General features: G+C 72.5%; 57 protein-coding genes and 1 riboswitch (1 of these 58 only partly in view). Of the genes, 27 read left to right on the top strand and 30 right to left on the bottom strand.

Annotation, left to right across the window (positions count from 1 at the left end):
* Window positions 1-368 (bottom strand): helix-turn-helix domain-containing protein (locus ACH5AO_RS30325; protein ID WP_398930181.1); only part of this gene is annotated, 368 nt, incomplete at its 3' end.
* Between the two features lie 119 nt (window positions 369-487).
* Window positions 488-1069, bottom strand: coding sequence for a flavin reductase family protein (locus ACH5AO_RS30330; RefSeq protein WP_398930183.1), 582 nt, complete (start codon window positions 1067-1069; stop codon window positions 488-490).
* 316 nt (window positions 1070-1385) lie between these two features.
* On the opposite strand from ACH5AO_RS30330, the gene cdgB reads away from it, so the two are divergent.
* Window positions 1386-3083 (top strand): diguanylate cyclase CdgB, encoded by a 1698-nt coding sequence (gene cdgB, locus ACH5AO_RS30335; protein WP_398930185.1) that lies wholly within the window; start codon window positions 1386-1388, stop codon window positions 3081-3083.
* 117 nt (window positions 3084-3200) lie between these two features.
* Complete coding sequence (locus ACH5AO_RS30340) at window positions 3201-4145, top strand: carbohydrate-binding protein (protein WP_398930187.1); 945 nt, start codon at window positions 3201-3203, stop codon at window positions 4143-4145.
* A 6-nt stretch (window positions 4146-4151) separates the two neighbouring features.
* On the opposite strand, the gene ACH5AO_RS30345 is transcribed toward ACH5AO_RS30340, so the two are convergent.
* The 3 genes from ACH5AO_RS30345 to ACH5AO_RS30355 all read right to left on the bottom strand — a co-directional run bounded on the left by ACH5AO_RS30345 (window position 4152) and on the right by ACH5AO_RS30355 (window position 7314).
* The gene (locus ACH5AO_RS30345) at window positions 4152-5081 is read right to left on the bottom strand and encodes a 1-phosphofructokinase family hexose kinase (protein WP_398930189.1); all 930 of its coding nucleotides are present in this window, start codon (window positions 5079-5081) and stop codon (window positions 4152-4154) included.
* A gap of 131 nt (window positions 5082-5212) precedes the next feature.
* Window positions 5213-6358, bottom strand: coding sequence for an N-acetylglucosamine-6-phosphate deacetylase (gene nagA / locus ACH5AO_RS30350; RefSeq protein WP_398930191.1), 1146 nt, complete (start codon window positions 6356-6358; stop codon window positions 5213-5215).
* On the bottom strand, window positions 6358-7314 hold the full coding sequence (locus ACH5AO_RS30355) for an ROK family protein (RefSeq protein ID WP_398930193.1): 957 nt from the start codon (window positions 7312-7314) through the stop codon (window positions 6358-6360). The genes nagA and ACH5AO_RS30355 overlap by 1 nt, the downstream gene beginning before the upstream one ends.
* Before the next feature lie 144 nt (window positions 7315-7458).
* Between ACH5AO_RS30355 and ACH5AO_RS30360 the strand changes: the two genes are divergently transcribed.
* On the top strand, window positions 7459-8703 hold the full coding sequence (locus tag ACH5AO_RS30360) for an extracellular solute-binding protein (protein ID WP_398930195.1): 1245 nt from the start codon (window positions 7459-7461) through the stop codon (window positions 8701-8703).
* 10 nt (window positions 8704-8713) lie between these two features.
* Window positions 8714-8968: a DUF3263 domain-containing protein gene (locus tag ACH5AO_RS30365; RefSeq protein ID WP_398930197.1), complete on the top strand. Its 255-nt coding sequence runs from the start codon at window positions 8714-8716 to the stop codon at window positions 8966-8968.
* 77 nt (window positions 8969-9045) lie between these two features.
* Here ACH5AO_RS30365 and otsB read toward each other — a convergent pair whose 3' ends face one another.
* Genes otsB through ACH5AO_RS30380 form a run of 3 tightly spaced genes read right to left on the bottom strand, consistent with a single transcriptional unit; the run spans window position 9046 to window position 12378 of the window.
* Window positions 9046-9909: a trehalose-phosphatase gene (gene otsB / locus ACH5AO_RS30370; protein WP_398930198.1), complete on the bottom strand. Its 864-nt coding sequence runs from the start codon at window positions 9907-9909 to the stop codon at window positions 9046-9048.
* Window positions 9910-9968: 59 nt separating this feature from the next.
* Entirely contained in the window at window positions 9969-11375 is a 1407-nt protein-coding gene (locus ACH5AO_RS30375; RefSeq protein WP_398930200.1) for a trehalose-6-phosphate synthase, read from the bottom strand.
* A 58-nt stretch (window positions 11376-11433) separates the two neighbouring features.
* Window positions 11434-12378: a glucosyl-3-phosphoglycerate synthase gene (locus ACH5AO_RS30380; RefSeq protein WP_398930202.1), complete on the bottom strand. Its 945-nt coding sequence runs from the start codon at window positions 12376-12378 to the stop codon at window positions 11434-11436.
* Between the two features lie 140 nt (window positions 12379-12518).
* Window positions 12519-12666: riboswitch (SAM riboswitch) on the top strand.
* A 17-nt stretch (window positions 12667-12683) separates the two neighbouring features.
* On the opposite strand from ACH5AO_RS30380, the gene thrC reads away from it, so the two are divergent.
* The 4 genes from thrC (at window position 12684) to groL (ending at window position 17005) form a co-directional block, all read left to right on the top strand.
* Window positions 12684-13982, top strand: coding sequence for a threonine synthase (thrC, locus tag ACH5AO_RS30385; protein WP_398930204.1), 1299 nt, complete (start codon window positions 12684-12686; stop codon window positions 13980-13982).
* A gap of 108 nt (window positions 13983-14090) precedes the next feature.
* Window positions 14091-14366, top strand: a complete 276-nt coding sequence (locus ACH5AO_RS30390; RefSeq protein WP_398930206.1) for a MoaD/ThiS family protein — start codon at window positions 14091-14093, stop codon at window positions 14364-14366.
* Window positions 14367-14795: 429 nt separating this feature from the next.
* Window positions 14796-14999 carry a cold-shock protein gene (locus ACH5AO_RS30395; protein WP_004929928.1) on the top strand — a complete coding sequence of 68 codons (204 nt, stop codon included), beginning with the start codon at window positions 14796-14798 and terminating at the stop codon, window positions 14997-14999.
* A 383-nt stretch (window positions 15000-15382) separates the two neighbouring features.
* Window positions 15383-17005, top strand: a complete 1623-nt coding sequence (gene groL / locus ACH5AO_RS30400) for a chaperonin GroEL (protein ID WP_398930208.1) — start codon at window positions 15383-15385, stop codon at window positions 17003-17005.
* A gap of 82 nt (window positions 17006-17087) precedes the next feature.
* Here the strand turns inward: groL and ACH5AO_RS30405 are convergent, their stop codons facing one another.
* Window positions 17088-17363 (bottom strand): hypothetical protein, encoded by a 276-nt coding sequence (locus ACH5AO_RS30405; protein ID WP_398930210.1) that lies wholly within the window; start codon window positions 17361-17363, stop codon window positions 17088-17090.
* A gap of 227 nt (window positions 17364-17590) precedes the next feature.
* Here ACH5AO_RS30405 and ACH5AO_RS30410 point away from each other — a divergent pair, with 227 nt between their 5' ends.
* Together ACH5AO_RS30410 and ACH5AO_RS30415 are read left to right on the top strand one after the other, a co-directional pair.
* The gene (locus ACH5AO_RS30410; RefSeq protein ID WP_398930212.1) at window positions 17591-18721 is read left to right on the top strand and encodes an NADH:flavin oxidoreductase; all 1131 of its coding nucleotides are present in this window, start codon (window positions 17591-17593) and stop codon (window positions 18719-18721) included.
* 176 nt (window positions 18722-18897) lie between these two features.
* Complete coding sequence (locus ACH5AO_RS30415) at window positions 18898-20385, top strand: MFS transporter (protein WP_398930214.1); 1488 nt, start codon at window positions 18898-18900, stop codon at window positions 20383-20385.
* Between the two features lie 213 nt (window positions 20386-20598).
* On the opposite strand, the gene ACH5AO_RS30420 is transcribed toward ACH5AO_RS30415, so the two are convergent.
* From ACH5AO_RS30420 to ACH5AO_RS30430, 3 genes are all read right to left on the bottom strand, one after another.
* Complete coding sequence (locus ACH5AO_RS30420; protein WP_398930216.1) at window positions 20599-21168, bottom strand: hypothetical protein; 570 nt, start codon at window positions 21166-21168, stop codon at window positions 20599-20601.
* Between the two features lie 49 nt (window positions 21169-21217).
* A complete protein-coding gene (murQ, locus tag ACH5AO_RS30425) occupies window positions 21218-22147 on the bottom strand; it encodes an N-acetylmuramic acid 6-phosphate etherase (RefSeq protein ID WP_398930218.1) in 930 nt (309 codons plus the stop codon).
* Window positions 22148-22272: 125 nt separating this feature from the next.
* A complete protein-coding gene (locus tag ACH5AO_RS30430; RefSeq protein WP_398930220.1) occupies window positions 22273-23223 on the bottom strand; it encodes a MurR/RpiR family transcriptional regulator in 951 nt (316 codons plus the stop codon).
* Between the two features lie 56 nt (window positions 23224-23279).
* On the opposite strand from ACH5AO_RS30430, the gene ACH5AO_RS30435 reads away from it, so the two are divergent.
* Both ACH5AO_RS30435 and ACH5AO_RS30440 read left to right on the top strand, forming a co-directional pair.
* Window positions 23280-23696: a hypothetical protein gene (locus tag ACH5AO_RS30435; protein ID WP_398930222.1), complete on the top strand. Its 417-nt coding sequence runs from the start codon at window positions 23280-23282 to the stop codon at window positions 23694-23696.
* Complete coding sequence (locus ACH5AO_RS30440; protein ID WP_217130146.1) at window positions 23693-23971, top strand: DUF4031 domain-containing protein; 279 nt, start codon at window positions 23693-23695, stop codon at window positions 23969-23971. Before ACH5AO_RS30435 ends, ACH5AO_RS30440 begins: the two co-directional genes overlap by 4 nt.
* On the opposite strand, the gene ACH5AO_RS30445 is transcribed toward ACH5AO_RS30440, so the two are convergent.
* Complete coding sequence (locus ACH5AO_RS30445) at window positions 23953-25014, bottom strand: GNAT family N-acetyltransferase (protein ID WP_398930380.1); 1062 nt, start codon at window positions 25012-25014, stop codon at window positions 23953-23955. The genes ACH5AO_RS30440 and ACH5AO_RS30445 overlap by 19 nt on opposite strands.
* A 34-nt stretch (window positions 25015-25048) precedes the next feature.
* Window positions 25049-25711 carry a hypothetical protein gene (locus tag ACH5AO_RS30450; RefSeq protein WP_398930224.1) on the bottom strand — a complete coding sequence of 221 codons (663 nt, stop codon included), beginning with the start codon at window positions 25709-25711 and terminating at the stop codon, window positions 25049-25051.
* Between the two features lie 74 nt (window positions 25712-25785).
* Between ACH5AO_RS30450 and ACH5AO_RS30455 the strand changes: the two genes are divergently transcribed.
* Both ACH5AO_RS30455 and ACH5AO_RS30460 read left to right on the top strand, forming a co-directional pair.
* Window positions 25786-26466 (top strand): maleylpyruvate isomerase family mycothiol-dependent enzyme, encoded by a 681-nt coding sequence (locus tag ACH5AO_RS30455; RefSeq protein WP_398930226.1) that lies wholly within the window; start codon window positions 25786-25788, stop codon window positions 26464-26466.
* A gap of 95 nt (window positions 26467-26561) precedes the next feature.
* A complete protein-coding gene (locus ACH5AO_RS30460; RefSeq protein ID WP_398930228.1) occupies window positions 26562-27251 on the top strand; it encodes a copper homeostasis protein CutC in 690 nt (229 codons plus the stop codon).
* A 332-nt stretch (window positions 27252-27583) separates the two neighbouring features.
* On the opposite strand, the gene ACH5AO_RS30465 is transcribed toward ACH5AO_RS30460, so the two are convergent.
* Window positions 27584-29677 carry a HelD family protein gene (locus ACH5AO_RS30465; RefSeq protein ID WP_398930230.1) on the bottom strand — a complete coding sequence of 698 codons (2094 nt, stop codon included), beginning with the start codon at window positions 29675-29677 and terminating at the stop codon, window positions 27584-27586.
* A 215-nt stretch (window positions 29678-29892) separates the two neighbouring features.
* Complete coding sequence (locus ACH5AO_RS30470) at window positions 29893-30780, bottom strand: helix-turn-helix domain-containing protein (RefSeq protein ID WP_398930231.1); 888 nt, start codon at window positions 30778-30780, stop codon at window positions 29893-29895.
* Between the two features lie 93 nt (window positions 30781-30873).
* On the opposite strand from ACH5AO_RS30470, the gene ACH5AO_RS30475 reads away from it, so the two are divergent.
* Together ACH5AO_RS30475 and ACH5AO_RS30480 are read left to right on the top strand one after the other, a co-directional pair.
* Complete coding sequence (locus ACH5AO_RS30475) at window positions 30874-31770, top strand: aldo/keto reductase family oxidoreductase (RefSeq protein WP_398930233.1); 897 nt, start codon at window positions 30874-30876, stop codon at window positions 31768-31770.
* 116 nt (window positions 31771-31886) lie between these two features.
* Window positions 31887-32072: a hypothetical protein gene (locus ACH5AO_RS30480; RefSeq protein ID WP_398930235.1), complete on the top strand. Its 186-nt coding sequence runs from the start codon at window positions 31887-31889 to the stop codon at window positions 32070-32072.
* 53 nt (window positions 32073-32125) lie between these two features.
* Here ACH5AO_RS30480 and ACH5AO_RS30485 read toward each other — a convergent pair whose 3' ends face one another.
* The gene (locus ACH5AO_RS30485; protein WP_398930382.1) at window positions 32126-32881 is read right to left on the bottom strand and encodes a helix-turn-helix domain-containing protein; all 756 of its coding nucleotides are present in this window, start codon (window positions 32879-32881) and stop codon (window positions 32126-32128) included.
* A 221-nt stretch (window positions 32882-33102) separates the two neighbouring features.
* Here ACH5AO_RS30485 and ACH5AO_RS30490 point away from each other — a divergent pair, with 221 nt between their 5' ends.
* From ACH5AO_RS30490 to ACH5AO_RS30505, 4 genes are all read left to right on the top strand, one after another.
* Window positions 33103-33771 carry a DUF4097 family beta strand repeat-containing protein gene (locus ACH5AO_RS30490; RefSeq protein WP_398930237.1) on the top strand — a complete coding sequence of 223 codons (669 nt, stop codon included), beginning with the start codon at window positions 33103-33105 and terminating at the stop codon, window positions 33769-33771.
* 29 nt (window positions 33772-33800) lie between these two features.
* Window positions 33801-34757, top strand: coding sequence for an ATP-binding cassette domain-containing protein (locus tag ACH5AO_RS30495; RefSeq protein ID WP_398930239.1), 957 nt, complete (start codon window positions 33801-33803; stop codon window positions 34755-34757).
* Complete coding sequence (locus ACH5AO_RS30500) at window positions 34754-35545, top strand: ABC transporter permease (protein ID WP_398930241.1); 792 nt, start codon at window positions 34754-34756, stop codon at window positions 35543-35545. Before ACH5AO_RS30495 ends, ACH5AO_RS30500 begins: the two co-directional genes overlap by 4 nt.
* 164 nt (window positions 35546-35709) lie before the next feature.
* On the top strand, window positions 35710-36093 hold the full coding sequence (locus ACH5AO_RS30505; protein ID WP_398930243.1) for a hypothetical protein: 384 nt from the start codon (window positions 35710-35712) through the stop codon (window positions 36091-36093).
* A gap of 4 nt (window positions 36094-36097) precedes the next feature.
* Here the strand turns inward: ACH5AO_RS30505 and ACH5AO_RS30510 are convergent, their stop codons facing one another.
* From ACH5AO_RS30510 to ACH5AO_RS30520, 3 genes are all read right to left on the bottom strand, one after another.
* Window positions 36098-37741, bottom strand: a complete 1644-nt coding sequence (locus tag ACH5AO_RS30510) for a DNA repair helicase XPB (RefSeq protein WP_030864522.1) — start codon at window positions 37739-37741, stop codon at window positions 36098-36100.
* A gap of 96 nt (window positions 37742-37837) precedes the next feature.
* A complete protein-coding gene (locus tag ACH5AO_RS30515; RefSeq protein WP_398930245.1) occupies window positions 37838-38041 on the bottom strand; it encodes a hypothetical protein in 204 nt (67 codons plus the stop codon).
* A gap of 435 nt (window positions 38042-38476) precedes the next feature.
* The gene (locus ACH5AO_RS30520; protein WP_398930247.1) at window positions 38477-41140 is read right to left on the bottom strand and encodes a helicase-associated domain-containing protein; all 2664 of its coding nucleotides are present in this window, start codon (window positions 41138-41140) and stop codon (window positions 38477-38479) included.
* Between the two features lie 117 nt (window positions 41141-41257).
* Here ACH5AO_RS30520 and ACH5AO_RS30525 point away from each other — a divergent pair, with 117 nt between their 5' ends.
* Complete coding sequence (locus ACH5AO_RS30525; RefSeq protein ID WP_398930249.1) at window positions 41258-42310, top strand: hypothetical protein; 1053 nt, start codon at window positions 41258-41260, stop codon at window positions 42308-42310.
* A 503-nt stretch (window positions 42311-42813) separates the two neighbouring features.
* Window positions 42814-43443, top strand: coding sequence for an HAD family hydrolase (locus ACH5AO_RS30530; RefSeq protein ID WP_398930251.1), 630 nt, complete (start codon window positions 42814-42816; stop codon window positions 43441-43443).
* On the opposite strand, the gene ACH5AO_RS30535 is transcribed toward ACH5AO_RS30530, so the two are convergent.
* Window positions 43425-43709: a hypothetical protein gene (locus ACH5AO_RS30535; protein WP_398930253.1), complete on the bottom strand. Its 285-nt coding sequence runs from the start codon at window positions 43707-43709 to the stop codon at window positions 43425-43427. The genes ACH5AO_RS30530 and ACH5AO_RS30535 overlap by 19 nt on opposite strands.
* Window positions 43710-43873: 164 nt before the next feature.
* On the opposite strand from ACH5AO_RS30535, the gene ACH5AO_RS30540 reads away from it, so the two are divergent.
* On the top strand, window positions 43874-44257 hold the full coding sequence (locus ACH5AO_RS30540) for a cold-shock protein (protein ID WP_398930255.1): 384 nt from the start codon (window positions 43874-43876) through the stop codon (window positions 44255-44257).
* Between the two features lie 7 nt (window positions 44258-44264).
* On the opposite strand, the gene ACH5AO_RS30545 is transcribed toward ACH5AO_RS30540, so the two are convergent.
* The 4 genes from ACH5AO_RS30545 to ACH5AO_RS30560 form a co-directional block, all read right to left on the bottom strand.
* A complete protein-coding gene (locus ACH5AO_RS30545) occupies window positions 44265-45122 on the bottom strand; it encodes a 1,4-dihydroxy-6-naphthoate synthase (RefSeq protein ID WP_398930257.1) in 858 nt (285 codons plus the stop codon).
* A complete protein-coding gene (locus tag ACH5AO_RS30550; RefSeq protein ID WP_398930259.1) occupies window positions 45109-45864 on the bottom strand; it encodes a futalosine hydrolase in 756 nt (251 codons plus the stop codon). Before ACH5AO_RS30550 ends, ACH5AO_RS30545 begins: the two co-directional genes overlap by 14 nt.
* The gene (locus tag ACH5AO_RS30555; protein ID WP_398930384.1) at window positions 45831-46286 is read right to left on the bottom strand and encodes a DUF2771 domain-containing protein; all 456 of its coding nucleotides are present in this window, start codon (window positions 46284-46286) and stop codon (window positions 45831-45833) included. The genes ACH5AO_RS30550 and ACH5AO_RS30555 overlap by 34 nt, the downstream gene beginning before the upstream one ends.
* Window positions 46287-46370: 84 nt before the next feature.
* The gene (locus ACH5AO_RS30560; protein ID WP_398930261.1) at window positions 46371-47804 is read right to left on the bottom strand and encodes an MFS transporter; all 1434 of its coding nucleotides are present in this window, start codon (window positions 47802-47804) and stop codon (window positions 46371-46373) included.
* Window positions 47805-48147: 343 nt separating this feature from the next.
* Between ACH5AO_RS30560 and ACH5AO_RS30565 the strand changes: the two genes are divergently transcribed.
* Window positions 48148-49074 carry a DUF3027 domain-containing protein gene (locus ACH5AO_RS30565; protein WP_398930263.1) on the top strand — a complete coding sequence of 309 codons (927 nt, stop codon included), beginning with the start codon at window positions 48148-48150 and terminating at the stop codon, window positions 49072-49074.
* Between the two features lie 4 nt (window positions 49075-49078).
* Here ACH5AO_RS30565 and ACH5AO_RS30570 read toward each other — a convergent pair whose 3' ends face one another.
* From ACH5AO_RS30570 to ACH5AO_RS30585, 4 genes are all read right to left on the bottom strand, one after another.
* Window positions 49079-49510: a DUF4440 domain-containing protein gene (locus ACH5AO_RS30570; RefSeq protein ID WP_398930265.1), complete on the bottom strand. Its 432-nt coding sequence runs from the start codon at window positions 49508-49510 to the stop codon at window positions 49079-49081.
* A gap of 136 nt (window positions 49511-49646) precedes the next feature.
* Entirely contained in the window at window positions 49647-50663 is a 1017-nt protein-coding gene (locus ACH5AO_RS30575) for a hypothetical protein (RefSeq protein WP_398930267.1), read from the bottom strand.
* Window positions 50664-50679: 16 nt separating this feature from the next.
* On the bottom strand, window positions 50680-51735 hold the full coding sequence (locus ACH5AO_RS30580) for a helix-turn-helix domain-containing protein (protein WP_398930269.1): 1056 nt from the start codon (window positions 51733-51735) through the stop codon (window positions 50680-50682).
* Window positions 51736-52173: 438 nt separating this feature from the next.
* On the bottom strand, window positions 52174-52635 hold the full coding sequence (locus ACH5AO_RS30585) for an ATP-binding protein (protein ID WP_398930271.1): 462 nt from the start codon (window positions 52633-52635) through the stop codon (window positions 52174-52176).
* Window positions 52636-52794: 159 nt separating this feature from the next.
* Between ACH5AO_RS30585 and ACH5AO_RS30590 the strand changes: the two genes are divergently transcribed.
* The 3 genes from ACH5AO_RS30590 to ACH5AO_RS30600 are packed head-to-tail and all read left to right on the top strand — an operon-like array spanning window position 52795 to window position 54085.
* Entirely contained in the window at window positions 52795-53673 is an 879-nt protein-coding gene (locus tag ACH5AO_RS30590) for a helix-turn-helix transcriptional regulator (RefSeq protein WP_398930273.1), read from the top strand.
* A complete protein-coding gene (locus ACH5AO_RS30595; RefSeq protein ID WP_398930386.1) occupies window positions 53673-53879 on the top strand; it encodes a DUF397 domain-containing protein in 207 nt (68 codons plus the stop codon). Before ACH5AO_RS30590 ends, ACH5AO_RS30595 begins: the two co-directional genes overlap by 1 nt.
* The gene (locus ACH5AO_RS30600; RefSeq protein WP_398930275.1) at window positions 53876-54085 is read left to right on the top strand and encodes a DUF397 domain-containing protein; all 210 of its coding nucleotides are present in this window, start codon (window positions 53876-53878) and stop codon (window positions 54083-54085) included. The genes ACH5AO_RS30595 and ACH5AO_RS30600 overlap by 4 nt, the downstream gene beginning before the upstream one ends.
* Window positions 54086-54160: 75 nt before the next feature.
* Here the strand turns inward: ACH5AO_RS30600 and ACH5AO_RS30605 are convergent, their stop codons facing one another.
* Window positions 54161-54510, bottom strand: partial view of a M23 family metallopeptidase gene (locus tag ACH5AO_RS30605; protein WP_398930277.1) — the 3' portion only. The gene runs 253 nt beyond the window's last position; only the last 350 of its 603 coding nucleotides appear in the window; the start codon falls outside the window, past its right edge; its stop codon occupies window positions 54161-54163.

The raw sequence follows: 54510 nt of genomic DNA on the forward strand, positions 1-54510 counted from the left end.
CGCACGCCCTGGACCGTGTAGGTCAGGTGGAAGCGCCGGCCGATCACCGTCTTCACGCGGCTCAGGGTCCACCGCTGGTCCTCCCAGCCGTGAGCGGCCGGGCCCTTGGCCAGCTCTGCCTCCAGCTGGGCGAACTGCTTTTGAGTCAGTCGCGGCAGCGACGCCGGCCCCTGCGACCGCAGAGCCCGCGGACCGCCCTCGTCCCACACCTGCCGCCACCGCTGCACCGAGCGGACGCTGACGCGCAGGTCCTTGGCGATCACCGAGCTCGCCTCACCCTGGGCGAACCTCTCAGCCGCCTTCAGCCGTAACTCCTCGCGGAACTGCTGCCGTTCGGCGGTCAGCCCGCCCCCTTGTGGATACCGCATGCCTTCGGTGATACCGCAGAGACGACGAGCCGTCAGCCCCTACGACACCACGAGTTCAACCTCAGTAATCAGGTAAATCCCGCGTCGTAAAAGGGCTTTGGGTCACGGCGGCGAAGAGTTCAGCCCAACTGCCGGTAACGGCCCCGGAAATACGTCAGCGGGCCGCCCTCCGCGCTCGGTACCCGGGCGGTCAGGACGCGGCCGATCACCAGGGTGTGGTCGCCGGCCGGGACCCGCTGCTCGGTGCGGCACTCCAGGGTCGCCAGCGCGCCGCCCACCAGCGGGGCCCCGCTGTACTCGCCGCGCAGGTACGGGATGTCCGCGAAGAGCAGGCGGTCGCTGACCCGGCCCTTCATCGCGAAGCGGCCCGCGACGTGCCGCTGGCTCTCGGAGAGCACGGACACCGCCCACAAGGGCTGCTCGTCGAGGAGTTCGTCCATGCGGGAGCCGTTGCGCAGGCTGACCAGCACCAGCGGCGGGTCCAGGGAGACCGACAGGAACGCGGTGGCCGTCATGCCGACGTCCTCGCCGGCCGGTGCCGCGGGGTCGTCGGGGTCCAGCGGTGGCTCCTGCGCGGTCACCAGGACCACGCCGGCGGCCAGGCGGGACAGGGCGGCTCGGAACTCGTCGTTGCTCACCCCCTCAGCATGCCGGGCGGCGGGCGCGGTGGTGATCGTGGACGGGGCGGAAGTGTTCGGCACGCCGGAAACGCTAATCTCCGCTTCACAGGCACCGCATCGGACCCCGGCCCGAGCCGGGACCTAGGACCAACGCCCGAGACGGGCACGGACCATGCACAAGCACCATGAAAACTGCGTTCGTCGAAGACGCGGGGAAACCGTGGAAAGTCCACGCAATTGTTCACGTTTAGCTGTGACTTGAGTCACAAGGGGCAAGAATTGTTGACCCTGTGTACCGAGTGAGCAGCGCGCTGTGATTCAGTGGCGGGGAAGCTGCTGGGACGATACGCCGAAGACAACCCTTGATTCGCTGCGAGGTCTCGGGGGGAGGGCGAGGATGGAGACCGAGTCGGAACCCTACGTCCGTCTTGCGTCACTGCGACAGCTCCACCAGGCCATGGCCGACATGAACACGGCCCGCAGCCTGGCGGACACCTTGCAGACGGTCGCCGACGGTGTCGTGAGCGCCCTCGGGTACGAGCTGGCGTGCGTCAACCTCGTACGCCCCGACGGCGACCTGGTCGTCGCCGCCCTGGCCGGGAACTCCGCCGCCGAGGCCCTCATCACCGGACGGGCCGGCTCCCGCGCGTCCTGGGACCGCCGCCTCAACATGGGCGAGCGCTGGGGCGACCTGGTCTTCATCCCGCACACCGAGGGCTGGGTCCTCGACGACGACGACGTCCCGCAGTGGTACACCGACGGGCCCGCGCCCCGCTTCGAGGACGAGTGGCACCCCTCCGACCGGCTCTTCGCCCCGATGTACGCCCCCGGCCCGCAGGGCGGAGGCACCTCCGGGGAACTGGTCGGCGTCCTCTCCGTGGACCGCCCGCGCAACGGCCGCCGACCCGGCGCCTGGGGCCGCGAGGCCCTGCAGATGTACGCCTTCCAGGCCGCCATCGCGATCAGCAACGCGCGCCTGCGGTCCAACATGCAGCGCGCCCTGGTCCGCCTGGAGCGCGAGCAGCAGGCGCTGCGGGCCAGTGAGGAAAGCTTCCGGCAGGCCTTCGAGTACGCCCCCTCCGGCATGGCCATCGCCGAGATGGGCGGCGACCAGCACGGCCGCATCCTGCGCACCAACGACGCCCTGTGTCGCCTGCTCGGCCGCCCCGCCTCCGCGATGCGCCGCTACTCCTTCTCCGACCTCGTCCACCCCGAGGACATAGGCACCCTGCTGCGCACCTCCGCCGAGGGCGGCCGGGCCGAGCTGCGGCTGGGCCGCCGCGACGGCACCTTCGTCTGGGTGTCGCTGCGCAACTCCGTCGTCGCCGACGCCGCCGACGGCCCCCGCTTCCTCCTCACCCACGTGGAGGACATAGAGGAGCGCAAGCGCCGCGAGCTCCAGCTCGCCCACCGCGCCTCCCACGACTCGCTCACCGGGCTGCCCAACTCCGCCGAGCTGCGCTCCCGGCTGTCCGCCCGGCTGTGCCGGCAGTCGCCGCACGGCGCGCCGCCCGCCGCCGTCGACTCCATGGCACCCTTCGAGTCCTTCGACTCCCACGACGCCGCCTACGGCCCGCCGGTCTTCGACCGGGGGCACGACTTCGACTTCCCGCCGGGCACGGAGGGGCACGAGGGCTACGACGGCTACGACCACCACGTGCACGCCGTCGCGCCCGCCGCGGAGTTCGACGACGGCGCCAAGGGACTCGCGGTCCTCTTCTGCGACCTCGACGGCTTCAAGTCGATCAACGACCGGTTCGGGCACAACGCGGGTGACGCGGTGCTCATCGAGGTCGCCCGCCGGCTCGGCGGCGGCGTGCGCGACGGTGACACCGTCGCCCGGCTCGGCGGCGACGAGTTCGTGATCCTCGCCGACGGTCTCGGCCGGGCCGACGCCCAGGACCTCGCCGTACGGCTGCGCAACGAGATCATCCAGCCCATCCGGGCCGAGGGACGGGCCGTGCGGGTCGGGGCCAGCTTCGGCATCGGGTGGGCGCAGTGCGGGATGACGGCGGACGAAGTGCTGAAGTCAGCCGACGAGCGGATGTACGTCGAGAAACGATCTCGTCCCAAACAGCATCGGCGCGCGGGATGAGCCGCAGGTCAGTGGTTTGATGCGATCCGGGTCACCCGTTAGGCCCATGGGAAGCGGGTAGGCTCGTTCTCTCCACCCCTCGTACCGCACCCGATCCGCAGCTAGGAGCACCAAGGGATGACGGCCGGCAACAACGGCGCGAGCACGCCGGAGGACGACGACCCGTTCGGCTACCTCTACGCCGACGGGCAGGCCAACGGGGCCCAGCCGCCGTCCGGGGGTTACGGCTACCCGAACTCGGTCAACCGGGTGCGGCCGGTCGGGACCCGCCAGTACGGCCAGCAGGGCCCCACTCCGCAGGCACCGCCGCAGCAGGGCGTCTACGGCCAGCCGAACGCCCACTACGCCGCCCCGGAGACGCTGCCCGGCGGCGGCGCCGGCACCCCCCACGCACACCAGTCGTCGCACGGCGGCGGGGGCGGCCGGGGCCGCGGCCCGAACACCAAGGGCCTGCTCATCGGCGCGATCGCGGTGGTCGCCGCGGTCGTGATCGGCATCAGCGTGGCCATGATCGGCGGCGACGACGAGGACGGCGGCGACAGCCAGGCGGACTCCACGCCGACCCAGTCCCAGGACAGCGGCGAACCGACCCCGTCGGCGAGCAAGAGCGCGGACGAGGAAGAGAAGGCGGAGCTGCCCACCGCCGACGCGAAGGCGATGCGGCTGGGCGGTACGGCCGCCCTCGCGTCGGACGTCGAGGGCGCGCGGTCCGACGGCGGCATCTATGTCGCCAACCTCAACCAGCCGGGGAACTCGGTCACCTGGACCGTCAACGACATCCCGGAGGACGGCGCCTACACCGTCTTCGTGCGCTACAGCACCACCGACGACCCCCAGTCGATGACGCTCACCGTCAACGGCAAGGAGTTCGGCTCCAAGCTCAACATGGACAACTTCGCCCGCGCCGAGGACGGCGACTTCTCCAAGGGCTGGACCCAGACCTACGCCTGGCCGACCCTCAACAAGGGCTCCAACACCATCTCGGTCTCCTGCGGCGACGGCGACAAGTGCAACGTCCTGCTGGACCAGCTGTGGCTGAAGGAGGGCCAGGTCAAGAAGTGACCCGGCCTACGCCGCGGTGACTTCCCCGGTCACCGTGACCCCGGTCAGCAGCTCCTCGTAGGCAGCCCGGTCAAAGTCGCCGGCCGTCGGGGACAGGACCGTCGCCGCCGACAGGGCCGCCGCCCGGGCCAGGCGGTCCGGCCAGGGGCGGTGTTCGACCAGGGCGGACAGCAGGCCCGCGACGGCCGCGTCGCCCGCGCCGGTCGGGTTGCCGCGCAGTCGTCGTGGCGGGGCCGCGCGCCAGTGGCCCTCCGGGGTCGCCGCGAGCAGGCCCTCCGGGCCCAGGGAGGCGACCACCGTGCCCGCGCCGCGCCGGCGGGCGTCCTGGGTGGCGCGCAGCGGCTCGTAGGAGCCGGTGAGCTCGGCCAGCTCCTCGGTGTTCGGCTTGAGGATGTCGGGACGGCCCGCCACCCCGCGGCGCAGCGCCGCGCCGCTGGTGTCTAGGAGGGTCGGTACCCGCGCCGCGCGCGCCGTGCGGATCAGGCCCGCGTACGCGCCCACCGGGACGCCCGGGGGCAGGCTGCCGCACAGGGCCACCGCCGAGGCGCCGGCCAGCAGGTCCTCGTACACCTCCTGGAAGGCGGACCACTCGGCGTGGGTGATCACCGGGCCGGGCTCGTCGAGCAGGCTGGTGGTGCCGGAGCGTTCGTCGACGACCGCGACGGTGCGCCGGGTCGTGCCGGAGACCGGGACCAGCGCGTCCGCCAGGCGCGGCACCCCGGTGAGCCCCTCCTGCAGGATCCGGCCCGTCGTGCCGCCCGAGAAGCCGGTGACGGTCACCTCATGGCCGAGGGCGGCGAGCACCCGGGCCACGTTGACGCCCTTGCCGCCGGGGCGTTCCGTCACCTCGGAGACCCGGTGGGAGGTCCCCGGCCGCAGGGACGGTACGTGATAGGTGATGTCGAGAGCGGTGTTCAGCGTGACCGTGAGGATCACCGGGCCGACCTCCCCCTTTGTGCATGGTCCTGCCGTGGAACCCGTGGTCACGATCATGCCAAACGGGCGGTGGTCGGCCCACCCCCCGGCCCGTTCCCGGGCCGTCCGCCGCCCGTGCGCCGCGGGACGGATCAGCCCAGTCGGGGATCGACCACCCATTCCCCCCGGCGCATGACGCCCTTGAGGGCGAAGTCCGCGTCCAGGACCACCAGGTCGGCGTCCTTGCCGGGCTCCAGGGAGCCGATCCGGTCGTCCAGGCCGAGCAGCCGGGCCGGGTTGGCGCACAGGGCCCGTACGACGTCCTCGACGGGCAGCCCGTCCACCGTGACCGCCCGCTGGAAGGCGCGGTCCAGGGTGAGCGTGGAACCGGCGATCGAGCCGCCCTCCACCAGCCGGGCCACCCCGTCCGCGACCTCGACCTCCAGCGGGCCCAGCATGTAGCGGCCGTCGCCGAAGCCGGCCGCGTCCATGGCGTCGGTGACGAAGGCGACCCGGGCGGCGCCCGCGTGGTGGAAGGCCAGCCGGAGCGCGGCCGGGTGCAGGTGGGTGCCGTCATTGATCAGCTCGACGGTGACCCGCTCGTCCTCCAGCAGGGCGGTGATCGGGCCGGGCGCGCGGTGGCCGAGCGGCGGCATCGCGTTGAACAGGTGGGTGGCGACGCTCGCGCCCGCGTCGATGGCCCGGAGCGTCTGCTCGTACGTGGCGTCCGTGTGCCCGACCGCCGCGATCACCCCGTGCTCGGCGAGCAGCCGTACGGAGTCCAGGCCGCCCGGCAGCTCGGTGGCCAGCGTCATCATCCTCGCCTGTCCGTGCGCCGCGTCGATCAGCTTGCGGACCTCGGCGGGGTCGGGGTCGCGCAGCAGCCCCTCGTCGTGCGCGCCCTTGCGGCACGGGGAGATGAACGGCCCCTCGAAGTGGATGCCGGCGATGTCGCCCTGCTGGGCCAGCTCGGCGAGCATCCCGGCCTGCCGGGCGAGGAAGTGCAGGTCACCGGTGACGGTGGAGGCGACCACCGTGGTGGTGCCGTGCAGCCGGTGGGTGTGCACGCCCTTGAGGACGTCCTCGGCGGTGCCGCCGGTGAAGGACGCCCCGCCGCCGCCGTGGTTGTGGAGGTCGACGAAGCCGGGGACCACCCAGTGGCCGCGGAGGTCGCACGCTTCCGCCTGCTCGGGCGCCGTGTCCGCGATCCGCGTGCCCTCGACGATCACGCGGCCGTCGTCCACGGTCCCGGTGGGCAGTACCACCCGGGCACCGGTCAGAACCTTGCTGGGGGCCATCAGGTGGTTACCTCCGAAGGAGACGAGGGGTCAGTGGTGTCGGCGAGCAGGTCCCGGGCGAGGAGCCCCGCGCCCAGGCATCCGGCGGTGTCCCCGAGGGCCGCGGGGACCAGGGACGGCGGCTTCTGGAAGGTGATCCGCCGCCGGACGGCCTCCCGCAGCGGTGTGAACAAGGCTTCCCCCGCCTCGGCGAGCCCGCCACCGACGATCAGAGTGCGGGGGTCCAGCAGGGTGAGCGCGGTGACCAGCCCGTCGGCGAGGGCGTCCACCGCCTCCTGCCACACCTGACGGGCCCGTGCGTCCCCGGACTCGACGGCCTTCGCGCAGTCCGCCGCGTCCGCGCCGGGGTCACCGCAGGCCGCGGCCCACGCCCCGCTCACCGCGGCGGCGGACGCGAACCGCTCCAGGCAGCCGCGCTGACCGCACGGACAGGGGGTGCCCCCGGGCCGTACGACGATGTGGCCGATCTCGCCCGCGAAGCCGTGCGCACCGGCCTCCACCCGGCCGTCGACGCCGATGGCGCCCGCGATGCCGGTGCCCAGCGCCACGAACAGGAAGCGGTCGGCGCCCCGGCCCGCCCCGATGCGGCCCTCGGCGAGACCGCCGGTGCGCACGTCGTGGCCGAGGGCGACGGGGACGCCGCCGAGGCGCTCGGTGAGCAGCGCGCGCAGTGGGACGTCGCGCCAGCCGAGGTTGGCCGCGTAGACGGCGGCTCCCCGAGCCTCGTCGACGATGCCGGGGACGGCGACGCCGGCGGCGGACGCGGCCTCGCCGTACCGCCGTACGCCGTGGGCGCGCAGGTCCGCCGCGAAGTCGAGGATGTCCGCGACGACCGCGTCCGGGCCGCGTTCGCGGCCGGTGGACCGGCGGGCCCGGTGCAGCAGCTCGCCGTCCGCCCCGATCAGGGCGGCCTTCATCCCGGTGCCGCCCACATCGAGGGCGATGACGTGTTTCACGTGGAACAGTGTGGACCGGCCACCCGCGAGAGGTCTAGTCCACTCACGTGGTGTAGACCTTGTTCCGATTATCGGAAACCTTTCAGGACGGCGCGGAGCGCCGGGACAGGGGCAAGGCACGTGCAGCGGCGGGGCAGGACAAGGATGATCGCGGTGGTGTCCGCACTGGGGCTGACGGGAGTCCTCGGCGGATGCGGGCTCGGTGGCGGGTCCTCCGACGTGACCCTGAGGCTGGTCGCCGCCGACTACGGCGACAGCGCGGCCAACAGCTCCAAGAAGTACTGGGCCGACCTGGTCGAGCAGTACGAGGCCGACCACCCCGACGTGAAGATCGACGTCAGCGTCTACTCCTGGAACGACGTCGACCGCAAGGTCAAGGAGATGGTCGACGCGGGCGACCCGCCGGACATGGCGCAGATCGGCGCGTACGCCGACTACGCGGCCGAGGGCAAGCTCTACAAGGCCGACGACCTGCTCTCCATCCCCGTGCAGGCGGACTTCCTCGCCCAGCTGACCACCGCGGGCGAGGTCGGCAGCGTGCAGTACGGCCTGCCGTTCGCCTCCTCCACGCGCGTCCTCTTCTACAACAAGAAGCTGTTCGCCGCGGCCGGCATCACCCCGCCGCGGACCTGGGACGAGCTCGCCGCGGCCGCCGAGGCGCTCAAGGCCGAGGGCGTGAAGTACCCGTACGCGCTGCCGCTCGGCCCGGAGGAGGCCCAGGCCGAGACCATGCAGTGGCTGCTCAGCGGCGACGGCGGCTACACCGACATCACGGGCACGTACAGCATCGACTCCGCGCAGAACGTCGAGACCTTCGCCTGGCTGAAGGACGAGCTGGTCGGCAAGGGCCTGACCGGTCCCGTCGAGCCCGGCAAGCTCGACCGGGCCGAGGCGTTCGCGGCGTTCGCCGCCGGGGACGTCGGCATGCTCAACGGGCACCCCTCGCTGATGGAGACGGCGAAGGAGAAGGGCGTGGAGTTCGGCATGGTGCCGACGCCGGGCATCGACGGCGAGAGCCCGACCACGCTCGGTGTCGCCGACTGGATGATGGCCTTCAAGGAGAACGGCCACCGCGACCAGATCGGCGAGTTCCTCGACTTCGTCTACAGCGAGGAGAACGTGCTCGACTTCTCCCGCGAGTACAACCTGCTGCCGGTCACCACCTCCGCGTCCCGGGCGATGGCCGCCTCCGACCAGGACAAGGACCTCAAGCCCTTCCTCGACCAGCTGGTGACCTCGGAGTTCTACCCGGTCGGCAACACCTCCTGGGCGACGGTCAACGCGGCGATCAAGAAGCAGATCGGCAAGGCGGTCGGCCCGGGCGGCAGCCCCGCCGGCGTCCTCGGCGGACTCCAGGCGACGGCGACGCGCGCGGAGGCCAGGGAGTAGCCTGCGGAGCATGGACACGGGGGACGAGGCGCACGAGGCCGGCGGCCTGGCCCGCCGCGAACGGGACATCCTGGCGCTGGAACACCGGGGCTTTCCCAGCCCCGGCCTCAAGGAACGGGCGATCCGCGAGGAACTGGGCCTGGCCCCCGTCCGCTACTACCAGCTCCTCAACGCCCTCCTCGACGACCCCCGCGCCCTCGCCCACGACCCGGTCACGGTCAACCGCCTGCGCCGCATCCGTGAAACCCGCCGTACGGAACGCTGACCCCGGGGTCCGGGACAGCGCCCCGGCAGACGGGAACGGGTACAGGTACGGGGACGGGGCGGCGGGGTGGGAAACCGTCAGGGCATTCGTTCCGCCAGCGTCCGCAGCAGTCGTACGACTCCCGCCGGTCCGTCGACCACCAGGTCCGCGCGGTCCCGCAGCTCCGTGACCTCGTCGCTGCCGCTGCACACCAGCAGCCCCGGAGTGCCGGCCGCGCGGAGCTTGTCGACGGCCGTGTAGGCGGCGAGGTCGCCCAGGTCGTCCCCGGCGTAGAGCACCGACCCGGCGCCGATCTCGCGGGCGTACTCCAGCAGGGCGACGCCCTTGTCCATGCCGGGCGGGCGCAGCTCCAGGACCATGCGGCCGGGCTCGACGACGAGGCCGTGCCGGGTGGCGAGGCCGGTGAGCGGCTCGCGCAGGGCCTCGAACGCGGCCTGCGGATCGGTGGCCCGGCGGGTGTGGACCGCCACCGCCCGGCCGCCCTTCTCCTCGATCCACGTGCCCCGCCACGCGCCGACCCGGTCGAGCAGCCCCGGCAGTTCCGCGCGGGCGGCGGCGACACCGGGGGGCGGGGCGGGCGCGGTGACCGTGCCGGTGACGGCGTCCCAGCGCTCGGCGCCGTAGTGGCCGAGAACGACGAGGTGCTCCAGGCCGGGGACGCCCGCGAAGTCCCCGTTCCGGACCGCGACACCGGCCGGCCGGCCCGTGACGACGGCGACCGCCGCCACCTTCGGGGCGAGCGCGGCGAGCGCGCCCACCGCGTCGGGGTGCGCGCGGGCCTGTTCGGGGTCGGCCACGATCGGCGCGAGCGTCCCGTCGAAGTCGAGCCCGATCAGTGCCTTCCCCGGCCGGGAGAGAAGCGCGTCCAGCCCTTCCCGCCCGGCCTGCGTGGCGGGCGTCGGCGTGGCGTTCGGGTCCGTGGAATCCGTATGGCTGGCCATACGTCCAACCTATCCACGCCCGCCCCCGCACACGCCTGTGTGACCGGCCATACCTCCTGTCAGCCGGGCGTCCCCTCCCGCAGCGCCTCCAGCTGCTCCAGGAACCACCGCGCCGGGGGCAGCGCGGTCGCCGCCGCGGCCAGGCGCTTGGTGCGCTCGGCGCGTTCGTCCGGGCCCATCGTCAGGGCCTCGTGCAGGGCGCCGGCGGTCCCGACGACGTCGTACGGGTTGACCGTGAGCGCGTCCTCGCCCAGCTCCTCGTGGGCGCCCGCCTCCCGCGACAGCACCAGCGCGCAGCCCGCGTCGGAGACGACCGGGACCTCCTTGGCGACCAGGTTCATGCCGTCACGGATCGGGTTGACCAGCGCCACGTCCGCCAGCCGGTACGCGGCCAGCGAGCGCGCGAAGTCGTCCTCGACGTGCAGGACGACCGGCCGCCAGCCCGGGGTGCCGTACCGCTCGTTGATCTCCTCGGCGACCCGCCGCACCTCGGCGGTGTAGTCGCGGTAGACGGCGAGGTCCTGCCGGGAGGGGTAGGCGAACGCGACGTGCACCACGCGCTCGCGCCACTCGGGGTGGTCGTCCAGGAGCTGCCGGTACGCCAGCAGTCCGCGCACGATGTTCTTCGACAGCTCGGTCCGGTCGACCCGGACGATCGTCCGGCGCCCCGCGCCGATCTCCTCCCGCAGCGCGGTGATCCGCTCCTCGACGTCCGCCTCGTGGGAGCGGGCGCGCAGGAAGTCCGCGTCGGCGCCCAGGCCGTGCACGCCGACGCGCGTCTCCCCGAGGCCGTCCGCGAAGCGTTCGCAGCACGCGGTGAACGCGTCCGCCCAGCGGCGGGTGAGGAAGCCGAGCCGGTCGGCGCCGAGCATGCCGCGCAGTACCTGCCGCGCGATGTCGTCGGGCAGCAGCGCGAAGTACTCCGGCGGCGCCCACGGCGTGTGCGAGAAGTGCGCGATGCGCAGGTCGGGGCGGAGCTCGCGGAGCATCCCGGGGACGAGGGTGAGGTGGTAGTCCTGGACGAGGACCGCCGCGCCCGGCGCCGCCTCCTCGGCCAGCGCCTCGGCGAACGCCCGGTTGTAGGCCTCGTACGACGCCCACCGCCGGCGGAACTCCGCGTCGAAGACCGGCTCCAGCGGCGTCTGGTACAGCATGTGGTGCACGAACCAGAGCACCGAGTTGGCGATCCCGTTGTACGCGTCGGCGTGCACGTCCGCCGGGACGTCCAGCATGCGCACGCCGTCCTCGCCGACCCCGCGCCGCACCGCCTCGCGGTCGCCGTCGGACAGCGCCGAGCACACCCACAGCGCCCCGGCGTCCGGCCCGATCGCCGACAGCCCGGACACCAGCCCGCCGCCGCCCCGCCCGGTCCGCAGCGAACCGTCGTCCTCCACCGTGTACGAGACGGGTCCGCGATTCGACGCGACCAGCACCTGAGCACCCTGAGCAGCCTGCGTGACAGCCATGGATGTCACCTAGCCCGGCCCCGGAGACCTCAAACGCGCGTGATCGGCCGTATACGGGTCAGGCCACCCTCCGCGCCCGGTACTCCGCGATCTCCGCCATCGGGGGCCGTTCCTCGGTGTCGACGGAGTACGTACGGGGTTCGAAGGTGTCGCCGGTGCGCTCGAACTGGGTGAGGGACGGGCGGATCAGATGGCCGCGGGCCAGGCGGAGCTGGGCGGTGCGGTAGATGGCGGCGGCCATCCGGCCGAGGGCCTGGCCGTCCTGGTGGCGGTGGATACGCACGCCGACGTCGACCTGGGCGAGGGCGTCCAGGCCGGCCAGGTGCAGGGCGTCGACCAGCATGCCGAGCTCGACGCCGTACCCGACCGGGAACGGGAGCTGTTCCAGCAGGCTCCGGCGGGCCGCGTACTCGCCGCCGAGCGGCTGGACGAAGCCGGCGAGCCGGGGCCAGTGCATGTTCAGCAGCGGGCGGGCCATCAGCTCCGTGACCCGGCCGCCCTGACCGGCCGCCGAGCCGAGGGGGCGGTCGTACATGGCCTTGACCAGCTGCACGTCCGGCTCGGTGAGCAGCGGGCCGACGATGCCGGAGACGAAGTCGGAGGAGAACTCCCGCAGGTCCGCGTCGACGAAGCACACGATGTCGCCGCGGGTGACGAGCAGGGAGCGCCACAGCACCTCGCCCTTGCCGGGGACCGCCGGTATCCGGGGCAGGATCGCGTCCCGGTGCACCACGCGCGCGCCCGCGGCCGCCGCCACCTCGGCCGTGCGGTCGGTCGAACCGGAGTCGACCACCACCACCTCGTCGACCAGCGGGACCTGGAGCACCAGGTCGTGCCGGATCGCCGACACGATGTCGCCGACCGTCGCCTCCTCGTCGAGCGCGGGCAGCACCACGCTCACCGTCTGCCCCGTCGCGCGCTTCGCCGCCAGCATCCGGTGGAGCGGGCGGTCGGCCACCGACCAGGACCGGTCGGTCAGCCAGCGCTCGACTTCTTCCAGCACGGTCCCGGACTCCTCACTGGCCTGTGATCCATCTCGCGGTTCGGACGACTATCTCAACCATGCAGGCCTTCGGTTACAGTCTTGAACAACGCCGATGACCACCGCATGCCGGGGTCACCGCGCGGAAGACAACTGAACACCGCTCATCCAGAGGGGCAGAGGGATACGGCCCGATGAAGCCCCGGCAACCCTCCAGTCGGTTCTTGTCACACGGACGTGGCGAGGCTCCCGGCTAGGGAAGGTGCCAAATCCGTCTCACGGCGAGGTGCGTCGTGAGGAAGATGAGGAGAAAGGGCCTCGCCTCCATGGCTGTGCAGACCGTTGCAAGCACCACCGATTCCGCCGCCGCGAACTCCGTCGACCTGGGCCCCGCCGCCGCGCTCTCCTGCCGCGAATGCGGACACCGGGTCCCCCTCGGCCCCGTCTTCGCCTGCGAGGAGTGTTTCGGCCCGCTGGAGATCGCGTACGACTTCTCGGCCCACGACGCCGAGGAGCTCCGCAAGCGGATCGAGGCGGGACCCGCGAACATCTGGCGCTACGCGCCGCTGCTGCCCGTCCCGGCGGACGTGGCGGCCAAGCCGAACCTGAACCCCGGCTGGACCAAGCTCGTCCAGGCCGACAACCTGGCGCGTGAGCTGGGCGTCGACGCCGGCAAGCTGTTCGTCAAGGACGACTCCGGCAACCCGACGCACTCCTTCAAGGACCGTGTCGTCGCCCAGGCCATCGAGGCCGCCCGCGCCTTCGGCTTCACCACCCTCTCCTGCTCCTCCACCGGCAACCTCGCCGGCGCGGTGGGCGCCGCCGCGGCCCGGGCGGGCTTCCGGTCCTGCGTGTTCATCCCGCACGACCTGGAGCAGGGCAAGGTCGTCATGGCCGCCGTCTACGGCGGTGAGCTCGTCGGCATCGAGGGCAACTACGACGACGTGAACCGTTTCTGTTCCGAGCTGATCGGCGACCCGGCCGGCGAGGGCTGGGGCTTCGTCAACGTCAACCTGCGGCCGTACTACGCGGAGGGGTCCAAGACCCTCGCGTACGAGATCTGCGAGCAGCTCGGCTGGCGGCTCCCGGACCAGATCGTGATCCCGATCGCCTCCGGCTCGCAGCTCACGAAGATCGACAAGGGGTTGCGGGAGCTGATCGAGCTCGGTCTGGTCGAGGACAGGCCGTACAAGATCTTCGGCGCGCAGGCCGAGGGGTGCTCGCCGGTGTCCACCGCGTACAAGGCGGGGCACGACGTCGTCCGCCCGCAGAAGCCGGACACGATCGCCAAGTCGCTGGCGATCGGGAACCCTGCGGACGGGCCGTACGTGCTGGACATCGCCCGTCGGACGGGCGGGGCGGTGGAGGACGTCACGGACGGGCAGATCGTCGACGCGATCAAGCTGCTCGCCCGGAGCGAGGGGATCTTCGCGGAGACCGCGGGGGGTGTCACGGTCGGCGTGACGAAGAAGCTGCTGGAGAGCGGGGCGCTCGACCCGTCCCTGACCACGGTCGTGCTCAACACCGGGGACGGTCTGAAGACGCTGGACGCGGTGGCCGGCACCGGGCTGACCGCGACGATCCGTCCCAGTCTGGAGTCGTTCCGTGAGGCCGGGCTTGTCTGAGTCGTTCGTCCGCGGGTCCGTTGTGGCCGGCCGTGCCCGCGCGGCGGCAGCCGCATGTCACACACCGTCCCGCGCCCCCAGGGTGCTGTCCCTTCCGGAGGTTTCGAAGTGAGCGTGACTGTCCGTATCCCCACCATCCTGCGCACCTACACCGGTGGGCAGGCCGAGGTCGCCGCCGAGGGCGCGACCCTCGGCGAGGTCATCTCGGACCTGGAGAAGAACCACGCCGGGATCGCCGCCCGGGTGCTGGACGACCAGGGCAAGCTGCGGCGGTTCGTGAACGTGTACGTCAACGACGACGACGTGCGGTTCGAGCAGGGGCTCGAGACGGCCACCCCGGACGGGGCCGGCGTGTCGATCATCCCGGCGGTGGCCGGAGGCTGATCATTACCTTCGGTAATGACGGTTACCCGGTGTCCGGGTCATTGCCCCCTCCGTGAGAGAAGCGGAGGGGGCAATTCCATGGGATTGAGCGCGGTAGAGTTGGGGAACGCGCTCCCGGTCCATCGACCGGAAACACTGATTTCCTGCCGCGGGTCCGACTGAATGCAGCCAAAGTGTCGGCCCTTTCGCGCCATTTGCGCCCTTTGTGCGGCCCGACTTGCCCTGGAATCGGGTGAATTCTCACCACATTCCGGACCGGCGCCGCCAAGATTTCTCGTCCGACTGACCTGTTGCAGACGGCAGTTGGACAGATACATTCAGCCGCGGTCGACGCGTTCCGGCGCACGCCCCCAACCATTGGGGGGTGAGGTCTGACCCGGATCCGCGAAGTGCGGATCCGTGCAAGGGCCAGTAATAGGGGAGTTAGGCATGGCTCAGGGCACCGTCAAGTGGTTCAACGCGGAGAAGGGGTACGGCTTCATCGCGGTCGACGGTGGTGCGGATGTTTTCGTCCACTACAGCGCGATCCAGATGGACGGCTACCGCACCCTCGAAGAAGGCCAGCGGGTCGAGTTCGAGATCTCGCAGGGTCAGAAGGGCCCGCAGGCCGACATGGTTCGTCTCAGCGCCTGAACGCGCCATCAGCCGCACGCATCTTCTGCCGACGAAGGGCCCGCACCCCCAGGGGTGCGGGCCCTTCGCCGTGCCCAGGGGGGTGCGCGGCGACGTTCGCGTGCGGCTGAGCGCCCCGTGTGCGCCCCATGGGCGCTTGCGCCCACCCGTCACCCGGCCGCCACCCCTCGACGAGCCCGCTTCGCGGGCGCGCCTTGCACTCGGGTGGGTCGAGTGCTAATCATTGGCGTTAGCACTCTGAAGGTGAGAGTGACAACGAAGGACCGGGTCGGTGAGGCCCGCGGGCCGTGTGGGGCAAGGAACCACGGGGCCGGCGAGCCGTCCGTCGCGGGCGCGGGCGCGGTCCGAAGGAATCACCCCCAGTCCTGGAGGGACCACTTCACATGGCCAAGATCATCGCGTTCGACGAGGAGGCGCGGCGCGGCCTCGAGCGCGGCATGAACCAGCTCGCGGACGCCGTCAAGGTGACGCTCGGCCCCAAGGGCCGCAACGTCGTCCTCGAGAAGAAGTGGGGCGCCCCCACGATCACCAACGATGGTGTCTCCATCGCCAAGGAGATCGAGCTCGAGGACCCGTACGAGAAGATCGGCGCCGAGCTGGTCAAGGAAGTCGCCAAGAAGACGGACGACGTCGCCGGTGACGGTACGACCACCGCGACCGTCCTCGCCCAGGCCCTGGTGCGCGAGGGCCTGCGCAACGTGGCCGCCGGCGCCAACCCGATGGCTCTGAAGCGCGGCATCGAGAAGGCCGTCGAGGCCGTCTCCGGCGCCCTGCTCGAGCAGGCGAAGGACGTCGAGACCAAGGAGCAGATCGCCTCCACGGCCTCCATCTCCGCCGCCGACACCCAGATCGGCGAGCTCATCGCCGAGGCGATGGACAAGGTCGGCAAGGAAGGCGTCATCACCGTCGAGGAGTCCCAGACCTTCGGTCTGGAGCTCGAGCTCACCGAGGGCATGCGCTTCGACAAGGGCTACATCTCGGCGTACTTCGCCACCGACATGGAGCGTATGGAGGCCGTCCTCGACGACCCGTACATCCTGATCGCGAACTCCAAGATCTCCAACGTCAAGGACCTGCTCCCGCTCCTGGAGAAGGTCATGCAGTCGGGCAAGCCGCTGCTGATCATCGCCGAGGACGTCGAGGGCGAGGCCCTGTCGACCCTGGTCGTCAACAAGATCCGCGGCACCTTCAAGTCCGTCGCCGTCAAGGCCCCGGGCTTCGGCGACCGCCGCAAGGCCATGCTCGGCGACATCGCCATCCTCACGGGCGGCGAGGTCATCTCCGAGGAGGTCGGCCTCAAGCTGGAGAACGCCACCCTCGACCTGCTGGGCAAGGCCCGCAAGGTGGTCATCACCAAGGACGAGACCACCATCGTCGACGGTTCGGGCTCGGCCGACCAGGTCCAGGGCCGCGTGAACCAGATCCGCGCCGAGATCGAGAACAGCGACTCGGACTACGACCGCGAGAAGCTGCAGGAGCGCCTGGCGAAGCTCGCCGGCGGTGTCGCGGTCATCAAGGCCGGTGCCGCCACCGAGGTGGAGCTCAAGGAGCGCAAGCACCGCATCGAGGACGCCGTCCGCAACGCGAAGGCCGCCGTCGAGGAGGGCATCGTCGCCGGTGGTGGCGTGGCCCTGCTGCAGGCCTCCCAGGTCTTCGAGAAGCTGGAGCTCGAGGGCGACGAGGCCACCGGTGCCGCCGCCGTCAAGCTGGCGCTCGAGGCCCCGCTGAAGCAGATCGCCGTCAACGCCGGCCTCGAGGGCGGCGTCGTGGTGGAGAAGGTGCGCAACCTGACCCCGGGCCACGGCCTGAACGCCGCGACCGGCGAGTACGTCGACCTGGTCAAGGAAGGCATCATCGACCCGGCGAAGGTGACCCGTTCCGCCCTGCAGAACGCCGCCTCCATCGCCGCGCTGTTCCTCACCACCGAGGCCGTCATCGCCGACAAGCCGGAGAAGGCCGCGGCCCCGGCCGGCGGCGGCATGCCGGGCGGTGACATGGACTTCTGATCCTCCCGAGGATCGGATCCGTCCGTCGTACGGCCGAGGGCGGCACCCCCTGTTCCGACAGGGGGTGCCGCCCTCGGGCGTCTCAGGCGGCGCACCACGGCACGCGGCAGACGTGCGGTGCCGTGCCCTGCGGGCACAGGCCCCGCGGCACCGCCTTGCGGACCGCCCGCCAGGTCCGCGGCGAGCACACCGGGCGGACCCGCGGCTCGACCGGCTCCCGCGCGCCGCCGCTTCCGCCCGGGTGCTCCCGGGCCCACCGGTCCGTCAGGTGGTCGTAGAGGTCGGCGGTCGTCATCCCACTCTCCGGCAGGGTGCGCAGGACGGTCCGCCCGACGAGCCGGGCACCGCGGGCCGCCACGGCTCCGTCGGCGAGCGCGCCGGCCCTTCCCCGTCCGCATACAGGCCGAAGCGCGGCAGGCGTGTCCTCACCGGGTGACCGCGTCCCGGTGCGCGGCACGGAGTTCCGTGACCGGGGTCACATCGGGGCTCCGACGGGAATGCCTCCTCTCACTTCCCGGTTCCGCTGAACGTGCATTTGATGCACGCACATATACCGACCGGTATTCGACGCAGAGGAGCCCCCACGTGACCGTCACCTCCCCGGACACGGCCGCCCGAGCGGCCGCGATTCTCTCCCGGCCCACCACGATCAACGGCCTGACCGTCCCCAACCGCATCGCCATGGCGCCGATGACCAGGATGTTCTCGCCGGGCGGTGTTCCCGGGGAGGACGTGGTGTCGTACTACTCCCGCCGCGCCGCGGCCGGTGTCGGCCTGATCGTCACCGAGGGCACGTACGTCGGCCACGAGTCGGCCGGGCTGAGCGACCGGGTGCCGCGGTTCCACGGGGAGGAGCAGCTCGCGGGCTGGGCGAAGGTCGCCGAGGCGGTGCACGCGGCGGGCGGCACGATCGTGCCGCAGCTCTGGCACATCGGCATGGTCCGCGAGCAGGGCCAGGAGCCGTACCCGGACGCCCCGGCGATCGGTCCGTCCGGGGTGCGCACGGACGGCACCGAGGGCAAGGGCAAGGCGATGACGCAGGCCGACATCGACGACGTCGTCGGCGCGTTCGCGCGGGCCGCCGCCGACGCCGAGCGCATCGGCTTCGACGGCGTGGAGCTGCACGGCGCCCACGGCTACCTCATCGACCAGTTCCTGTGGTCCGGCACCAACCGCCGCACCGACGCCTACGGCGGCGACCCGGTGGCCCGTGCCCGGTTCGCGGCGGAGGTCGTGGCGGCGGTGCGCGACGCCGTCTCGCCCGAGTTCCCGGTGATCTTCCGTTATTCGCAGTGGAAGCAGGACGCCTACGACGCCCGGCTCGCCGAGACGCCCCAGGAGCTGGAGGCGATCCTCGCCCCGCTCGCCGAGGCCGGCGTCGACGCCTTCCACGCGTCCACGCGCCGCTACTGGCTCCCGGAGTTCGACGACTCCGACCTCAACCTGGCCGGCTGGACGAAGAAGCTGACCGGGAAGCCCGCCATCACGGTCGGCTCGGTCGGCCTGAACGGCGAGTTCCTCAACGCCTTCCAGGGGCAGGGCGCCGAACTCGGCAGCATCGACAACCTGCTCGACCGGATGGAGCGGGACGAGTTCGACCTCGTCGCCGTGGGCCGCGCGCTGCTCCAGGACCCGCAGTGGGCGGCCAAGGTGCTGGCCGGCCGCTTCGACGAGCTGACGCCGTACGAGGCGGCGTCCCTGCAGACGCTGAGCTGAGCCGAGCCGGCCGGCCCGGCCGGCGGTGATGTGGTGCGGCGTCCCCCGGCCGAGGGGGGCGCCGCACCGCCGTGTGCGTCATCCCCCCGTCACTCCGTTTTAACTTGCTTAAGTCAATCAACCGCCATAAAGTTGCCTGAGTCAAGTAGGTTTGAGTCCTCACGGAGATCTCCTTCATGTCCGACACACCCGCCCGATCCGACACGACCGGCACCGCCGCGCCGCCCAAGACCGGTGCCGTGGTGCCCGTACTGGCCTTCAGCGGCATCGTGGTCTCGCTGATGCAGACCCTGGTGATCCCGATCGTGGGACAGCTGCCGCAGTACCTGAACGCCTCGGCGTCGGACACCGCCTGGGCCATCACCGCCACCCTGCTCGCCGCCGCCGTCGCCACCCCGGTCATGGGCCGTCTCGGCGACATGTACGGCAAGCGCCGCATGCTGCTGGTCAGCATGGCCATGCTGGTCGTCGGCTCCGTCGTCGCCGGACTCAGCGACTCCCTGGTCCCGATGATCGTCGGCCGCGCCCTGCAGGGCCTGTCGTCCGGTGTGATCCCGCTCGGCATCAGCATCCTGCGCGACGAACTGCCCGCGGAGAGGCTCGGCTCGGCCACCGCGATGATCAGCGCCTCGCTCGGCGTCGGCGGCGCCCTCGGCCTGCCCGCCGCCGCACTGATCGCCGACAACTTCGACTGGCACGCGTTGTTCTGGACCTCCGCCGCCCTCGGCGTCGTCGCCCTGCTCCTGGTCCTGGTCCTGGTGCCGGAGTCGAAGGTGCGCACCGGCGGACGGTTCGACCTGGCCGGCGCGGCCGGCATGGCGACCGGACTGGTCTGCCTGCTGCTGGCGATCTCCAAGGGCGCCGACTGGGGCTGGGGGAGCGGCACCACCCTCGGTCTGTTCGCGGCGGCCGTCGTCACCCTGCTGGCGTGGGGCTTCTTCGAACTGCGCGTCGAGCAGCCGCTGGTGGACCTGCGCACCACCGCCCGCCCCCAGGTGCTGATCACCAACCTCGCCTCGGTGGCGATCGGCTTCGGCATGTTCTCCATGTCCCTGGTCATCCCGCAGCTGCTCCAGCTGCCCGAGCAGACCGGCTACGGCCTCGGCCAGTCCCTGCTCGCCGCCGGACTGGTCATGGCCCCGTCCGGCCTGGTGATGATGGCGCTGGCGCCCGTCTCCGCGCTGGTCTCCCGCGCCAAGGGCCCGAAGGTGACGCTGATGATCGGCGCCCTGATCGTGGCCGCCGGCTACGGCCTGAACGTCCTGCTCATGAGCGAGGTCTGGCACTTCGTGCTGGCGTCCTGCGTCATCGGCGCCGGCATCGGCTTCACCTACGGTGCGATGCCCGCCCTCATCATGGGCGCGGTGCCCGCCTCCGAGACCGGCGCCGCCAACAGCCTCAACACCCTGATGCGCTCCATCGGCACCTCCGTCGCCAGCGCCGTCGCCGGTGTCGTCCTGGCGCAGATGACCACGCGGTTCGGCTCGTACGCGCTGCCCGGCGAGGACGGCTTCCGCACCGTCCTGGCGCTCGGCGCCGGGGCCGCGCTCATCGGCTTCGCCATCGCCGCCTTCATCCCGCGCCGGCCGGCCGGGGCGGCGGACGCGCACGCCGCCGCGGAGGGCCTGACCGAGGAGCCCACGAGGGCGGCCTCCAAGGCGTAGGCGCGGTTCACCGCGGCCGACGGCCGCCGCCCCGGAATCCTCCCGGTGCGGCGGCCGTTCGCCGTCACGGCGGCCGGACGCGGCCGACGAGGCGTTCCGGACGAGCTCCGGGAACGTCCCCGGGGGACCGGGCCGTGGAGGGGGAGGAGAGGGCCGGCTCCGGTCGGCCGGGCCGTTCGGGCCGTCCGGGTCCGGGGCGCGCCCCGGACCGGCTCAGGGATTGCCCATCGGCTCGATGTCGACCCGCACCGGCGTCCCCCACACGCGCAGCACCTCGTAGTCGGTGAACTCGTGCACGATCCGGTACGCCATGGCCGCACGGGGCCCGCGCCGCTGGGCCGCGATGTACAGCTCCGCCTCGCGCCGGTCCCGGCGCGGGGTGCCGCACAGCTGCCACGCCTGCCCGTTCCACAGCTCCGGCAGCCAGCGCTGCTGCGGCTGCGGCCGGTCCGCGCGCACCCCGTACCGGGACGGCGCGGGCTCGGCGGGCCGGGCCTGGGGGGCCGGGCCGTTGAACTCGGCGCGGCGGGCGGTACGGCGCCGGGTCTCGCAGAGCAGGCACAGGTCGGGGGCGCTCTTGTCGACCGGTCCGGTCGGGTGCTCGGCGCAGCGCGTGCTGGGCGCGGCCGTGGTGACGCTCTCCTCCAGCAGGTCCAGGGCCCGCTTCAGGTCGTCCTTCACTTCGTGCAGCCGGGCGTCCGGGGTGTCGGCGGACAGCGCCTCGCCGTGCTCCCCGAGCACGCGCAGGGCGCGGCCCAGGGCGGTGAGCTGCGCGTGGTTCATGGTTCGTCTCCGGGTCGGGTGCTCTCCAGTATCCGCCCACGGGCTTGTGCTACTCCCGCGCCCTGGCGAGCGCCGCCCGCAGGTGGCCGTCGGACTCCGCGAGCAGGCGGGCGGCCGTCGGGCCGTCCACGTCCGCCAGGACGACCAGGATCGCGTCCTTGACCTCGCCGCCCGTGGCGGCCAGGGCGCGCTCGACGTCGTCGTCCGCCGCGCCCGTCGCCTGCGCGACGATGCGGCGGGAACGGGCGCGCAGCTTCTCGTTGGAGGCCCGCACGTCGACCATCAGGTTCCCGTACGTCTTGCCGAGCCGGATCATCGTGATCGTCGACAGCATGTTCAGCACCAGCTTCTGCGCCGTACCGGCCTTCAGACGCGTGGAGCCGGTGAGGAACTCCGGGCCGACGACGACCTCGATGCCGTGCTCGGCGGCCGCCGCCAGCGCACTGCCCCGGTTGCAGGCCAGCCCCACGGTGAGGGCGCCGCGCGCACGGGCGTACGCGACGGCGCCGACCGCGTACGGGGTGCGGCCGGAGGCGGAGACCCCGACCACCGTGTCGTCGGCGGTCAGCTCCAGCGCGGCCAGGTCGGACTCGGCCAGCTCGCGCGAGTCCTCGGCGCCCTCCACCGAGGTGACCAGGGCGTCGGGGCCGCCCGCGATCAGGCCGACGACCCGCGCCGGGTCGGTGTTGAAGGTGGGCGGGCACTCGGAGGCGTCCAGCACCCCCAGCCGGCCGGCGGTACCGGCGCCCGCGTAGACCAGCCGTCCGCCGCGGGCCATCCGCTCGGCGACGGCGTCGATGGCGGCGGCGATCGCCGGCACCTGTTCGGCCACGGCACCGGCCACGGTGGCGTCCTCGCCGTTCATCAGCCGCGCGATGTCGAGGGTCGGCAACCGGTCGACGTCCGCCAGCTCGGGCCGGAACGCCTCGGTGGTCAGTGTCTCCAGCTGGGCGCGAAGGTCGTGGTGAGAAGTAGACATGACGGTGACTTTCCAGCTCGGGGTGGGAGAGCTCCCCCAGGGGCGCGGGGCTGTGACGTGTGCGGCTCCGCCGCGTGGGCGCGACCGGCCCCGGACCGGCCGCGGTCGAAGCACAGGACCAGCCCCTAGGGGCTCTTACGAGGCACCCGGTGCCGGTGCGCCAGCGCTTCGTACGACGCGGACAGCGCCGGCGCCGCCGACTCGTACGTCCGCTGGGCGACCCCCACGAACAGACAGTCCACCACCAGCAGTTGTCCCGTCCGGGACGACATCGCGGCCGGCCGCAGCTCGCTCTCCCGTGCCGTGGACGTGGTCAGGACGTGGTCGGCGTACTGCGTGACGGGACCGTCCGGACGTCCGGTGACCGCCACCGTCGTCGCCCCGTGCTCGAAGGCGACCCGGAGCGGTTCGATGACGTCCCCGGTCGACCCGGAGTGCGTGATGGCGATCGCCACGTCGCCCGACCGCAGCTGCACCGCGTTGGTGACGGCGAGGTGCGGGTCGCTGTGGGCGTGCGCCAGCAGGCCTATGCGCAGCAGCTTCTGGGTGAGGTCCTGGGCGACGAGCCCCGACGCGCCGACGCCGTACACATCGGTGCGGCGGGCCCCGGCCAGGGCGGTCACGGCCGCCGCGAGCTGCACGGTGTCCAGTCCGGCCGCGGTGTCGGCGAGGGTCTGCTGCTCGTCGTAGGCGAGTTTCGCCACGACGTCGGCCAGGGAATCGTCCACCGCGATGTCGGTGGTGATGGCGGGCGCGCGCCCGGACTGCTGCTGGGCGGCGAGCCCGGCCAGCGCGAGGCGCAGGTCGCGGTAGCCGGGGTAGCCGAGCAGGCGGGCGGTGCGGACGACGGTGGCCTCGCTGGTGCCGGTGAGTTCGGCGAGCCCGGTGACCGTGAGGGCCGCGCAGCCGGCCGGGTCGTCGACGACGGCCTCGGCGACCCGCTGCATGGAACGGGTCATCGACGGCGCCAGCGTGCGCACCTTGGCCGCCAGGGCGGCGGGCGCGGGAGGGGCGGGCACGGCAGGCGTACCGCCGCCCGGACCGTTTCCGAAAATTTCCTTCACTTCACGGGTCACGGTATGAAAGATATTTTCGTTCCGGTCGTGTGGTCAAGAGTGCGCACAATGGGGACATGGACCCCCACGGCGAACCCGGCGCCCCCGGACCCCACCCAATCAACCCCCTGGAACAAGCCTTGCACGCGGCACGCGCCCTCGTGCTCGCCGATCTGGTCGCGCGCGAGGCCGCCGAGGCGGACGTGGTCTCCCTCGTCGAGGAGTCCGTCACGCACCGGCGCTGGTGGGTGGAGCAGTGGCCGGACGGCGCCGGGTTCCTGGCCGGCCTGGTCGCCCAGGACGTACAGGACGCCCTGCTGGAACGGTACGGCCGCTGGCCGCTGTGCCCGGTCTGCGGCACCGGCGACCCGCACGCGCTGGACGTGGAGCCGGAACTCGGCCCCGATCCGCACTGGGTGTGCCACAAGGCGGGCGTGAGGGTCGCGGCCGTGGGCGGACTGGACGGGGCCGCGGGCGGAGCGGGCTCCTCGTGACCGTCTACATCGACCCGCCCACCTGGCCGGGCCACGGCCGGATGTGGTCCCACCTCGTCAGCGACCTCTCCTACGACGAACTGCACGCCTTCGCCGACCGCCTGGGCGTCCCCCGCCGCGCCTTCGAACGCGACCACTACGACATCCCCCGGCACCGGTACGCCGACGCGGTGCGCGCCGGGGCGGTCGAGGTCAGCAGCCGCGAGGTGGTGCGGCTGCTGCACGGGGCGGGGCTGCGGCGCCGCAAGGGCGCGGCTCAGCCCCGGAGTTCGTAGGAGATCTGCCCCTCCTGCCGGGACACCTCGGTGAAACCGGCCCGGGTGACGACCTTCTGCGAGGGCACGTTCTCCTGCTCGACGACGGCGGCCACCGTCCGTACGCCGTCCTGCTCCAGCGCCCAGCGCGACAGCGTGCGCAGCGCCTCGGTGGCGTAACCGTGGCCGCGGGCGCCCACGACCAGGTCGTAGCCGATCTCCACGCGGCCGTCCCCGTCCGGGACACCGTGGAAGCCCATCGCGCCCACCGCGCGGTCGTCGTCCCGCCGGACCAGCACGTACATGCCCCACTCCGGGTGGAACACGCCCTCCTCGTACTGCCGGACCATGATCCCGGCGCCTTCGCGGGTGCCGTCGGCGGCGGCCCCGCCGACCCACTCGTGACCGCCGTCACCCGCCAGGGACAGGTCGGCGGCGGTCGCCGGGGTGACGCCCTCCAGGGCCAGCCGCTCCGACCGGAGCACCGGGTTGTTGCTCCAGCGCCACCCGGTGACGGGCTCCCGGCCCGGCAGATCACCGCGCCCGGTGGCCCACAGCAGCGTCCGCCACGGCGTGGGCCCCGGCTGGACCCGCGGGAAGATCCGGGTGAGGGCGAAGGAGGCCAGTTCGGCCGGCGGCTCGTAGCCGATGCCCATTCCCTCGGCGATGTCGTGCGTGTGCAGCAGCACCTCGGCGACGCCCATCGCGGCGAAGCCCTCACGGTTCGCGTGCCGGAACGGGTACGGGTGGAAGGCGCGGACCGCGCGCGGGGTGGTGCGGACGGCGGCGGCGAGCAGGGCGCCGGTCGTGGTGATCACCTGGAGGGTGCCCGCGTTGTCGGCGGCGTCCAGGCCGTCCTCGCTTCCCTCGAGCGTGATCTCGAAGGGCACGTACGCGTTCCGGGCCCGTCCGGCGAGCTGTCCCGCGTACGCGATGAGATCGCTCGCGATGTGCGCCGCCGTCTTCCGGCAGCTCCACTCCAGCCGCCCGGCCCGCACCCCCGTCCAATCCCGGTCGGTGACCGCCCCCAGCGCCGCCACGCAGTCCGCGACGGCTTCCTCCACCTGTTCCGCTCCCACAGCACGCATGCGGGGCAGGCTAGGCGGGCGGCGCGGGCGCGGTCGACAGCATTTCCAGCTCGCCGCGCATGTTGTGGCGGGCGGTGGCCTCCCAGTGCTCCCGCCCGTACGGGGTGCGGAACAGGCGTGGCAGGGCGAGGAGTCGCCGCAGCACCTCGGCCCGTCCCGCGCGGAACGCCTCGTTCGGCACGAAGTGGTACTCCTCGCGGACGGCGGCGGTGTAGGCGGCGTACGACGACGGCGGCGCGGCGAGGATCGCCAGGTCGGCGTCGCACAGCACCTGCCCGTCCCGGTCGTCGTCGGCCGGGTCGTGCGTGACGGTGAGCCGCACCAGCCGGGCCACCTCGGCGGTCTTCTCCGCGGGCACCCCGGCCTCCGGCAGCGCGCGCTCGGCGAGCCGGGCGGACCGCTCCTCGTTGGTGGACCGGTCCGGCAGGTAGACCGCGTCGTGGAACCAGGCGGCGAGCCGTACGACGTCCGGGTCGTCGGCGTACTCCTCCAGCACGTCGATGTGGTCCAGGACGGCGGTCAGGTGGGTGAGCGTGTGGTAGCGCCGCTGGGGCTCCGACCAGCGGCGCAGCAAGGCGTCGGCGTACTGGTACGGCTCGGGGAAGCACGCGCCGTCCCGTGCCGAGAGGAGGGTGAGCAGCCAGCGGTCACGCAGGGCGTCGGTGTCGGCCATGGGCCCATTGTCCGCCCCGGCCGCCGGCCGACGTCCAGTGGGCCGCGCGCCCCCGCCGCACTAGCGTGGGCGGTATGACGACTCCTGCGGATGTGCGGAACGTACGGGACCCGGAGCTGCCGGGGCGGTTGTTGGCCGTCGAGCGGGACGCGCTGGTCCCGTTGCTGCGGGGGCGCGACGACGCGGACTTCGCGTTGCCGGTGGCGGCGTGTCCGGGGTGGACGGTGCGGGACGTGCTGGCGCACTGCTCGGCCGCGTTCACCCGGGTCCTGGAGCGGCGGTTCGGGGAAGGGGCGTTCTCGCCCGAGAGCAATGAGCGGGACATCGCCGAGCGGGCCGGGTGGACGAACGCCCGGGTCGTGGACGAGCTGGAGCGCGGGATGACCGGGGCGGGGCCCGTGATCGCCGGGGCGGACGGGGCGCTGGACGCCCTCGCGCTGGGCGAGTGGGTGCACGCCGGGGACGTACGGGTCGCGCTCGGGGAACAGGGCGCGTACGCGGGCGCGGGGTTGCCGTACGCGCTCGCCCTGCTGGGCCAGGTGACCGGCCGGAAGGGCCACCTGCCGCTGCACGCCGACCTCGACGACGCCGACGAGCCGCTGCGCCTGGGCGACGCCACGGGGGACCGTCCCCCGGCCCGCTACATCGGCGACGGGCCGACGCTCGTACGGCTGTACGCGGGGCGTCCGGTGGACGGTGCCGCGTACGAGCTGGCCGGGGTGGAGGCGGCGGAGCTGAACATCTTCGGGGGGTGAGGGGAGGGGAGGGGCGGCCCCGGACCGGTGGTCGGGCGTAGTCTTGGATTGGACTAGACCTGTAGCCGCCGTCTGACGCCGAGGAATGGGGCCCCATGAGCAAGCGTGCAGTCCTGGAGGTGATCGCCCTCGACGTCGAGGACGCGGTGGCCGCCCAGGCCGGAGGTGCGGACCGCCTCGAGCTGGTGACCGACATGGCGGCGGACGGACTGACGCCCTCGGCGGCGACGGTCGCGGGGATCCGGGCGGCCGTGGACATCCCGGCGCGGGTGATGCTGCGGCTGGCGGACGGGTTCGCCGCGGGGGACGTCGAGCGGCTGGTGGCTGCCGCGCGCGCGATGCGCGAGGCCGGGGCGGAGGAGTTCGTGCTCGGGTTCCTCGACGCGGGCGGGGCCGTGGACCTGGGGGCGGTGGAGCGGGTCGCCGGTGTGCTGGAGGGGTGCCGGTGGACGTTCCACCGGGCCATCGACCGGGCCGCCGACCGGGACGCCCTGCGCAAGCAGCTCGCGGACTTCCCCGGCCTGGACACGTACCTGACGGCCGGGGCGGCCGAGGGGGTCGACGCGGGGATGCCGACGCTGCTCGCGGAGGCGGGGCGGCGGGGGGAGCCGGGGTACGGGCAGCGGTTGCTGGTGGGGGGCGGGTTGCGGCTGGAGCACGTGCCGTTGTTGCTGAAGGCCGGGATCGATGCCTTTCACATCGGCGGGGCGGCCCGTCCCGGGGGGTGGGGCGGGCCCGTGTCGGCGGAAGCCGTCGCCGAGTGGCGGCGGGTGCTGGGGGGTTGAGCGGGGCTCCTTTTTGACGGGGGTGGCTGGGCGGGGCTGTTGCCGGGCGGGGGTGGGTCGCGACGCCCGGCGCTTGCGGGGTGCCTCCCCCACTCTCGGCTTCTCCCCCACTCTCGACTCCGCTCGAGCGGGGGGACCCCCATGAGCGGGAGGTACCCCCACCGCCCACCCTCCCCCACTCTCGGCTGCGCTCGGGCGGGGGGACCCCCATCGCCCTGGGGGTACCTCCCAGGCCCTTAAGGCACTGGGGGAGGCACGACTGCCCGCGACTACGGCGGCATGCGGCTGCCTGCGGCTACGGCTGCCCGTGGCCATGGCTGCCTGTGGGTGCGTTACGTCAGTTGGGTCGGCAGGGGGGTCGTGTGGGTCACGATCAGGCCTGAGACCGCTCGGGTGAGGGCCACGTACAGGCGGCGCAGGCCGGTGCGTTCGTCCGGTTCGGCGTCCACCACCGCGCGGGGTTCGTCCAGGACCACGTAGTCGTACTCCAGGCCCTTCGCCAGGGAGGCGGGGACCAGGGTCAGGCGGGTGGCGTGGGTCGTCTCCTCGCCGGGGGCGACGTACGTGATGCCCGCCGCCGTCAGCGCATCCGCCAGCTCCGGGACGCGGGCGTCCGCCGCGATCAGGCCCACCGAGCCCTCGCGAGACAGCAGTTCGCGGCACGCGGTGAGCACGTCGTCCGGGCCTGAGGACCGGCGGACCTCGAAGAAGCCCGGGTTCTCGCGGATCGACACCACCGGGGTCAGACCCGGCGCGATGTGGGGGAGGAGCCGGGAGGCGTAGGTGATGACGTCCGTGGGGACGCGGAAACCGGCCGTCAACTCCTCGATCACCGCGTCCTGTTTGCCCAGGTGGAGCAGGGCCTCGTCCCAACTGCGCGTCGCCCACGGCGTGGTGCCCTGGGCCAGGTCGCCGAGGACGGTCGCCGAACCGGTCGTGCAGCGGCGGCCCACCGCCCGGTACTGCATGGGGGACAGGTCCTGCGCCTCGTCGAGCACCACGTGTCCGAGGGAGTGCGTGCGCTGGACGAGGTCGGTCGCCTCGTCGATCAGCACCGCGTCCGCCGCCGACCACTTCGCCGACTTCACCGAGCGGGCGGGCTTCGCCCACAGGATCGTCTTCCGCTCCTGCTCGTCGAGCAGGCCCTCCGCGTGCTCCGCAAGGAACTCCGGGTCGCTCAGCAGCCGCAGCACCAGTTTCGCCGGGTCGACGGCCGGCCAGACCGCCTTCACCGCCGCCTTCACCGCCGCGTTGCGGGCCACCGCGTCCTGCACCCTGTCGTCCGGTGCCTCGCCCGCCCGCTCCATCTGCACCAGCACGGCGTGCGCGATGCGCTGCGGCAGGGCGTCGCGGGCGGCCCCGTAGCGGATGTCGCGGTCGAGCAACTGCCGGACGATCTCCTCCAGTTCGTACGCCGGGACCCGCCAGCGGCGTGAGCCGCGCACGACCACGACCGGCTCGGTGGGCATCGTGACGTGGGAGTAGAGGGCCCGGCGCAGGACCTCCGCCATCCGGGCGTCGCCCTTGACCACCGCCGCGCTCGCGTCGTCCGTCCCGCGCACCTCCACGTGCGCCACCAGGTCGTCCACCGTGGCCTGCGCCACCGTCAGCTCGCCCAGCGCGGGCAGCACCTGCTCGATGTAGTGCAGGAAGGACCGGTTCGGCCCGACGACCAGCGTGCCGGTGCGGGCCAGCCGCTCGCGATGGGCGTAGAGGAGGTAGGCGACCCGGTGCAGGCCGACGGCCGTCTTCCCGGTGCCCGGACCTCCCTGCACGCACACGCTGCCGGACAGCCCCGACCGTACGATCTCGTCCTGCTCCGGCTGGATCGTGGCGACGATGTCCCGCATCGGGCCGACGCGCGGGCGCTCGATCTCCTGCTGGAGCAGCCTGCTGGTGGTCGCAGCCTCCGCGGGGTCGGAGAGGTGCTCGTCCTCGTACGCGGTGAGGTCGCCACCGGTGTAGCCGAAGCGGCGGCGCAGCGCGATGTCCTGCGGGTCCTTCTTGGACGCCCGGTAGAACGGCTGCGACACCGGCGCACGCCAGTCGATCACCATCGGGTCGCCGTCCGCGTCGTGCACATGTCGGCGCCCGATGTAGAAGCTCTCGCCCTCCGCGCCCTCGGCCTGTTCGGCGCCGGGGGAGTGCAGGTAGTCGAGGCGGCCGAAGAACAGCGGGGTGTCGCTGAGGTCGGCCAGCGCCTTGACGCGCTCCTCGATCTGGTGCGCCAGCGCGGCCGCGTTGACCCAGTTCGCGGTGACGTCGCTGATGTCGAGGGCCTCGACGTCCTCGCGCATGGCGCGCAGCGCGGAACGGGATGCGGCGAGGTGGGAGCGTTCGCGGGCGAGCGGATCGTCCGCGAGGGTGGTCGCGGAGCCGTCTACGGGCTCGTCTACGGGCTTGTCTACCGGTGTGGACGCGGGCAAGGGGGTGCCTCCGGGGGACCTGCTGCTGGTTGCTGCGGCGAAATGCCGGCCGGTTTCCGTCCGGACGGCGGCGCTCCGTGAGGGGAGGCGGGGGAAGAGCGGAGATTCTAGGACGCCGGGCCGGTGCGGTCCAAACGGTTTTGCACGCCGGGTGAAGCGGCGGACGGGGCGCCAGATGGGACGGCGGGGCGGGTGCGCTCTCGTGGCCGCCCCGGTCAGCTCGTACGCGCCGTACCGTCCGTGTCCCGTACGCCGGGCACGCCGACCGGCCGTCGCCCCGGACCCGTGGTCAGCGAGGCGAGCAGGGCGAGCCGCTCGGCGTCCTCGGTCCCCGGCTCGGCGTGGTAGAGCGCGAGCGTCATCCCGTCGGAGCCGTCGACGTCCAGTTTCGACATGGTGAGGTTCAGCCGGCCGACCTGCGGATGGTTCATCCCGATCGTCCCGTTGCCCGGCGGCCGCACGTCGTGGCGTGCCCACACCCGCCGGAACTCCTCGCTGGCCAGGGACAGTTCGCCGACGAGCTGGACGACCCGCGGGTCGTCGACGTCCGACCCGAGCCGTCGGCGGAACGCGGCGACGCACCGGGCCGCCGTGTGCGTCCAGTCCGTGTGCAGCGCCTGCTCGGCGGGGTCGAGGAAGAACGACCGGAGCCGGTTCTCCCCCACCCGTACGCTCGGGACCAGCGCGGTGGCGAGCGCGTTGGCCGCGATCACGTCGAGGGTCCGGTCCGTCACGAAGGCCGGCAGCCCGATCGCCCCGAGCAGCTGTGCGGTGGCCGGCGGAACGGTCCGTCGCCGGGGCCGGCGGCGGGTGCGGGGGCGTGGCGCGGCGAGCTGGTGGAGGTAGCCCGTGGCGGTGTCGTCGAGCCGGAACACCCGGGCCAGCGCGTCGAGGACCTGCGCCGACGGGTTGCGGTCGCGGCCCTGCTCGAGCCGCAGGTAGTAGTCGGAGCTGATCCCGGCGAGCATGGCCACCTCCTCCCGGCGCAGCCCCGGCACCCGGCGTATCCCGTGCACCGGCAGTCCGATGTCCTCGGGCGTCACCAGCTCCCGGCGCGCCCGGAGGTAGTCACCGAGCAGGTTCTCCTCAGGCATGTCCCCCATGCTAGGCGCGCGGTGCCGCCCGTCCCTGTCCCTGTCACTCCCAGGATCGGCAGGAACCTGGGCGGGCCGGCCGGGGGCGTGGACGGTGGGGGCATGAGCACTCCGACCACATCCACCCCGTCCCTCCCCGGTGGCACCTGGACGATGGGGGACCTGACCGTCACCCGGTTCGGCTACGGGGCCATGCAGCTGACCGGCCCCGGCGTGATGGGGCCGCCGGCCGACCACGACGGCGCCCTCGCGGTGCTGCGCGAGGCCGTACGCCTCGGCATCACCCACATCGACACCGCCGACGCCTACGGACCGCACGTCACCAACCGGCTGATCCGCGAAGCGCTGCACCCCTACCCCGACTCGCTGCACCTCGTGACCAAGGTCGGCGCGGTCCGCGACGCACAGGGCGGCTGGCCCCCGGCCCGTGAACCGGACGACCTGCGCCGGGCCGTCCACAGCAACCTCGAAGCCCTCGGCGTCGAGACGCTGGACCTCGTCAACCTCCGCCTCGGCGACGCCACGGGCCCGCGGCCCGGCTCGCTCGCCGAGGCCTACGGGACCCTCGTCGACCTCCAGCGGCAGGGCCTGATCCGCCACCTCGGCCTGAGCAACGCCACCGCCGACCAGATCGCCGAGGCGCGGACCATCGCCCCGTTCGTCTGCGTGCAGAACCTCTACAACCTCGCCCACCGCCAGGACGACGACCTCGTCGACCGGCTCGCCGAGCAGGGCGTCGCCTACGTGCCGTTCTTCCCGCTGGGTGGCTTCACCCCCCTGCAGTCCTCGGTGCTCTCGGCCGTGGCCGCCCGGCTCGGCGCCCGCCCGATGTCGGTCGCCCTGGCCTGGCTGCTGCACCGGTCGCCCAACATCCTGCTCATCCCCGGGACCTCGTCGGTGGCGCACCTGCGGGAGAACATCACCGGCGCGGGCCTGACCCTGTCCGAGGAGGACCTCGCCGAGCTGGACACGATCGGCCGCCGATCCGCCGCCCCCTAGGGGACGTCCCGTCCCGCCCGAGGGGGAGGGGTCGTTCCGGAGGTGTACGCGGAGGGCCCGCGGGCCGGTCCCTCCGGCCGATGCCCGTGCCGGGGGCGGACGGCAACCATGGAGGCATGAGCGCAGCGATCCTCCACCCCACCACACCGCCGGTGCGGCCGACCGGCGCGGCCCCGGCCCCGGGCGGTCACCCGTACCGCCTCGGTGGTGCCCTGCGCGCCGTGAGGGTGTTCCTCGGCGCCGCCTTCGACGTGATGATCCTCGGTGAGTACGACGAGGAGGCGGGCGTCCGCCGCAGGTAGGCGGCGCCTTCCTCCGCCCCCGCACGGCGGCCGTCGCGCCCGCGGCCGGCCGGCTACCCGTGATCCGGGCGCGGCCCGGCGGTGCCGTCCGAGGTTCCTTCGGGTTTCGTGTGGAGGACCTCGCGGGCCTGCTCGGCGGCGCGGGTGATCGCCTCCGAGATGAAGTCGAGGTAGCGAGCGATGTTCTCCAGGCGCGTGGCGGCCGGTGTGCCGCGCCCCATGACGCCGACGCCCTGCCGTGAGGTCTCGGCGACCTGGGCGGTGGACCGGGCGCTGGCGATCATCGACTGGTGCCAGATGTCGTCGTCGACGACGTAGCGCTCACGGCGGCCTTCTTCGCGTTCCCGGCGGATGAGCCCCTGTTCCTCCAGGAACGTGACCGCCTTGGAGATGGACGCCGGGGAGACCTCGAGGCGCCGGGCGAGTTCGGCGGCGGTGAGGCTGCCGCTGTCGGTGAGGGTCAGGCAGGACATGACCCTGGCCATCATTTTCGGCGTGCCCGTCGCTATGAAGACGGTGGTGAGCGTCTCCTCGTACGCGCGCACGGCCTCCGCGTCGCGCCCGTGCTCCTCCTGGAGCGCCTTCGGTCCCCGGGATGCGGTCTTTCTGCGCCGGTGGGCGCGGTGCTCGGTGGCGCGGTGGGCCAGGTCCGCGCGGTAACCGGCGGGGCCGCCGTTGCGCATCACCTCGCGTGTGATCGTCGAGGTGGGGCGGTCCAGACCCCGGGCGATCTCCGCGTAGGCGAGCCCGTCGGCCAGTCCCGTCGCGATCTGCTGGCGTTCCTGCTGGGTGAGCCTGCCTCCTGGCAACGCGGTCTCCTTCGTGGTCCGTGGTGGCTCCAGCATAGCGTTCACCCTCAATCCATTGCAACGAATCAGGCTCGTTCGTTGCGTTAGATTTCAAACCGTTGCAACGATATTGCGACTGTGAGCTGCGTAAATCTTCTTCCTGTGCAACGAAGCTGTTGCCGTAACTATGAACGCAACGTAGCGTTTCCGGTGTTAGAAACAACGACCCGAAGGAGCGCACCATGCGGTTCGACACCCCCGCCCCCATCTCCGTCACCCTCGACGTCCCCGCCGGCCGCATCCGGTTCATCGCCGCCGACCGGACCGACACCGTGGTCGAGGTCCTGCCCGCGGACGCCGGGAAGAGCCGCGACACGAAGGCGGCGGAGCAGACCAGGGTCGAATACGGCGACGGCGTCCTGCGGATCGACGGCTGGCCGGCGAAGAACCAGCTCCTCGGCCCGTCCGGGTCCGTGGAGATCACCGTCCAGCTGCCCACCGGCTCCCACGTCGAGGCGAAGACCGCCGGCGCGGAGCTGCGGGGTGTCGGACGGCTCGGCGACGTCGTCTTCGAGGGCGCGCAGGGCCCGGTCAAGCTCGACGAGACCGCGAGCGCCCGCCTCACCGTCCTCGACGGCGACGTCTCGGTCGGCCGCCTGGGCGGTCCCGCCGAGATCAGCACCCAGAAGGGCGATATCCACGTCACCGAGGCCGTGCGCGGCACGGTCACGCTGCGCACCGAGCACGGCGACATCTCCGTCGGCGCCGCACCCGGGGTCTCCGCCTCCCTCGACGCCGGCACCGGCTACGGCCGGGTCCACAACACGCTCAACAACACCGACGGCGCCGCCGCCGGCCTGGCCTTCCACGCGACCACCGCCTACGGCGACATCACCGCCCGCAGCCTGTGACCCCCACGGCACCCGAAGGAGAACCCCTCATGACCGGCTTGGCCATCGCGGCGCACGGGCTGCGCAAGTCCTACGGCGACAAGACCGTCCTCGACGGCGTCGACCTGACCGTCCCGGAAGGCACGATCTTCTCCCTGCTCGGCCCGAACGGAGCCGGCAAGACCACCGTCGTCAAGATCCTCTCCACCCTCGTCACCGCGGACGCCGGCGACCTGCGCGTCGCCGGCCACGACCTCGCCACCGACCCGCAGGCCGTGCGCGCCGCGATCGGGGTCACCGGCCAGTTCTCCGCCGTGGACGGTCTGATCACCGGCGAGGAGAACATGCTCCTGATGGCGGACCTGCACCACCTCTCCCGCCGTGAGGGGCGGCGGGTGGCCGCCGAACTGCTGGAGCGGTTCGACCTGGTGGAGGCCGCAAAGAAGCCCGCCTCCACCTACTCCGGCGGCATGAAGCGCCGCCTCGACATCGCCATGACCCTGGTCGGCTCCCCGCGGATCATCTTCCTCGACGAACCGACCACCGGACTCGACCCCCGCTCCCGCCACACCATGTGGCAGATCATCCGCGAGCTCGTCACCGGCGGCGTCACCGTCTTCCTCACCACCCAGTACCTGGAGGAGGCCGACCAGCTCGCCGACCGCATCGCCGTACTGCACGACGGCAGGATCGCCGCCGAGGGCACCGCCGGCGAACTCAAGCGGATCGTCCCCGGCGGCCACGTCCGCCTCCGCTTCACCGACCCGGCCGCCTACCGCACCGCCGCCACCACGCTGACCGAGGCCACCCGGGACGACGACGCCCTCGCCCTCCAGCTCCCCAGCGACGGCACCCAGCGCGAACTGCGCTCCATCCTCGACCACCTGGACGCCGCCGGTATCGAAGCCGACGAACTCACCGTCCACACCCCCGACCTCGACGACGTGTTCTTCGCCCTCACCGGCCCCGCCACCGTCCCCGCCCAGCCCAAGGAGACCGTCCGATGAGCAACCTCGCCCTCGCCGTCCGCGACTCGTCCACCATGCTGCGCCGCAACCTCCTGCACGCCCGGCGCTACCCGTCCCTCACCCTGAACCTGCTGCTCACGCCGATCATGCTGCTGCTGCTCTTCGTCTACATCTTCGGCGACGCGATGAGCGCCGGCCTCGGGGACGGCGGAGGCGACCGGTCCGCGTACATCGCCTACATCGTGCCCGGTCTGCTGCTGATGACCATCGGCTCCACCACGATCGGCACCGCGGTCTCCGTCTCCAACGACATGACCGAGGGCATCATCGCCCGCTTCCGCACCATGGCCATCCACCGGGGCTCCGTGCTCATCGGGCACGTCATCGGCAGCGTGCTGCAGTCGGTCGCCAGCGTGGTCCTCGTCGGCGCAGTCGGCGTGGCCATCGGCTTCCGCTCCACGGACGCCACGGCCCTGGAGTGGCTGGCCGCGTTCGGGCTGCTGGTGCTGTTCTCCCTGGCGCTCACCTGGATCGCCGTCGGCATGGGCCTGGTCAGCCCGAACGCCGAGGCCGCCAGCAACAACGCGATGCCGCTGATCCTGCTGCCGCTGCTGTCCAGCGCCTTCGTCCCGGTCGACGGGATGCCGGGCTGGTTCCAGCCGATCGCCGAGTACCAGCCCTTCACGCCCGCCATCGAGACCCTGCGCGGGCTGCTGCTCGGCACGGAGATCGGCCACAACGGATGGCTGGCCGTGGCCTGGTGCCTGGGCCTGGCGGTCCTCGGCTACTTCTGGTCGGCCGCCAGGTTCGCCCAGGACCCGAAGTAGCCCTCATGAGGGGACGCACCAGGTCCCGCGCTCCGGCTCCAGGGGCGGCGTACTCCGACACCACGTCGGCGCACGCCGCCCCTTCGGCGTCTGAGTACGCCGACGCGCCCCGCTGAGTACCCGCGCCGGTGCGCCGGCCACCGCCCGGCCGCTTCACTGGCCGTATGAGCCACCACCACGCCGCCGCCCCCGTCCCGTCCGCCTGGCAGGAACGGGCCGAGCGGGACCCGCACGCCTGGGTGGCGCCCACCGTCGCGACCGTGCTCGGGGGACTGCTGGCACCCGTGGCGTTCCTGTTCGGCGGACTGTCCGTGATGGCGACCGACAGCTGCGGACCCGACGACTGCTCGCAGGCGCTGACGACCGCACTGAACATGATCTTCGGAACCCTGTTCTACGGCGGCCTCCTCGCGGGCGGCGCCTGGCTGGCCTCCTGGCTGCTGCCCTGGACCCGCCGCTGGTCGGTGCCGCGGGCCTGGCTGGCGGGCCTGTCGCTGCTGCCCTGGCTGTTCGTCCTGGCGCTGGTGTTCAACCTGCCCGAGGGGTGACCGGTCAGCCCTCGGTGAGCAGCTCGTCCGCGTCCATGATCCGGTACGCGTACCCCTGCTCCGCCAGGAACCGCTGCCGGTGCGCCGCGAAGTCCTGGTCGATGGTGTCCCGGGCGACCACGGAGTAGAAGTGGGCCTGGTGCCCGTCCGCCTTGGGCCGCAGCACCCGGCCGAGCCGCTGCGCCTCCTCCTGCCGCGACCCGAAGGTGCCCGACACCTGGATGGCGACCGTCGCCTCCGGCAGGTCGATCGAGAAGTTCGCGACCTTGGACACCACCAGGACGTTGATCTCGCCCTCCCGGAACGCGTCGAACAGCTTCTCCCGCTGGGCGTTCGACGTCTCGCCCTTGATCACCGGCGCGTCCAGGTGCTCGCCCAGCTCGTCCAGCTGGTCGATGTACTGCCCGATGACGAGGATCTGCTGCCCCGCGAACCGCCGGACGATCGCCTCCGTCACCTTCTGCTTGGTCGCCGTCGTCGAACAGAAGCGGTACTTCTCCTCCTGCTCCGCCGTCGCGTACGCCAGCCGCTCGGAGTCGGTGAGGTTGACCCGGACCTCCACGCAGTCGGCCGGGGCGATGTAGCCCTGCGCCTCGATCTCCTTCCACGGCGCGTCGAACCGCTTCGGGCCGATCAGCGAGAACACGTCCGACTCACGGCCGTCCTCCCGCACCAGGGTCGCCGTCAGGCCGAGCCGCCGCCGGGCCTGGAGATCGGCGGTGAACTTGAAGACCGGCGCGGGCAGCAGGTGCACCTCGTCGTAGAGGATCAGGCCCCAGTCCCGGGAGTCGAACAGCTCCAGGTGGGGGTAGATGCCCTTCCGCTTCGTCGTCAGCACCTGGTAGGTGGCGATGGTGACGGGCCGGATCTCCTTCCGCGTCCCGCTGTACTCGCCGATCTCGTCCTCGGTCAGCGAGGTCCGCTTCACCAGCTCGTGCTTCCACTGCCGCGCCGAGACGGTGTTGGTGACCAGGATCAGCGTCGTCGACTTCGCCTGCGCCATCGAACCCGCGCCGACCAGCGTCTTGCCCGCGCCGCAGGGCAGGACGACCACACCGGAGCCGCCGTGCCAGAAGTTCTCCACGGCCTGCTTCTGGTACGGGCGCAACGCCCACCCGTCCTCGACCAGCTCGATGGGGTGCGCCTCGCCGTCCACGTACCCGGCGAGGTCCTCGGCCGGCCAGCCCAGCTTCAGCAGCGTCTGCTTGATCTGCCCGCGCTCGGAGGGGTGCACGACCACCGTGTCCGGGTCGATGCGGGCGCCGACGAGCGGCGCGATGCGCTTGGAGCGCAGCACCTCCTCCAGCACGGGCCGGTCGGTGCTGGTGAGGACCAGGCCGTGCGCCGGGTGCTTGTGCAGGCTGAGCCGGCCGTAGCGGTCCATGGTGTCGGCGATGTCGACGAGCAGCGCGTGCGGCACCGGGTAGCGGCTGTACTGCACCAGCGCGTCCACGACCTGCTCGGCGTCGTGCCCGGCCGCCCGCGCGTTCCACAGGCCGAGCGGGGTCACCCGGTAGGTGTGGATGTGCTCGGGCGCCCGCTCCAGCTCGGCGAACGGCGCGATGACACGGCGGCAGTCGTCGGCCTGCTCGTGGTCGACCTCGAGGAGCAGGGTCTTGTCGGACTGGACGATGAGCGGACCATTCACGCGCGGCTGCCTTTCTGCGACGGGCTCGGCACGGGCACTGCGGCCAAACCTCCAGTCTGCCCGATCGCGCGCGCTCGCGGTCCTGAGCGGACCGCGCTACTTCAGCGGGGGCAGCGTGAGGTTGTTCACCAGCGGCCCCTCGACGGCCACCCCCTCGGTGAGGAGCGGCCCCCCTCCGGCGGCCGGGAACGGCAACGGCAGCGCGGCGGCGGCCGGGGTGAGCACCGCGACGAGCGCGAGAGCGGAGAGGCAGACGGCCACCGCACGGAACGCGGCCACCGCACGGAACGTGGAAGGCACGGGACACCCTTTCGTCTTCGGTCGGCGGGACGGGCCGGTCCCGGGGGACGAGGGGCCGGCCCGCTTGAACGAGGAACGGATCAGAACGAGGAACGGATCGGAACGGGACGCGTGTCAGAACGAGACACGTGTCAGGACGCGGAACGTGTCAGAAGGTCACACCCCCGCCGAGGTCGATCCCGACCGCGGCGGCCTCGGCCGCGAACGCTCCGAGCAGCACGGCCGTGGAGGTCAGCACGGCGGCGACACGACGAACGGCACGCATGGGACTTCCTTTCTGTCGAGTGCGGACGGGCCGCCGTGGTCCCCGGCCCGTCCAGGACACACAGTGGCTGCCCACGGTCCGCCGCATGATGCGGAAAGGCCCGCGAGCTCGCCCGACGGAGCGACATCCCCGGCGTGGCGTGCATGAAGCCCGCCGTACACCCGAACGGGTCAACCCTCGTCGTCCGCGAGCTCCGCGACCCCCGTGATCCTGTGCAGCGGATACGTACGCACCTCGTCCGCCGTGTGGTCGTACGCCGTGACGAAGCCGCCCTCGACCCGGACCGGGGCGATGACGCGCTGGCTGGCGCCGCCCTCGGCGTTGACGTAGCCGATCCACAGCGCCTCGCCGGTGAGGACGGCGGCCTGCACGGTGGCGAGGGTCTCGGCGGCGGTCGTACGGGGCAGCTCCCCGCGGTCCGGTTCGCCCCCGGCGGCCGGTCTGCGCGGGGCGGTGGAGGCGAGGTCGCCGGCGCGGACGGCGCGGAGCGCCGCCGCGAGCAGGGTGTCGTCGGGGACCGGCGGCCCCTCCGGGACCGGCGCGGGAGGGGTGCGCGGCGGGGTGCGGTGGGCGTCGGCCCGGGCGATCACCACATCGCCCTCCGCCGACTCGGCGGCCGGGGCGAACCCCATCGCGCGCAGCCCTTCCAGCAGACCGGCCGGACCGGCCTGCGCGGCCAGCACGGTCGGCGCCAGCCGGCGCAGGCCCAGCCCGGCGGCCCGCTTGTCGGCGAGGATCTCGTTGAGCACCGCGTCGTCGTCGCAGCGGACGTACGCCGAGGCGGCGCCCACCCGCAGGTGCCCGTGCCTGCGGGCGACGTCGTCGATGAGGTACGCCAGCGGCTGCGGCACCGGCGTACGGGAGTGCGCGGCGAGGAAGGCGTGCAGGTCGGAGGCGGTCTGCCCGGCGTCGAGGGCACGCCGTACCGAGCCGGGCGTGAACCGGTAGACGGTCGCGCCACCCTTCGACTCCACGTCCGCGAGAACCCCGAGCACGTCGGCGAGCGGACGCTCCAGCGGGCCCGGCGCCACCGCCGTCAGGTCGGCCTGGAGGAGCACGTGGTCCAGCGGTTCGGGCAGCAGCGGCGCGAGCAGGCGGGTGGCGGCGGCGGTGGCCGCGGCCTGCTCGGCGGGGGAGAGCGGCGCCGGCACCGGGGCGGGCCGGTGCCGCACGGGCAGCTTGTCACCCGGACCCTCGGGCTCCGCCTCCGCACGCCTGGCCGCGGGCGCGCCGATCAGCGCCCGCCCGTGCGCGGACAGGGCGCCGCGCCCGGTGATCCCGAGCATCTCCGCCTCGGAGAGCGTCCACCGGGCGATCCGCGCCCGCAGGTCCTCACCCTCCACCCCCGAGGAGCCCTCCACCGCCCCGAACGAGCTTCCCGCTCCCGGAGAGCCACCCGCCCCGGACGAACCCCCCGCCCCCGACGAACTCCCCGCCTCCGAAGGGACCGGGCCGGCGGAGCCCCGTCCGCCGCCGCGCGGCGGGCGTTCCCAGCGCAGCCGTGCCAGGACCGACTCGGGGGCCGGTGCGGCCCCCTCCGGGAGCCCGGCCAGCAGGGTCAGGACCCGGTGCCGTACCTCCGGGGCCACCGAACGGTCCAGGCCCGGGCCCAGGGCCGACAGCGTGCGGTCCTTCGCGTCCCGCCCCCCGGCCAGTCCCGGCGTGCGCGTCGCCGCCAGCCACGCCGTGACCAGGTGCGCCCACCGCTCCGCGGCGGGCCGCTCGCGCCACTCGTCGTACGCCGGGGTCGCCGCGTACCGCTCGTCGGCCTCCCCGTCGGAGGCCAGCAGCCCGGCCGTGTAGGCGAGTTCCACCCAGAACGCGGCCACCGGCTCGGTCACGTCCAGCGCGACGGCGGTCCGCTTCAGGTCCCGCACGCTCAGCCCGCCGGCCCGCAGCACCGCGGGGCCTCCCTCGTGCCAGTCCTTCAGCAGCTCCTCGACGGTCGACAGCGCCGTGTACGCCTGCCCGGCCGCCGTCGCGTCCACCACCTGCGGGCGGTACGTGGCGGCGGCCTCGACCGGCGGCGGCACCGGCTCCGGTGTCCGGTGCGCCCGCCCGGCCCGCAGCCGCAGCGCCACCTCGCGCGGCAGTACGACCGTCCCGGGCGCCGTCGGCAGCAGCAGTCCCCGGTCGAGGAGCCAGCGCAGTCGGGGCGCGGGATCGGCGGTGACCTGCCCGTACGGAGGGCCCCACACCAGCCGCTCCAGCACCTCCACCGACTCGGCCGGCGCCTCGTCGAGCAGCGCGGACATCCGCGCCGGGTCGTCGAACAGGGCGGTCAGGGAGGCCACGGCGGACACCGAGTCGTGCGTGGACGGCAGCCCCGCCGTCGTCACGATCTCCTGGATCCGCCCCGGCGACATCCCGGCGGTGGCCTCCCGCACCGTCGGCCCCAGCCCGGTCGGCGACGGGTGCTGCGGCGACGGCGCCAGCAGCTCACGGGCGGTACGCACCAGCCGCAGCCGCTCGTCCCCGCCCCACACCAGCGCCTGCTCGCGCAGGACGCCGAGCGCGTGCGGCAGTGCGGCGGCGACCGCCGGGTCCCCGTCGTCGCCCGCCAGCAGCCCCAGCAGTTCCCCGTACGACGCCGGGTCCGCCGCCACGGCCAGCGCCTGCGCCGTCTGCAGCGCGAACCGGTCCAGCCGCTCCAGCGCCCGTACGACCGAGGCGCGGGTGCCGGCGCGGGTGGCGAGCTGGGTGAGGTCGGTGGGCACGGGCGTGATGAGGTCCGGTCGGCTGCGCAGCAGCGCGGTCAGGGAGGCGTCGTCCCGCCCCCGAAGGTCCTCGGCGAGGGATCGGGGGGCCGCCGCGGGGTACTCCTCGGTGCTCATCCGTCTCACGTTAGCGGGTGGGTACGTCCCCGGAGTGCCGGGAGTTGGGCCGGCCGGCCTCGGTCGCGGTACCGTCGGGCGACGGTGTCCCGACGCATCCGTCCCGGAGGGGACTTCGTGGGTATCGAGAGCGACCAGGTCGTCTACGAGTTTCTGAGCCGCGTCGGCGACGTGGCGCAGCAGCGGCAGCTGCCGTCGGCGGCCCGCATGCGGCTGGTCGCCGAGCTGCGCGACGAGATCGACCGGCGCCGGTCGAAGGCCGTGGTCGACTCACCCGCCGCGGTCCGCCGCATCATCTCCCGCCTCGGCACGCCGACCGCGGTCGTCGCGGCGGCCGAGGAGGCCGAGGGGTCCGTGGGGTCCGTGGGGGCCGTGGGCGTCTCCCGCGCGGATCCGGGCGCCGCTCCCGTGCCGCCCGCCGCCGTCCCGGTGCAGCGGGAGCCCGAGCCGCGGGGCACCGAGGCCCGCGAGGCCCGCGGGGCCCGTCCGAAGGGCGTGCTGCGCCGGGTCCTGCCCCGTCCCCGCCCGGTCGGGACGCCGGACGGCGACCCCGCCCCCGCCGACGTGCCGTCCCCGCCGCACCGGGCCGGCACGGACGAACTCGGCGACGGCGCCGGCCGGCCCGACTGGTGGCGGGTGGACGACAGCGCGTTCGGCATCGGCGACGAGGTGCCGGGCTTCGTCGGCGGCGTGGAGATCCCCGAACTCCTCAAGCCGCCCCCGGGGCGGGAGAAGGAGGAGACGCCGCCCGATCCGGCCGCGGTCCCCGTCGAGCCCGAGGCGGAGCCCGCCGCTTCCCGTCGCCGCCGCTTCCTCCCGCGCCTCCCCTCCGGCCGCTGGAGCAACCCCCTGCTCCTGCTCGCCGCCGGTCTGCTGGTCGCGGGAACCGTGATCGGTGACTGGCGCGCCCTGATCCTGGGCTGGCTCATCGCCTACGCCTCCCGCCGGCTGACCCGGGCGGAGGTCAAATGGGCGGTGGGCATCCTCCCCGGCCTCGCGCTCGCGGGCGGTGTGGTCTGGCTGTGGGGCAGGGCGGAGGGCCGCTGGGGCACGCCCGTTCCCGAGGGCCACATGAACGACGCGATCTCCGAGACGTGGCCGTGGGTCGTCCGGGCCGCGGCCCTCGCCACGGCCCTGTTCCTGGTCTGGCGCTCACAGCGCCAACGCTGACTCCTCAGCGGAGGGCGACCGCTCGGACATGCCTCAGCCCTTCCGGCTCGACCCAGCTCCTCGGCTCGACCCAGTCCTTCCGGCTTGCCCCAGCCCTTCCGGCTCGACCCAGCCTCTCGGCTCGGCCCAGTCCTCAGCTCAACTCAGCCTCTCCGGCTCCACCCAGCTCCTCGGGCTCAACTCAGCCCCTCCGGCGTTTGAGGAGCGGGGGTCCGGGGGCGGCGCCCCCGGGGACGGGACGGGAAGGGGCGGCGGGGGCGATTCAACCCGGGCGTCCGGCTTCGCTCACGGCGCTTGCCAGGTGCCTCCCCCACTCTCGACTTCTCCCCCACTCTCGACTCCGCTCGAGCGGGGGGACCCCCATGAGCGGGAGGTACCCCCACCGCCCACCCGTGCCGCCCTGGGGGTACCTCCCAGGCCCTTAAGGCACTGGGGGAGGCACGACTGCCCGCAGCTACGGCCGGCACGGCTGCCCGCCGCAGGCGGTGGGCACAATGGCGCGCATGGCCATCACCACCCCGCCCCCACCCACCGTCGGCTTCGACCTCGACATGACGCTCATCGACTCCCGGCCCGGCATCCGTGCCTGCTACCTGGCACTGGCCGAGCGGACCGGGACGTACATAGACGCCGATCTCGCGGTCAGCCGGCTCGGGCCGCCGCTGGCGGACGAGCTGGCCCACTGGTTCCCGGCCGAGCGGATCGAGGAGACGGCGGACCTGTACCGGGCGATGTACCCGCAGTACGCCGTCACCGCCACGCCCGCCCTGCCCGGCGCCCGTGAGGCGATAGCGGCCGTACGGGAGGCGGGCGGGCGCGCGATCGTCGTCACCGCCAAGTACGAGCCCAACGCCAAGCTGCACCTGGCCCACCTCGGGATCGAGCCGGACGCCGTGATCGGCGACCTGTGGGCCGAGGGGAAGGCGGCGGCGCTGCGCGAGCACGAGGCCACCGTCTACGTCGGCGACCACCTCGGCGACGTGCGCGGCGCGCGCGCCGCCGGCGCGCTGTCCGTCGCGGTCGCCACCGGCCCGTACGGTCCCGACGCGCTCCGTGAGGCCGGTGCGGACGTCGTCCTCACCGCCCTCACGGAATTCCCCCGATGGTTTTCGGACTACTGCTCGGACAACTGACCGGAAACAGGCGCGGAAACCCGCCCCGCCCGCGCCTGACGGCGGCCCGCCGCGACGGAACGCAGTACGCCCGCGCCCGCCATCAGGAATCCGACGGCCATGAACATGCTCAGTCCGAACATGTACGTGGGAAAGGGCGTCGTCCCGAGGAGCAGCGGGGCCACGGTGACCAGAGTGGCCACGGCGCCGACGAAGAAGACGATGCCACCGGCACGGACCAGGCCGTCACCGGGCACGGGGGAATTCGCTTGGGTTTTGTCACGCACCGGACCAGGGTAGTTCCCAGCGCGAAGGAACAACCCGGTGACGTCTTGTCACCGGCCTGAAGACCATTAGCCTTGGTACCGGCGGGTCATCGGGCCCGCCCGAGTGCTATCGAGAGCCGATTTCCGAAGCAGTTTTCCCGACGAGTACGAGGACGAGGACAGACGTGCCCACCGGCAAGGTCAAGTGGTTCAACAGCGAGAAGGGCTTCGGCTTTCTCTCCCGTGACGACGGCGGCGACGTCTTCGTGCATTCCTCGGTCCTCCCGGCCGGAGTCGAGGCCCTCAAGCCGGGCCAGCGCGTGGAGTTCGGCGTGGTCGCCGGGCAGCGTGGCGACCAGGCCCTCTCCCTGACCGTCCTGGACCCGACCCCGTCGGTCGCGGCGGCCCAGCGCAAGAAGCCGGACGAGCTGGCCTCCATCGTCCAGGACCTGACGACCCTGCTGGAGAGCATCACGCCCCAGCTGGAGAACAACCGCTACCCCGACCGCGCCTCCGGCAAGAAGATCGCCGGCCTGCTCCGCGCGGTCGCCGACCAGCTCGACGTCTAGGGCCGGTTCAGGGGAACCGCAGCGCGTCCGGGCCGAGGGGCGGCACCAGCCCCTCGGCCGCCGCGCGCGTGAGCAGCCCTCGTACGGCCGCGTAGCCGTCCTCGCCGAGACCGGCCGTGAACTCGTTGACGTACAGCCCGATGTGCTGGTCGGCGACGGCCGGGTCCATCTCCTGGGCGTGCTCCATGACGTACGGGCGCGACACCTCGGGCTCGTCCCAGGCCATCCGCACCGATGTGCGAATGGAGTCGGCGAGCCGCGTCAGCGTCTCCTCGCCCAGCGACCGCTTCGCGATGATCGCGCCCAGCGGGATCGGCAGCCCGGTGGTCCGCTCCCAGTGCTCACCCATGTCGGCGAGCTTGTGGAGCCCGTACTCCTGGTACGTGAAGCGCGCCTCGTGGATGACGAGCCCCGCGTCGACCTTCCCGTCCCGTACGGCGGGCATGATCTCGTGGAACGGCATCACGACGATCTCCCCGACCCCGCCCGGCACGACGTCCGCCGCCCACAGCCGGAACAGCAGGTACGCCGTCGACCGCTCGCTCGGCACGGCGACCGTACGCCCGGTCAGGTCCGTCCCGGCCTCCCGGGTCAGCACCAGCGGCCCGCAGCCCCGCCCCAGCGCGCCCCCGCAGGGCAGCAGCGCGTACTCGTCGAGGACGTACGGCAGCACCGCGTACGACACCTTCAGCACGTCCAGTTCACCGCGCTCGGCCATGCCGTTGGTGAGGTCGATGTCGGCGAACGTCACGTCGACGGCGGGCGCGCCGGGGACGCGGCCGTGGGCGAGGGCGTCGAAGACGAAGGTGTCGTTCGGGCAGGGGGAGTAGGCGATCCGCAGCCGCTGCTGCTCACTGGTGGTCATGCTGAATCCAACTTTCCAGGACGGGCGCGAGCTTCCCGAAGCCCTCGGTGAGGGCCGTCAGGGCGTCGCCGATGCGCCAGGCGGCGCGGTCGCGCGGACCGACGGGGTTCGACACCGCCCGCACCTCCAGCACGGGCCGCCCCTGTGCGACGGCCGCCTCGGCCACGCCGAAGCCCTCCATGCCCTCGGCGAGGGCGTTCGGGTACCGGGCCCGCAGTCCGGCGGCGCGGGCGGCGGTGCCGGTGACGGTGGAGACGGTGAGGACGGTGCCGGGGAGGGCGCCCGTCACCCGGACGGCCTCCCGTACGAGTGACCTCGGGGAGTGGTGCGCCACGTGCCCGAAGCCCAGTTCGGTGACGGGGAGGAAACCGTCCGCGGTCTCGGCGCCGAGATCGGCCACGGCGATCGTGCGGGAGACGACGAGCGAGCCGACCGGCGCCTCGGGCTGGAAGCCCCCGCCGATGCCGGCGCAGACGACGAGACGGTAGGGGGCGCCGTCGAGTGCGGCGGCGGTGAGCGCGGCGGCGGTGGAGGCTGCGGCCGCGGCGGGGCCGACGCCGGTGGCCACCAGATCGCACCCGCCGTCCGTGCGGACCAGGCTCACCCCGGGGAGGCGCACCTGCTTCGCCGCCCCCGGGAACGCCCCGGCCACCGCGTCCCGCTCGACGGGGACCGCGGTGGCGATGAGGACGCGTGAGGACGACGTGATCAGTCGTCCTTCTTCTTCAGCCGGAAGGACCACAGGCCCGTGGTCGACTCCTCGCCCTCCTTGATCGACACCAGGGTCGAGCCGCCCTGGGCGCCGTACTGGGCGTTGAAGAACACGCTGCCCGGGATGACCTGGTAGGTCTTCTTGCTGGAGTCGACCAGCGGCCGGCCGTTCATCAGGATGGTCCAGCCGTTGTCGGCGATCTCCGGGTCGACGCCGAAGCGGACTTCCTTGGTGGCGTCGACGGTGATCTCGTCGATGCCCTTGTCCTTCAGGCACTTGTTGAGGGTGTCGGTGGTCAGGGCCTTGCCCTCGCCACCGCAGGTGGCCTCCGAGCTCACCGAGTCGCTGCCCACCGTGAGGGTGGCCATCGACGTCGGCTTGTCACAGGCGGCCAGGACGAGCAGTCCGGCGGATACGGCGCCGGCGGCGGCGACGGCGCGGCGGCGTCGCACAGCGGATTGCAACGTGGTCATGGGCGAAGGCTATCGGGCGCGCGTGTCCCTCTCCCCACGTGGGGGTACGGCGTGGCCGCGCCGTTACGCCACCCGCGCCCGCCCCGCGTTCCCCTGCCGGGCCGAACGGATCAGCCCGCGGACCGTGGTCAGCCAGCCCGCGGCGACGATCGTCGCGCCCACCGCCAGCCCCAGCGCGCCGATCAGCGGCATCACGATGCCGATCGCACCGCCCAGCACCCACGACATCTGCAGCAGCGTCTCCGAACGCGCGAACGCCGACGTCCGCACCAGTTCGGGCACGTCCCGCTGGATCAGCGCGTCCAGTGACAGCTTGGCCAGCGCCTGCGCGAACCCGGCGATCGCGGCGAGGCACGCCACCAGGACCGCGCCGAAGAACGCGGCGGCCAGGATCGCCGCGCTCACGACACACGCCACCACCGTCACGATGATGATCTCCGGGGCGCGCGACCGCAGCGACGCCCCGACCGCCGTACCGAGCGCGTTGCCCGCGCCCGCCGCCACGCCCACTATCCCCAGTGACACCGCGGCGCTCTGACCCGTCATCGGATGCTCGCGCAGGAGGAAGGCGAGGAAGAAGATCAGGAAGCCGGTGAGGCAGCGGATGGAGGCGTTGGCGCCGAGCGCGTGGGTGACGGCCGGGCCGACCGTACGCAGCCCGGGGCGCTTCTCCGTCTTGCGGTGCGGGCCGTGCAGGTGCCGCTCGTCGGCGGCGAGCAGCGCCACGTCCTCGCCCTTGGCGGAGTCCACCTTCGGCGGCAGCCGGAAGGAGAGGAACATCCCGGCCACGAAGATCACGAACGCCCCGTACAGCGGCCAGCGCGGCCCGACCTGCTGCAGGCCCGCGCCGATCGGCGCGGCGATCCCGGTCGCCAGCAGCCCGCCGAGCGTCACCCGGGAGTTCGCCTTCACGAGGGAGAAGGCGGGCGGCAGCAGCCGGGGCACGACCGCGCTCCGCACCACCCCGTACGCCTTCGACGAGACCAGTACGCCCAACGCCGCCGGATACAGCTCCAGTCCGCCGGTGACGACCGCGCCGGACAGCACCAGCGCGAGCAGCGCCCGGGCGAGCATCGCGCCGGCCATGGCGGCGCGGCGGCCGTGCGGGAGGCGGTCGAGGAGCGGGCCGATCACCGGGGCGAGGAGGGTGAACGGCGCCATGGTGATGGCGAGGTAGAGGGCGACCCGTCCGCGCGCCTCGTCGGTCGGCACCGAGAAGAACACCGTGGACGCCAGCGCGACCGTGATCATGACATCGCCGGCGCCGTTCACGCCGTGCAGCTCGATCAGCTTGCCGAGCCCGGACTCCCCGGCGCCGTGCGCGTGGGTCGCCCGGCGGATCCCCCGCGCGGTCCCGGTCACCGGCAGGCGCAGGGCACGTCCGAACGCGCGAAGACGGCCGCCCGCCCGGCTCGTCCCGAAGCGTCGGCCGCTGCCCCTGACCCCTTTCGGCCCACCGGTCCCGGTGGCGCCCTGGGGTGTCCTCGCGGTAGCCACGACGCCATAGTGCCCCGAGAAGGCGGTGTGTAATGCCGTATCGCCGTGGACGCCGCCCGGTTGCGGCTGTACGGCGGAACGCCGGAGGCCGGCCGGGACACGTCACCGGAGGCAGCCGGGAGTCCCCCGGAAACCGGCGCGCGGGACTCCGTGACAACCGTCGGTGTAGGCCCAGCGCACGGGAGAAGGTAGCGTGCGTATCTCAGCCATCCCGCAGAATGGATGGAGGCGCGCCCGAGCACGTTGCGGCGCGGACGTCGACGCGGTCCCACTGTCCGCTCCGTCCGCCCCCCGCGCTGGGAGTGACGCACTCGTGAGACGGCGTAGGAGAGAAGCGATACCTGTGAGCGCAGCGACAACGCGAAGCCGCACCCCCGACCGCCTGTGCGCCGAGGCCGTCGACCTCGCCCGCGCCGCAGCCGAGGAGGCCGCCGCACCCGGGGTCGTGGGCGAGCACGAGGGCCTGATCTCCGAGGGCGACCGCGTCGTCACCCACTTCTTCGGCTGCCACGAGCCCGGCTACCGCGGCTGGCGCTGGGCCGTCACCGTCGCCCGCGCCTCCCGCGCCAAGATCGTCACGGTCGACGAGGCGGTGCTGCTGCCCGGCCCCGACGCGGTCCTCGCACCGGAGTGGGTGCCGTGGAGCGAGCGGCTGCGCCCCGGCGACATGGGTCCCGGTGATCTCCTCCCCACCGAGGCCGAGGACCTGCGTCTGGAGCCCGGCTACTCCGGCGAGGACGAGCCGCCGCCGAGCTCCGCGGTGTCCGGGGAGATGGCCGACCTGGTGGAGGCGGAGGACGCCGAGGTCACGGAGGGCACCCCGGCCCACCTGGCGGTGGTCCCGTCCCGCGGCACGATCGCGGCGGTCGCCGAGGAACTCGGCATGCGCCGCGCCCGGGTCCTGTCCCGCTACGGCCTGCACACCGCCGCCGACCGCTGGGAGGAGTCGTTCGGCGCGAAGACCCCGATGGCGCAGGCGGCTCCCGCGTCGTGCGTCTCGTGCGGTTTCCTCACTCCCATCGGGGGCTCGCTGGGTCAGGCGTTCGGGGTGTGCGCCAACGAGTTCTCCCCGGCCGACGGCCACGTCGTCTCCCTGGCCTACGGCTGCGGCGGCCACTCCGAGGCCGCGGTCATGCCGAAGCCCCCGCAGCCGGCCCCGCCGGTCATCGACGAGACCCGCGTCGACCCGTTCCCGCTCCGTCCGTCCCCCGACTCCGGCTCGGTCCCGGCGACGGAGGACACCTCGTCGGCGGAGCTGGGGCACTCGTAGGGCGTCAGCGCAGGTTGTCCCCCCAGCCGCCCTGGACCATGGTCTGGAACGCCCACTTCCCGTCCCGCTTGAGCAGGATGTCGGCGTAGCGGAGCCGCTGGGACTCGCCGTCGGCGGTCATGGTCGAGTCCGTGAAGACCACGGCCATCGAGGGGGACAGGAACACCGGGGTCCGGGTGGACTCGAAGGTGATGTCCTGGTCCCCCTCGCCCATCACGTGGGTCATGACCGCGACGAACTGGTCCCGGTCCCACTGCGCCGACCGCCCGTCTCCCGCGGAGTCGTCACTCACGAGGTTGAGCGGGAACACGGCCAGGTCCGCCATGCGCTCGACGTCGCGCTTCCCGCTCGCCGCGTCGTACTCGGCGAACCATGCGTCGAGGCTCGCGCGGTCCTCGGGGGTCGGGGTGTATCCGGTGTCGGGGAGGTGGGTCATACGGGCTCCTTCGGGGAGGGCTAGTCAAGTTTGCCTAGTGGGGGACGAGGGTGTGTCTGCCTCTTGTGGGTGCTGGTCAAACCTTATCGACGAACACCCCTGATGTGATCTGAATCACATCGGGGGTGCGGGGTGCTTACCGGTCCTCGAAGATCTCTTCGGCCTTCGGGGCGGTGACGGCGCGGGCGAGCCAGTGGCGGAGGAGGTCGGGGTCGGTGCAGTCCGTGATGCGGCTGCGGACGTCGTCGGAGACGTCGAGGCCGCGCTGTTCCAGGACGAACAGGATGTCCTCGGCACGGCCCTTGGCGCGGGCTTCTTCTCGGACTTCCCGCTGAACTTTTTGCCGGACTTCTTCTTGGACTTCCTGCTGAAGCTTTTGTCGAACTTCTTCGCGGACTTCCTGCTGAAGCTTTTGCCGGACTTCTTCTCGGACTTCCCGCTGAAGTTTTTGCCGGACTTCTTCGCGGACTTCTTCGGCGAGGTAGGACTTGTAGAAGGAGAGGTCCACGGCCACCAGGTTCCTCCAGAGGTGCTTGGCCGGGTTCTTGCCCAGGCCCTGTGCGGTGAATTCGATCAGGGGACTCGCGATGTCTTCGGGCACGTCCCGCAACGCGGTGGACAGGGCCTTCAGTATCGCATCGACGACCGGTTCGGCGGCGTGTGTGATGGCCGCCAGACTGGCCAGGACCAGGTCGGCGCGGGCCTCCTCCGGGGTTGTGATCACCGGCATGTTGTGCGGGCCGACGACCACGGGGCGCACGGTGAGGGTGGGCAGTTGGGGCGGTCCGCTGCTGACCGCCCGTTGGGCCCATTCGGCCGTGGCGTGATCCTGGCAGACGACCAGAAGGGCCGTGGGCAACCGGTACTTCGACCACAGGTACGCGGTGTAGTACGCCCAGCTCGCCGGCTTGTCCGGGTGCTTCCTGCCCTGGGCCTCGATGGCCAGGAGGAACGGGCCCTGTTCCACGGTCTCGAACCGCAGCAGTGTGTCCACCCGGCGTTCGACGGGATCCGCCTCTGTGAGGTCCGTCGGTAAGGCTGTCGCTTTCACCGGGGTCGGAATGTCCACCCCGAGGAAGCGTGAGACGCGGCTGAAGAGTCCGGGATCGTGCTGGAAGATCCGGTGCATCGCCTCGTGGGGCGGGCTGACCATGGGGCTCCTTGCGGTGTTACGGGTGAAGGGTGACTGACCGGCAGCTGCGGCAGTGGGTTTCGGTCGCGGTTTCGGGGACGCGGAAGGCGCGGTCGCAGCCGTCGCAGTTGCGCAACTGGTGACGAGGCGGTGGCGGAGTGGCCGGTGCGCGGAACGGGGGTGGGGGTGGGAGTCGGGCGGTGAGGCGGTGGGCGAGGAGGGCGGCGGGGCGGTGGAGATGTTCGTCGGGGAGGCCGTCGGTGAGGGCGTGGCGTACGGAGGTGGGGGTGACCTCGCGTTCCAGCCAGGCAGCGACTCCAGGGGCGAGGTGGGCGGTGTCGGTGGCGGAGAGCAGGAGGCGGGGGTCGCGGCTGCGCAGGCCGGTGAGGAGGTCGGTGGCCTGCTGGAGGAGGGCCGGGGCGGTGCAGCTGGGCTGGGGGACGGCGGGGAGGGTTTTGCGAGGGTGGGGCTGGGGCGTGTGTTCCTTGGTCGGGTGGGGGTGGGGCGCCCGCTGCCGGAGCGCTGCCCGCCCTGCTTCTTCGACCCGCGCCACGGCCCCTCGGTCGCCGACGCCGTCTGGACGCCGCCGGGCGGCGCCGAGCGCGAGGTCCCGGTGTGCGCGGCCGACCGGGCCCGGCTGGCGGACGGGGCTGGGGCGTGCGTTCCCGGGGCGGGCGGGGCTGGGGCGGTCGGTGGGGGCCGGTTCGCGTCGGTGGTGGGGCTGGTTGCAGGAGGTGGTGCGGGTGATGATGTGGCCGGTGGGGGTGCGGACGCGTTCGCGGCGGAGGTAGCCGTGGGTCTCCAGTTCGCGCAGGGCGTCGGCGATGCGCTTGGTGCCCTCTTTGAAGCGGGCGGCGAGGCTCTTGATGTCCACGGGGGTGCCGGTGGGCAGCGACTGGATGTGGCAGGCGAGGCCGATGGCGACCAGGGACAGCTCGGGGTGCTGGGTGAGGTGGTTGCCGATCACCACGAAGCGTTCGGTGTGGCGGGTGTTGTCGTGGATGACGCCGCCGGTGTGGTGACGCGATCGGGTCGGATTGCCGGCGGGGGCTGACCGGGCGCGCGGGGGCGCGCTAGTGTTTTGGGTATCCATCGGGAAGCGACTTCTTCCTTGGTGGTCAGGCCCTCGCAGCGGGATGCCAGTCCCGGCGGGGGCCGAAGTCTTTTTCGGGTGGTGTGCGCTGAGCGTAAGGGAGCTTGGGGCCCGGAAATCCAGCTGAACCGGTGATGTTCACCCACCCGAGTGACGACACGCCTCGGGCGGGAAAGGGTGGGGCTTGGTGGGGTGCTTTCCCCCCCGAGTTCTTCCTTGGGGAAGGCGCCGACGGCACCGGAGCACGAGAAATCGGGTTCCGGCGCCGTAAAGGGTGGATCGAGCCCGCACGGTGGCCGACAGGTGGGTGCCGTGCTGAAAACCGTGAGCAGTGGGTGGCCGAGTGACACTTGGGCGCTCGAATGAGCGGCGCGTGGACAATGGCGGCCGAAGTGTTCACATAGTGCGGAATGCGTTGTGTCCAGGGGCGGGCCGGCGTCAGCTTCCCGGCTCCCGCATCGGGGCGCGGGACGCCGACGGTTCCGGTGGGACGAGGCGCAGTTCGGCCCAGACGGTCTTGCGCGGGAAGCGGCCCTCGGTCACGCCCCAGCGATCGGCGAGCGCTTCGACCAGCAGCAGGCCCCGGCCGGACTCGGCGTCGGGGGAGGCCGGTTGCGGGTCGGGGAGGCGTTCGCCGCGTGTGTCGGTGACCTCGATGCGGAGGATGTCGGCGACGACGTAGAGCGTGAGCCGGAAGTCCCGTCCCGCGACGCGACCATGGGTCGCCGCGTTGACGGCCAGCTCCGCGATGACCTGGCGGGCCGGGTCCACGGGCAGTCCCCAGGAGCGCAGTTGGCCTGCTCCCAGCAGCCGGGCTTGGTGAGCGCCGCGTGGGGTGGGGGAGAGCAGCACGCTGAAGTTGCGGACGGAGGCGGTGGGTTCGGCGGTTTGCTGATTCACATCACCCAACATGGCCGGATCCGCATACCTTGGGTGGTGACTCAGTGCATGCGTACGGTCACTGTCCGGTGGTTGTCCGGTGCTGTCGTGGCTGTTCCGACGGTTGATACGGGCAGGACGCCGGGTGCGTCACGGACCACGACGAGGGAGAGGCGCGGTATGACGGCGGTCGAGGCGGAATCGGGCCGACTCAAGGAAGAGGCGGACGAACCGGGTTGGGAGGTCGACCCGGACGACGAGTGGGGCGTCGCGGTCATCACGACCGTCGGACGCCAGTTGAAACTGCGCCGCGAGGCGGCGGGGATGCGGGCCGCCGAGTTCGGCCGGATCGTCGGGTACGGCGAGGACATGGTCTACAAGATCGAGGGCGGCAAGCGGATCCCTCGGCAGGAGTTCCTGGACAAGGCGGACGAGGTCCTGAACGCGGGCGGCCTCATCGCGGCGGCCTGGGAGGACGTGAAGAAGGTCCGGTATCCGAAGACCGTTCGCGCATTGGGAAAGTTGGAGGACAAGGCGGTCGAGATCGGGGTGTACGAGTGCAACATCATCCCAGGGTTGTTGCAGACACCTGATCACGCGCGGGCCGTGATCGGGGCGGCGCAACCGCCCTACTCGCCGGACGACGTGGAGCGCATGGTTGCCGCTCGCCTGGCTCGGCAATCGGTTTTTCAGCGAGACCCGGCACCGTCGGTTCACTTCGTGCTGGAAGAGGCGCCGCTGCACCGGCAGGTTGGAGGCACAATGGTCTGGCGGCAGCAACTCGAACGCCTGTTGGAGGTGGGACGGTTGAACAATGTCTGGCTTCAGGTAATGCCGACGAACACCGAGCCGCACCCAGGACTGGACGGCCGAATCGAGTTGCTGAAGTTCCCGGACGGTACGGCAGTGGGGCGCTCCGACGGTAAGTTCAATGGGCGTCCTGTCTCTGACCCGAGGCAGCTCCGCGTCCTTGAGTTGCGGTACGGCACCGTCCGGGCGCAGGCCCTCCCGCCAAGGGAGTCGTTGACCTTCATCGAGAAACTGCTGGGAGAGACATGATGCGCAATGCCTCCACTGGGAACGCCTCCGATCTGGTGTGGTTCAAGAGCAGTTACAGCGGCGGTACCGACGGTGAGTCGTGCGTGGAGTTGGCTCTGACTCCTGGCGTTGTCCACGTTCGTGACTCCAAGGCCCTTGAGGGTCCGAGGCTTGCTCTTGGTCCGGAGGCTTGGGTGCGTTTCGTGGCGTTCGCTTCGGGCTCATGAACCGCAAGGTATCCACCAGGGACGCCTCCGACCTGGCGTGGTTCAAGAGCAGTTACAGCAGTGGCACTAACGGTGAGTCGTGCGTCGAGCTGGCTCTCACTCCTGGCGCCGTCCACGTCCGCGACTCCAAGAACCTCATGGGTCCCCGTCTCGCCTTCGCCCTGGACGCGTGGGCGCGTTTCGTCCCGTACGCGTCCGGGGACTGATCGCCGAAAGCGACCCCGAGAACAGGAACAAGGCCGTTCTCGGGGTCGCTCGGGTGGTGCCGGGTGCGCGGTGGGTCAGACCGTCACGCCGTTGGCGCGCAGGAACTTCGCCGGGTCGACGGCGGAGCCGTAGTTCGGGGTGGTGCGGATCTCGAAGTGCAGGTGGGGTCCGCTGGAGTTGCCGGTGTTGCCGGACAGGGCGATCTTCTGGCCGGTCTTGACGATCTGGCCGATCTTCACGTTGACCTGCGACAGGTGGGCGTACTGGGAGTACGTGCCGTTGCCGTGCTTGACGACGATCGCGTTGCCGTAGGCGGGGCCGTCGCCGGCGCCGTTGGGACCGGCCTTGACGACGGTGCCGCCGTGCGCGGCCATCACGGTGGTGCCGGTGGGGACGGCGTAGTCCTGGCCGCTGTGCTTGTGCG

The organism is Streptomyces sp. NPDC018964, assembly GCF_044390325.1.
Taxonomy (GTDB): domain Bacteria; phylum Actinomycetota; class Actinomycetes; order Streptomycetales; family Streptomycetaceae; genus Streptomyces.

Bases quoted from the DNA above. Each gene is read 5' to 3' on its own strand.
- ACH5AO_RS30590 (WP_398930273.1), top strand. From the start codon at position 52,795: ATGACGGCGGTCGAGGCGGAATCGGGCCGACTCAAGGAAGAGGCGGAC.
- nagA (WP_398930191.1), bottom strand. From the start codon at position 6,358: ATGGCCCCCAGCAAGGTTCTGACCGGTGCCCGGGTGGTACTGCCCACC.
- ACH5AO_RS30375 (WP_398930200.1), bottom strand. From the start codon at position 11,375: ATGGCTGTCACGCAGGCTGCTCAGGGTGCTCAGGTGCTGGTCGCGTCG.
- ACH5AO_RS30570 (WP_398930265.1), bottom strand. From the start codon at position 49,510: ATGACCCACCTCCCCGACACCGGATACACCCCGACCCCCGAGGACCGC.
- ACH5AO_RS30495 (WP_398930239.1), top strand. From the start codon at position 33,801: ATGACCGGCTTGGCCATCGCGGCGCACGGGCTGCGCAAGTCCTACGGC.
- ACH5AO_RS30340 (WP_398930187.1), top strand. From the start codon at position 3,201: ATGACGGCCGGCAACAACGGCGCGAGCACGCCGGAGGACGACGACCCG.
- ACH5AO_RS30455 (WP_398930226.1), top strand. From the start codon at position 25,786: ATGACGACTCCTGCGGATGTGCGGAACGTACGGGACCCGGAGCTGCCG.
- ACH5AO_RS30480 (WP_398930235.1), top strand. From the start codon at position 31,887: ATGAGCGCAGCGATCCTCCACCCCACCACACCGCCGGTGCGGCCGACC.
- ACH5AO_RS30475 (WP_398930233.1), top strand. From the start codon at position 30,874: ATGAGCACTCCGACCACATCCACCCCGTCCCTCCCCGGTGGCACCTGG.
- ACH5AO_RS30575 (WP_398930267.1), bottom strand. From the start codon at position 50,663: ATGGTCAGCCCGCCCCACGAGGCGATGCACCGGATCTTCCAGCACGAT.
- ACH5AO_RS30545 (WP_398930257.1), bottom strand. From the start codon at position 45,122: ATGACCACCAGTGAGCAGCAGCGGCTGCGGATCGCCTACTCCCCCTGC.
- ACH5AO_RS30460 (WP_398930228.1), top strand. From the start codon at position 26,562: ATGAGCAAGCGTGCAGTCCTGGAGGTGATCGCCCTCGACGTCGAGGAC.
- ACH5AO_RS30520 (WP_398930247.1), bottom strand. From the start codon at position 41,140: ATGAGCACCGAGGAGTACCCCGCGGCGGCCCCCCGATCCCTCGCCGAG.
- thrC (WP_398930204.1), top strand. From the start codon at position 12,684: ATGGCTGTGCAGACCGTTGCAAGCACCACCGATTCCGCCGCCGCGAAC.
- ACH5AO_RS30530 (WP_398930251.1), top strand. From the start codon at position 42,814: ATGGCCATCACCACCCCGCCCCCACCCACCGTCGGCTTCGACCTCGAC.
- otsB (WP_398930198.1), bottom strand. From the start codon at position 9,909: ATGGCCAGCCATACGGATTCCACGGACCCGAACGCCACGCCGACGCCC.
- ACH5AO_RS30395 (WP_004929928.1), top strand. From the start codon at position 14,796: ATGGCTCAGGGCACCGTCAAGTGGTTCAACGCGGAGAAGGGGTACGGC.
- ACH5AO_RS30450 (WP_398930224.1), bottom strand. From the start codon at position 25,711: ATGGCCGACACCGACGCCCTGCGTGACCGCTGGCTGCTCACCCTCCTC.
- ACH5AO_RS30580 (WP_398930269.1), bottom strand. From the start codon at position 51,735: ATGGATACCCAAAACACTAGCGCGCCCCCGCGCGCCCGGTCAGCCCCC.
- ACH5AO_RS30600 (WP_398930275.1), top strand. From the start codon at position 53,876: ATGAACCGCAAGGTATCCACCAGGGACGCCTCCGACCTGGCGTGGTTC.
- ACH5AO_RS30435 (WP_398930222.1), top strand. From the start codon at position 23,280: ATGGACCCCCACGGCGAACCCGGCGCCCCCGGACCCCACCCAATCAAC.
- ACH5AO_RS30490 (WP_398930237.1), top strand. From the start codon at position 33,103: ATGCGGTTCGACACCCCCGCCCCCATCTCCGTCACCCTCGACGTCCCC.
- ACH5AO_RS30360 (WP_398930195.1), top strand. From the start codon at position 7,459: ATGATCGCGGTGGTGTCCGCACTGGGGCTGACGGGAGTCCTCGGCGGA.
- ACH5AO_RS30470 (WP_398930231.1), bottom strand. From the start codon at position 30,780: ATGGGGGACATGCCTGAGGAGAACCTGCTCGGTGACTACCTCCGGGCG.
- ACH5AO_RS30415 (WP_398930214.1), top strand. From the start codon at position 18,898: ATGTCCGACACACCCGCCCGATCCGACACGACCGGCACCGCCGCGCCG.
- cdgB (WP_398930185.1), top strand. From the start codon at position 1,386: ATGGAGACCGAGTCGGAACCCTACGTCCGTCTTGCGTCACTGCGACAG.
- ACH5AO_RS30365 (WP_398930197.1), top strand. From the start codon at position 8,714: ATGGACACGGGGGACGAGGCGCACGAGGCCGGCGGCCTGGCCCGCCGC.
- groL (WP_398930208.1), top strand. From the start codon at position 15,383: ATGGCCAAGATCATCGCGTTCGACGAGGAGGCGCGGCGCGGCCTCGAG.
- ACH5AO_RS30500 (WP_398930241.1), top strand. From the start codon at position 34,754: ATGAGCAACCTCGCCCTCGCCGTCCGCGACTCGTCCACCATGCTGCGC.
- ACH5AO_RS30420 (WP_398930216.1), bottom strand. From the start codon at position 21,168: ATGAACCACGCGCAGCTCACCGCCCTGGGCCGCGCCCTGCGCGTGCTC.
- murQ (WP_398930218.1), bottom strand. From the start codon at position 22,147: ATGTCTACTTCTCACCACGACCTTCGCGCCCAGCTGGAGACACTGACC.
- ACH5AO_RS30595 (WP_398930386.1), top strand. From the start codon at position 53,673: ATGCGCAATGCCTCCACTGGGAACGCCTCCGATCTGGTGTGGTTCAAG.
- ACH5AO_RS30505 (WP_398930243.1), top strand. From the start codon at position 35,710: ATGAGCCACCACCACGCCGCCGCCCCCGTCCCGTCCGCCTGGCAGGAA.